The organism is Neomelitea salexigens DSM 19753 (assembly GCF_000422345.1).
Classification (GTDB): domain Bacteria; phylum Pseudomonadota; class Gammaproteobacteria; order Pseudomonadales; family Spongiibacteraceae; genus Spongiibacter; species Spongiibacter marinus_A.
This window is the reverse complement of record NZ_KE383819.1, coordinates 69,586-126,963: the sequence shown is the minus strand read 5'-3', so window position 1 is coordinate 126,963 and position 57,378 is coordinate 69,586. Positions and strand designations below refer to the sequence as shown.

Annotated in this window: 53 protein-coding genes (2 of these 53 cut by a window edge); 38 read left to right on the top strand and 15 right to left on the bottom strand. The window is 54.2% G+C overall.

The window, feature by feature from the left end; translation table 11 throughout:
- From H573_RS0116280 to H573_RS18665, 15 genes are all read left to right on the top strand, one after another.
- Positions 1-577, top strand: partial view of an HAD family hydrolase gene (locus H573_RS0116280; protein ID WP_027875193.1) — the 3' portion only. Its footprint begins 83 nt before the window's first position; only the last 577 of its 660 coding nucleotides appear in the window; its start codon lies beyond the left edge, outside the window; it ends in the stop codon at positions 575-577.
- 92 nt (positions 578-669) lie between these two features.
- Positions 670-1,833, top strand: coding sequence for a glycosyltransferase family protein (locus H573_RS0116275; protein ID WP_154653937.1), 1,164 nt, complete (start codon positions 670-672; stop codon positions 1,831-1,833).
- Complete coding sequence (locus H573_RS19205) at positions 1,826-2,503, top strand: acyltransferase (RefSeq protein WP_051171390.1); 678 nt, start codon at positions 1,826-1,828, stop codon at positions 2,501-2,503. Before H573_RS0116275 ends, H573_RS19205 begins: the two co-directional genes overlap by 8 nt.
- 397 nt (positions 2,504-2,900) lie before the next feature.
- Positions 2,901-4,148 (top strand): O-antigen ligase family protein, encoded by a 1,248-nt coding sequence (locus H573_RS0116265; RefSeq protein ID WP_027875191.1) that lies wholly within the window; start codon positions 2,901-2,903, stop codon positions 4,146-4,148.
- 40 nt (positions 4,149-4,188) lie between these two features.
- On the top strand, positions 4,189-4,968 hold the full coding sequence (locus H573_RS19570) for a hypothetical protein (protein ID WP_205618961.1): 780 nt from the start codon (positions 4,189-4,191) through the stop codon (positions 4,966-4,968).
- 7 nt (positions 4,969-4,975) lie between these two features.
- Positions 4,976-6,067, top strand: a complete 1,092-nt coding sequence (locus H573_RS0116255) for a glycosyltransferase family 4 protein (RefSeq protein WP_027875190.1) — start codon at positions 4,976-4,978, stop codon at positions 6,065-6,067.
- 21 nt (positions 6,068-6,088) lie between these two features.
- Complete coding sequence (locus H573_RS0116250) at positions 6,089-7,198, top strand: DUF1972 domain-containing protein (RefSeq protein ID WP_027875189.1); 1,110 nt, start codon at positions 6,089-6,091, stop codon at positions 7,196-7,198.
- The gene (gene rfbB, locus H573_RS0116245) at positions 7,195-8,274 is read left to right on the top strand and encodes a dTDP-glucose 4,6-dehydratase (RefSeq protein ID WP_027875188.1); all 1,080 of its coding nucleotides are present in this window, start codon (positions 7,195-7,197) and stop codon (positions 8,272-8,274) included. Before H573_RS0116250 ends, rfbB begins: the two co-directional genes overlap by 4 nt.
- A gap of 76 nt (positions 8,275-8,350) precedes the next feature.
- Positions 8,351-9,232 carry a glucose-1-phosphate thymidylyltransferase RfbA gene (rfbA, locus tag H573_RS0116240; protein ID WP_027875187.1) on the top strand — a complete coding sequence of 294 codons (882 nt, stop codon included), beginning with the start codon at positions 8,351-8,353 and terminating at the stop codon, positions 9,230-9,232.
- 28 nt (positions 9,233-9,260) lie between these two features.
- Positions 9,261-9,818 (top strand): dTDP-4-dehydrorhamnose 3,5-epimerase, encoded by a 558-nt coding sequence (rfbC, locus tag H573_RS0116235; protein WP_027875186.1) that lies wholly within the window; start codon positions 9,261-9,263, stop codon positions 9,816-9,818.
- Positions 9,815-10,690: a dTDP-4-dehydrorhamnose reductase gene (gene rfbD, locus H573_RS0116230; protein ID WP_027875185.1), complete on the top strand. Its 876-nt coding sequence runs from the start codon at positions 9,815-9,817 to the stop codon at positions 10,688-10,690. Before rfbC ends, rfbD begins: the two co-directional genes overlap by 4 nt.
- A 199-nt stretch (positions 10,691-10,889) precedes the next feature.
- Positions 10,890-12,236 carry a UDP-glucose dehydrogenase family protein gene (locus tag H573_RS0116225; RefSeq protein ID WP_027875184.1) on the top strand — a complete coding sequence of 449 codons (1,347 nt, stop codon included), beginning with the start codon at positions 10,890-10,892 and terminating at the stop codon, positions 12,234-12,236.
- 312 nt (positions 12,237-12,548) lie between these two features.
- Entirely contained in the window at positions 12,549-13,961 is a 1,413-nt protein-coding gene (locus H573_RS0116220) for a mannose-1-phosphate guanylyltransferase/mannose-6-phosphate isomerase (RefSeq protein ID WP_036257049.1), read from the top strand.
- A gap of 606 nt (positions 13,962-14,567) precedes the next feature.
- On the top strand, positions 14,568-15,581 hold the full coding sequence (gene galE / locus H573_RS0116215; RefSeq protein WP_027875182.1) for a UDP-glucose 4-epimerase GalE: 1,014 nt from the start codon (positions 14,568-14,570) through the stop codon (positions 15,579-15,581).
- 528 nt (positions 15,582-16,109) lie between these two features.
- Positions 16,110-17,054, top strand: a complete 945-nt coding sequence (locus H573_RS18665; RefSeq protein WP_051171389.1) for a LysR family transcriptional regulator — start codon at positions 16,110-16,112, stop codon at positions 17,052-17,054.
- A gap of 7 nt (positions 17,055-17,061) precedes the next feature.
- Here H573_RS18665 and H573_RS0116205 read toward each other — a convergent pair whose 3' ends face one another.
- Positions 17,062-18,081, bottom strand: a complete 1,020-nt coding sequence (locus H573_RS0116205; RefSeq protein ID WP_027875181.1) for a lipid A deacylase LpxR family protein — start codon at positions 18,079-18,081, stop codon at positions 17,062-17,064.
- A 479-nt stretch (positions 18,082-18,560) separates the two neighbouring features.
- Positions 18,561-19,418 (bottom strand): AraC family transcriptional regulator, encoded by an 858-nt coding sequence (locus H573_RS0116200; RefSeq protein ID WP_027875180.1) that lies wholly within the window; start codon positions 19,416-19,418, stop codon positions 18,561-18,563.
- Positions 19,419-19,530: 112 nt separating this feature from the next.
- Between H573_RS0116200 and H573_RS0116195 the strand changes: the two genes are divergently transcribed.
- The 5 genes from H573_RS0116195 to H573_RS18660 all read left to right on the top strand — a co-directional run bounded on the left by H573_RS0116195 (position 19,531) and on the right by H573_RS18660 (position 22,489).
- The gene (locus H573_RS0116195) at positions 19,531-20,001 is read left to right on the top strand and encodes a YHS domain-containing (seleno)protein (protein WP_027875179.1); all 471 of its coding nucleotides are present in this window, start codon (positions 19,531-19,533) and stop codon (positions 19,999-20,001) included.
- 80 nt (positions 20,002-20,081) lie between these two features.
- Positions 20,082-20,360 (top strand): BufA1 family periplasmic bufferin-type metallophore, encoded by a 279-nt coding sequence (locus H573_RS0116190; protein WP_027875178.1) that lies wholly within the window; start codon positions 20,082-20,084, stop codon positions 20,358-20,360.
- Between the two features lie 4 nt (positions 20,361-20,364).
- Positions 20,365-21,246: an MbnB/TglH/ChrH family RiPP precursor modification enzyme gene (locus tag H573_RS0116185; protein ID WP_027875177.1), complete on the top strand. Its 882-nt coding sequence runs from the start codon at positions 20,365-20,367 to the stop codon at positions 21,244-21,246.
- Complete coding sequence (locus H573_RS0116180; protein ID WP_027875176.1) at positions 21,236-22,027, top strand: HvfC/BufC family peptide modification chaperone; 792 nt, start codon at positions 21,236-21,238, stop codon at positions 22,025-22,027. The genes H573_RS0116185 and H573_RS0116180 overlap by 11 nt, the downstream gene beginning before the upstream one ends.
- Positions 22,028-22,039: 12 nt before the next feature.
- A complete protein-coding gene (locus H573_RS18660; RefSeq protein ID WP_036257048.1) occupies positions 22,040-22,489 on the top strand; it encodes a DoxX family protein in 450 nt (149 codons plus the stop codon).
- 106 nt (positions 22,490-22,595) lie between these two features.
- Here the strand turns inward: H573_RS18660 and H573_RS18655 are convergent, their stop codons facing one another.
- Positions 22,596-23,288 (bottom strand): RIO1 family regulatory kinase/ATPase domain-containing protein, encoded by a 693-nt coding sequence (locus H573_RS18655; protein WP_051171388.1) that lies wholly within the window; start codon positions 23,286-23,288, stop codon positions 22,596-22,598.
- Between the two features lie 854 nt (positions 23,289-24,142).
- Here H573_RS18655 and H573_RS0116165 point away from each other — a divergent pair.
- A complete protein-coding gene (locus H573_RS0116165) occupies positions 24,143-24,400 on the top strand; it encodes a type II toxin-antitoxin system Phd/YefM family antitoxin (RefSeq protein ID WP_027875175.1) in 258 nt (85 codons plus the stop codon).
- The gene (locus H573_RS0116160) at positions 24,390-24,665 is read left to right on the top strand and encodes a type II toxin-antitoxin system RelE/ParE family toxin (RefSeq protein ID WP_027875174.1); all 276 of its coding nucleotides are present in this window, start codon (positions 24,390-24,392) and stop codon (positions 24,663-24,665) included. Before H573_RS0116165 ends, H573_RS0116160 begins: the two co-directional genes overlap by 11 nt.
- Before the next feature lie 398 nt (positions 24,666-25,063).
- Here the strand turns inward: H573_RS0116160 and H573_RS0116155 are convergent, their stop codons facing one another.
- The 4 genes from H573_RS0116155 to ftsY form a co-directional block, all read right to left on the bottom strand.
- The gene (locus H573_RS0116155) at positions 25,064-26,686 is read right to left on the bottom strand and encodes an amidase (protein ID WP_051171387.1); all 1,623 of its coding nucleotides are present in this window, start codon (positions 26,684-26,686) and stop codon (positions 25,064-25,066) included.
- Between the two features lie 521 nt (positions 26,687-27,207).
- On the bottom strand, positions 27,208-28,260 hold the full coding sequence (gene ftsX, locus H573_RS0116150) for a permease-like cell division protein FtsX (RefSeq protein ID WP_027875172.1): 1,053 nt from the start codon (positions 28,258-28,260) through the stop codon (positions 27,208-27,210).
- A complete protein-coding gene (gene ftsE, locus H573_RS0116145; RefSeq protein ID WP_027875171.1) occupies positions 28,253-28,924 on the bottom strand; it encodes a cell division ATP-binding protein FtsE in 672 nt (223 codons plus the stop codon). The genes ftsX and ftsE overlap by 8 nt, the downstream gene beginning before the upstream one ends.
- Positions 28,921-30,039: a signal recognition particle-docking protein FtsY gene (gene ftsY, locus H573_RS0116140; protein WP_027875170.1), complete on the bottom strand. Its 1,119-nt coding sequence runs from the start codon at positions 30,037-30,039 to the stop codon at positions 28,921-28,923. Before ftsY ends, ftsE begins: the two co-directional genes overlap by 4 nt.
- A gap of 112 nt (positions 30,040-30,151) precedes the next feature.
- Between ftsY and rsmD the strand changes: the two genes are divergently transcribed.
- Positions 30,152-30,751: a 16S rRNA (guanine(966)-N(2))-methyltransferase RsmD gene (gene rsmD / locus H573_RS0116135; RefSeq protein WP_084498128.1), complete on the top strand. Its 600-nt coding sequence runs from the start codon at positions 30,152-30,154 to the stop codon at positions 30,749-30,751.
- 542 nt (positions 30,752-31,293) lie between these two features.
- On the opposite strand, the gene hslU is transcribed toward rsmD, so the two are convergent.
- From hslU to H573_RS0116110, 5 genes are all read right to left on the bottom strand, one after another.
- Positions 31,294-32,613, bottom strand: a complete 1,320-nt coding sequence (gene hslU / locus H573_RS0116130; RefSeq protein ID WP_027875168.1) for an ATP-dependent protease ATPase subunit HslU — start codon at positions 32,611-32,613, stop codon at positions 31,294-31,296.
- A 45-nt stretch (positions 32,614-32,658) separates the two neighbouring features.
- On the bottom strand, positions 32,659-33,198 hold the full coding sequence (hslV, locus tag H573_RS0116125) for an ATP-dependent protease subunit HslV (protein ID WP_027875167.1): 540 nt from the start codon (positions 33,196-33,198) through the stop codon (positions 32,659-32,661).
- A 110-nt stretch (positions 33,199-33,308) separates the two neighbouring features.
- Positions 33,309-33,917, bottom strand: a complete 609-nt coding sequence (locus tag H573_RS18650; protein WP_036257047.1) for an SPOR domain-containing protein — start codon at positions 33,915-33,917, stop codon at positions 33,309-33,311.
- 2 nt (positions 33,918-33,919) lie between these two features.
- The gene (gene argS / locus H573_RS0116115) at positions 33,920-35,677 is read right to left on the bottom strand and encodes an arginine--tRNA ligase (RefSeq protein WP_027875166.1); all 1,758 of its coding nucleotides are present in this window, start codon (positions 35,675-35,677) and stop codon (positions 33,920-33,922) included.
- 77 nt (positions 35,678-35,754) lie between these two features.
- Positions 35,755-37,929 carry a primosomal protein N' gene (locus tag H573_RS0116110; RefSeq protein WP_027875165.1) on the bottom strand — a complete coding sequence of 725 codons (2,175 nt, stop codon included), beginning with the start codon at positions 37,927-37,929 and terminating at the stop codon, positions 35,755-35,757.
- 247 nt (positions 37,930-38,176) lie between these two features.
- On the opposite strand from H573_RS0116110, the gene rpmE reads away from it, so the two are divergent.
- The 4 genes from rpmE to H573_RS18645 all read left to right on the top strand — a co-directional run bounded on the left by rpmE (position 38,177) and on the right by H573_RS18645 (position 42,712).
- Entirely contained in the window at positions 38,177-38,395 is a 219-nt protein-coding gene (gene rpmE / locus H573_RS19440; protein WP_084498123.1) for a 50S ribosomal protein L31, read from the top strand.
- A 262-nt stretch (positions 38,396-38,657) separates the two neighbouring features.
- Positions 38,658-39,905, top strand: coding sequence for a malic enzyme-like NAD(P)-binding protein (locus tag H573_RS0116100; RefSeq protein WP_027875163.1), 1,248 nt, complete (start codon positions 38,658-38,660; stop codon positions 39,903-39,905).
- A gap of 247 nt (positions 39,906-40,152) precedes the next feature.
- On the top strand, positions 40,153-42,285 hold the full coding sequence (locus H573_RS0116090; protein WP_027875161.1) for a TonB-dependent receptor: 2,133 nt from the start codon (positions 40,153-40,155) through the stop codon (positions 42,283-42,285).
- 175 nt (positions 42,286-42,460) lie between these two features.
- A complete protein-coding gene (locus H573_RS18645) occupies positions 42,461-42,712 on the top strand; it encodes a hypothetical protein (protein WP_051171386.1) in 252 nt (83 codons plus the stop codon).
- 76 nt (positions 42,713-42,788) lie between these two features.
- On the opposite strand, the gene H573_RS0116080 is transcribed toward H573_RS18645, so the two are convergent.
- Positions 42,789-44,333 (bottom strand): hypothetical protein, encoded by a 1,545-nt coding sequence (locus H573_RS0116080; RefSeq protein ID WP_027875160.1) that lies wholly within the window; start codon positions 44,331-44,333, stop codon positions 42,789-42,791.
- A 290-nt stretch (positions 44,334-44,623) separates the two neighbouring features.
- Between H573_RS0116080 and H573_RS0116075 the strand changes: the two genes are divergently transcribed.
- From H573_RS0116075 to H573_RS0116060, 4 genes are all read left to right on the top strand, one after another.
- A complete protein-coding gene (locus tag H573_RS0116075) occupies positions 44,624-45,061 on the top strand; it encodes an OsmC family protein (RefSeq protein ID WP_027875159.1) in 438 nt (145 codons plus the stop codon).
- A 90-nt stretch (positions 45,062-45,151) separates the two neighbouring features.
- A complete protein-coding gene (locus H573_RS0116070) occupies positions 45,152-45,646 on the top strand; it encodes a DUF2059 domain-containing protein (protein ID WP_161624284.1) in 495 nt (164 codons plus the stop codon).
- A 118-nt stretch (positions 45,647-45,764) separates the two neighbouring features.
- Positions 45,765-46,682, top strand: coding sequence for a sensor domain-containing diguanylate cyclase (locus H573_RS0116065; protein ID WP_027875157.1), 918 nt, complete (start codon positions 45,765-45,767; stop codon positions 46,680-46,682).
- A gap of 103 nt (positions 46,683-46,785) precedes the next feature.
- Positions 46,786-47,301: a porin family protein gene (locus H573_RS0116060; RefSeq protein ID WP_027875156.1), complete on the top strand. Its 516-nt coding sequence runs from the start codon at positions 46,786-46,788 to the stop codon at positions 47,299-47,301.
- Positions 47,302-47,319: 18 nt separating this feature from the next.
- Here the strand turns inward: H573_RS0116060 and H573_RS0116055 are convergent, their stop codons facing one another.
- Positions 47,320-48,210 (bottom strand): LysR family transcriptional regulator, encoded by an 891-nt coding sequence (locus H573_RS0116055; RefSeq protein ID WP_027875155.1) that lies wholly within the window; start codon positions 48,208-48,210, stop codon positions 47,320-47,322.
- 111 nt (positions 48,211-48,321) lie between these two features.
- Between H573_RS0116055 and H573_RS0116050 the strand changes: the two genes are divergently transcribed.
- Positions 48,322-49,548 carry an acyl-CoA dehydrogenase family protein gene (locus H573_RS0116050; RefSeq protein WP_027875154.1) on the top strand — a complete coding sequence of 409 codons (1,227 nt, stop codon included), beginning with the start codon at positions 48,322-48,324 and terminating at the stop codon, positions 49,546-49,548.
- A 20-nt stretch (positions 49,549-49,568) separates the two neighbouring features.
- Positions 49,569-50,390: an SDR family oxidoreductase gene (locus tag H573_RS0116045; protein WP_036257065.1), complete on the top strand. Its 822-nt coding sequence runs from the start codon at positions 49,569-49,571 to the stop codon at positions 50,388-50,390.
- Here H573_RS0116045 and H573_RS0116040 read toward each other — a convergent pair whose 3' ends face one another.
- Positions 50,391-50,813 (bottom strand): MAPEG family protein, encoded by a 423-nt coding sequence (locus H573_RS0116040; protein WP_027875152.1) that lies wholly within the window; start codon positions 50,811-50,813, stop codon positions 50,391-50,393. It abuts the gene before it with no gap.
- Between the two features lie 98 nt (positions 50,814-50,911).
- Here H573_RS0116040 and H573_RS0116035 point away from each other — a divergent pair, with 98 nt between their 5' ends.
- The 5 genes from H573_RS0116035 to H573_RS0116015 all read left to right on the top strand — a co-directional run.
- Positions 50,912-51,661 (top strand): SDR family oxidoreductase, encoded by a 750-nt coding sequence (locus H573_RS0116035; protein ID WP_027875151.1) that lies wholly within the window; start codon positions 50,912-50,914, stop codon positions 51,659-51,661.
- A gap of 175 nt (positions 51,662-51,836) precedes the next feature.
- Positions 51,837-53,498, top strand: coding sequence for an energy-dependent translational throttle protein EttA (gene ettA / locus H573_RS0116030; RefSeq protein ID WP_027875150.1), 1,662 nt, complete (start codon positions 51,837-51,839; stop codon positions 53,496-53,498).
- A gap of 161 nt (positions 53,499-53,659) precedes the next feature.
- The gene (gene tkt / locus H573_RS0116025) at positions 53,660-55,660 is read left to right on the top strand and encodes a transketolase (RefSeq protein ID WP_027875149.1); all 2,001 of its coding nucleotides are present in this window, start codon (positions 53,660-53,662) and stop codon (positions 55,658-55,660) included.
- Positions 55,657-56,658, top strand: coding sequence for a type I glyceraldehyde-3-phosphate dehydrogenase (locus tag H573_RS0116020; RefSeq protein WP_027875148.1), 1,002 nt, complete (start codon positions 55,657-55,659; stop codon positions 56,656-56,658). The genes tkt and H573_RS0116020 overlap by 4 nt, the downstream gene beginning before the upstream one ends.
- Positions 56,659-56,760: 102 nt before the next feature.
- Positions 56,761-57,378: the 5' portion of a phosphoglycerate kinase gene (locus H573_RS0116015; RefSeq protein ID WP_027875147.1), read on the top strand. It continues 543 nt past the right edge of the window; the window shows 618 of its 1,161 coding nt (coding positions 1-618); its start codon is at positions 56,761-56,763; its stop codon lies beyond the right edge, outside the window.

The window sequence follows — 57,378 nt, the reverse complement described above, 5'->3', positions numbered from 1 at the left end:
AGCTTTCTATGAGGCTTCCAAGCATTATGGCCTGGAATGCGCTAACAAATTGATTGAATACCACGTCGCAAATGGCGGGGTTTCAAGATACGCTAAATTTAGATATTTTCTAACAGAGATTGTCGGTAAAAGTGAAGTATGTGATGCTGAGCTCAGAGAGCTATTAGGTAAGTTTTCATCAGCAGTTAAGTCAGGCTTATTGACTTGTGGGGTGGCGGAAAAACTGGCGGAGCTTCGAGATAAAACTCCGGACTCAACGTGGCTTATTGTGTCTGGCGGAGATCAGGCTGAATTACGTGAGGTCTTTAAAAAGCGCAATATCGCACGTTATTTTAACGGTGGTATATATGGGAGCCCAGATACCAAAGAGCAGATCCTAGCGCGTGAAATTCGAGCGAACAATATCAGGCAGCCAGCGCTATTCCTAGGTGATAGTAAATATGATGCGAAGGTTGCAGTTGAAGCGAGCATTGATTTCGTGTTCATGACTCAATGGACTGAGGTTGATGCGTGGAAGTATTGGCTACTGGAGAACGGTTACACTAGCAAGTCAAAGCTGGCAAATTTTGTTGATTAGTATTTGGCAGAATGTCTGCGAAAACCTATTTTAGATACGGTGTTTAATTGGATAACGTGAGATACAAGACTTATTTGAGCCTGGTAAGGGCTTTGTCTGGTTTAGAATACAAAAGAATTCCCTTAGAAAAATTAAGCGCGTATTTCCTAGCCGTAACGGTATACCATTTCGCAGGTAAAGGCGCGATTAAAAAAATTAAAGCCTTAATTAAAATATTTTTCTTTGTTCCTCGGTTGAAGCATTTCGGCTCTAAAAGTGATGCGTTATACATATACAGTATTATCAGACACGATTATGAAAGATTGGCGGATGCATATATTGAAAAAATGGGTATAGACTTTGAGCGTTTGGCGGTAAGTGGTCAGATAAGAGGCTGGAGATTTAATTTTGACGTGTACGCTTTTATAGCCGCGCATAAATTTTCTGTCGCCGCTAACTCCGGTCAGTACTTTCATTTGTTTATGTCGGTTTATCCCGCACTGGCTTCGTTAAACTATTTTGAGAAAAAAATAGACGCATCTAAATTCCGTACCTGCCTTAGCTTTAATAGTTCTTATGAGTATGAGAGCGTAATTACACTGTTAATGCGATATTCGGGGGTTAAAACATATACGCTTCAGCATGGTATGTATTATGAATATAAAAATGAAGTTCCGTTCGAGATGATAGGTATGTATTTTTCAACGGCAGAAATATTCTATGCATGGGGAGCGTTTACTCGGGATCAGCTCAAAGATTACTTGGAGCCATTTACTAAAATCGATGTTGTTGGTAATCCATTATATAAAAATCGCAGTTTCTCCTCATCTTTTAAGCCTGGCTCAAGGCGAGTGTTGGTTTGTTTGCCTCGGATAACCTATGATCAGGAAATAGTTAAATTGTTAAAAATATTGTCAGATGACATATTTTTTAATTATCAATTTGTTGTGCGTCCTCATCCTTCTTTAAACAGGAATAAAATTTCTGATTTATGTCGAGTTAATGGAATTAGTGTTTCAGAAAAAAAATTACTTGAAGATGAGTATGCTGGGGGATTTCGCGCAGTTTTAGGATTCAACTCAACAACTCTTTTCGAGTCACAGTTCTATGAGCTTCCTGTGCTTCAATATCTTAGTGGTAATGATGAGTTCTATGGCGTAGGTTTCAAAGAGTTTTCAGACGCTAATGAGCTTTATGAATTGTTAGTCGATGACGAGATTTTAAGTGGGTTAAATAATCCGGCATATTATTTCGGCGAGTGTCAACCGAATGAATAAAAATATTTTTGAAGTATTTCGTATTTTATATTTTACGCCAATTGCATTGCTGCGCTTAATGATAATGAAGGCGACTTTGAATTTCAATTTTAATTTGTACAAGTCAAAGTCCTTTGGTCAGTATTATGGCGCGTTGGTTTTCCGTGGTCGCCCAGAAAGACTGGTAGTGGGAAACTATCTTCGCTGCCTCGGCAATATAAGTTTTATTTTCGGTAATAAGTTCTCAGGTCAGCTTGAAATTGGAAACAGAGTAATACTAGAGGACGGTGTGTCTATCGCTCCTCGTAATGGTTCAATTAGGTTAGGCGATGATGTTTTTGTTGGGCCTAATGTGTTGCTTCAATCATATTTTGGCGGGCCTATCACCATAGGGGAAAATGTCATAATAGCGAAGGATACTTCGGTAGTCGCATCAAATCATATTATTAGCAGCCCTCAAATCGGATTTAACATGGGTGAAGAAGGGGCAGAAATTGTTCTAGAAAAGAACGTCTGGATTGGTGCGGGTGTAAAGATATTAGCGGGCTCAAAAATTGGTGAAGGTACGATAGTTGCTGCGGGTGCGGTGGTTTCCGGTATATTGGAGCCATTTTCCATATATGGTGGAGTTCCTGCGAAAAAATTAAAAAAATATGATCTTACTGATGGAAATTGGCTTTCAGAGAGGTGATATTTTTTGTGAGTTACATGTGTGCTTTGATTTGTGCTTGTTGCCAAGCACCATTAAGACTGCTGGCGGCTTATATTGATTGATAGAAATCAGGGTGGTGCTGTAAATCTTTGGTTCATTTTTTTACTTGAAAAAATTTTGGGCCCTAAGAGTGGTGCATATTGCTTGTTAACAGTTCCCGGTTTGTGGTGTGTATTGTTGTTTGGAGCGCGAGTGGACTCAGTGTCGTTCTGATGGGTCTGGTTCGCTCTAACATTTTAAGAAGTTCGTAAGTCGAGGTCGGTGGTAATTGTTTTATGGGTGGGTCCATATTGATCGTCAAAGAATCTTCGGTCTGAGTATAGAGGGCGAATAAATTCGGAGTGATATTTATTCGATTAACGTGCAGAGATAGATTATGAGTATAGGAATAACGGGGTGGGTGGGGAGGTTGGCGATAATGCTAGCTTTTTTCATGTCAACCGGATTTATTGAAATGCTAAAGGCCGGTGGAGCTCGTGACGAAAATTTCGTTAATGCGATTCAGGAAAGTAGCCCTGTATATGTTGCTATACAATTTCTTGGCTTGGCTGTTATTGCTTTTTCAGTAGGCTTGTTTTTTTTGAAAAGCAAGCGCGTATATACTGGGGCTGGTAAAGTATTTATTCTCTTGGTTATAATTACTGCTCCCTCTTTGTGGAATGCCCACTATTTTTATCCGCTATTCAAAGATCTAGTTTTTTATACTTTTTCCCTCCTTGGGCTTTATGGGTTCGTTTCTTATGTGGGTTATATTCAAGCATATAGGTTTTTAGAATTCGTTCTGAGGGCGCTTTTATCCATTTCATTGTTTGTGATTGTATTTTTCCCGGATTATGGGGTTTCTGTTGGTATGCATGAAGGTAGTTGGCAAGGTATTTTTGGCCATAAGAATGCGCTGGGGAACTTTCTGTCATTTGCTTTTATAGTTTTCTTTTTCGAGCTATATAAACGGCGAACATTAGGAAATTTTTTCTTCGTCTCTTTGGCGTTGTTAATGTTGATAATGGCTGGATCTAATACAGCATTGTTAATTTCAGTGTTGGCTTCTTTTCTACTTCTCGTTTATTTAGTCGTTGGTAATATTAAGGGGCTCTACCTTAGGGTGGTTTTTGCATTTATATTGGTATTTCCAGTTTTGATGTACGCTCTATCTCAGCAGCTTTTTCTGGATGCGGTCGGTTTGGGCGATGTGGTTAACTCTATTGATTTTTCCAATAGGGATAAAATATGGAGCTTTTTTGCTGGCATGTCTATGGAGTACCCTTTTATTGGTCACGGGCATAACCAGCTTGCTTCAAGAATAATTAATTCTTCTGGCTTCATAGATGGTTTGAGTGGCCAGTTGGCTGCGTCTGCAGTAGTTGGCTCAACCCACAGCGGGTTTATTGATACATTTTATTCGTACGGAGTTCTAGGGCTAGTTGCTGTTTATTGGGCGTTTTTTTTATTTGTGCGTATTGGGTTTTCTTGGGGGCGTATTTGTGGGATTTTTTCTTTGCTCATACTCGCTTCTTTTGTAATTACTAATACATTTGAAGATAGAATGATAGGGTTTAATTTTCATTTTCTTAGTGTTATGTATATGTATTTTATTTTAAGGAGTGGTGATCCTGTTAACGCTTAATGTTTTGATCGTTCTGTATAGAAAGTCAATTGACGAATCATTGGCTTTTAATTCAATCTTTGGGTGCAAGAGCCGTTGGGCGAATTGTGATGTTAGATTGCATGTGTGGAATAATAGTCCTGAAATGCCTGTTTTTTTTAATGACCCCTGTGTCATAAAATATAGTGGCAATAACTCTACTTTGCCGGAGATATATAATTCTGTGTCGGCGGCGGTCTTTGGTGATGAGTCAAGTGATGAAGTTTTCTTGATGATTTCAGATGATGATACTGATTACGGGAATGGTCGCCTTAGTAGAGTTATATCGGAGCTTCAAGTCTGCGGGCGGCATGTGCACGATTCTAGTGTTGGTGTATTTGTGCCCCGCCTATATTCGTCTGGTAAATTAGTCAGTCCTGGTAAGCGATTTTTATTTAAAGGGAGGTTAGTTGAAAAAATTGAAAAAGGAGTCCATAGCTCAAAAAATTTCGTATCCATTAATAGTGGTGTAATAATTTCAAGGGAATGTTATAAAAAAATGTCGCCTTTATTTAACATTAATTTGAGGTTTTATGGTACGGATACTGATTTTTTTGTGCGCTATGAGTCTTTTTTTGAAAATGTTTTTGTCCTCGATGTGAATGTTGATCATTCTCTTTCCGAGCATACCGCAGAGTCAAGCGAGCGTTCGTTATTCCGGTGGGGTGACCATATTTATGCGACAAGAGAAACATTTTCTTCGTCTTCTGCTGGAGTAAGTGCTTTGCTGTGGGTTTATCTCGTATTTTTGAAAATTAAGCTCTCGTTGAGATACAGGTCCTTTAGGTACTTATGGATTTAAACTGAATATGAGAATTATCTTTTTTCACCTTTACAATGACCGCAGTGGTAGCCCAAAAGTTCTTAGTGGAGTTGTTGATGCTTGTGAATTGGCTGGCATTGAATTTCAGGTCGTCACATCTCGACATAAAGATGGGTTTTTGAATAAATTCTCATCGAATTCTAAGTATGTATTTTATAAGCGAAGTGAGAATAAGTTCGTAACCCTAGTTTATTATTTTTTGTCGCAGATTCATCTCTTTTTTATCTGCCTTTTACGCTGTCGCGATGCAGATGTCTACTATGTTAATACGATGATGCCTTTCGCCGCGGGTTTAGCAGGTGTGCTGTTGCGGAAGAAAATTATATTTCATGTGCATGAAACTTCATTGCGACCATTGTTGTTCAAGCGGTTTTTGCGTGGCGTGATAGAAGTATGTGCTGATAGAGTGTTGTATGTTTCTGATTATTTGCGTAAGGCCGAGCCTTTCAGTAGGCCTGCCTCAAGTATAGTTTATAATGCGGTAAGCTCCCCAGATATAGATTATCTGGCAGATTGCTCTTCAGCTCTGGAACGCCCTTTTCGGGTGTTGATGGTTTGCTCCTTCAAAGATTATAAGGGTGTCGCTGAATATATTTCCCTTGCTAGATCATGTTCTGATCGATCAATATTTTTATTTGAGTTGGTGTTAAATGCATCGGAGTTGGAAGTGAGCCGAGAGGTTGGTGGTGTGTTGCCATCTAATTTGCAGATTTATTCGCGACAAAGCGATTTGTCGTCATTTTATCGAAGAGCCAGTGTTGTAATGAACTTATCTCGCCCTGATGAGTGGATTGAGACGTTCGGTCTCACTTTGTTGGAGGCCATGAGTTATGGAGTGCCTGTAATTGCTCCGCCAGTGGGTGGGCCTGCTGAAATTGTGGTGGACGGAGAGAGTGGGTATTTGGTGTCATGTTATGATACTGATACCCTGAAGGATCGCTTGATCTATTTGGCAGATGATCAAAATTTTTATACTGCAATGTCGAGAAAAGCATACGAGCGGTCGAAAGATTTTGATATTAATATTTTTCGTGAAAATATCCTGAAGAATATAAATGAGTGTGTGGGTGTATTATAACGTAGTTAACGGGTACGGATTTTGAAGAATCTTGCGATATTAGGTGTGCGTGGTGTGCCCGCACATCATGGTGGTTTTGAGACGTTTGCCGAGTATTTGTCCAAGTACTTAGTAGAAAAAGATTGGCGGGTAACAGTATATTGCCAGGAGGAGGGGCATGGCCCAGTCTATGAGTCTAATTGGTTGGGTGTGAAGCGGGTTCATATACCGGTTGCCCAGGCTGGGCCGTTGGGTACGATTGTTTTTGATTTTAAGTCGATAATTCATTCCCTAAAAAAAAGCGGAGTCTTTTTGACCCTTGGGTATAATACGGCGATCTTTAATATCCTTTATCGCATTTTTGGTAAAAATAACGTGATTAATATGGATGGAGTAGAATGGAAGCGCCGGAAATGGGGGCATTTAGCGAAGGTGTGGTTCTGGATAAATGAGCGCTTTGGTTGTTGGTTTGGCAATCATTTGATCGCAGATCATCCTCGTATTGAGGACCATTTAGCGACTCGTGTGTCTCGGCGAAAAATCACAATGATTCCATATGGTGGCCTGCATGTGGAGGCTGCCGATCAGTCTAAGCTTGCTGCACTAGGCCTTGAGGCTGATGACTATTCGATAGTGATTGCTCGGGCCGAACCGGAAAATTCCCTACTCGAAATTGTACAAGGTTTTTCCCGTCAACCTCGTGGGCATAAATTGGTCGTCTTGGGCAACTATAGTGATGGCAATGCCTATCACAGAGCGGTGAAGGCGGCTGCCTCTGGCGAAGTGATTTTCCCTGGGGCCATTTATGATATTGACGTTGTTAGTGCGCTACGTTTCTACGCCCGTTTTTATATTCATGGTCATCAGGTGGGGGGGACTAACCCCTCGTTGGTAGAGGCTTTGGGTGCAGGAAATGCAGTTTTGGCCCACGATAATCCTTTCAACCGCTGGGTGGCGGATGATGGGGCGGAGTACTTTTCTGGTGCTGATGGTTTTTCACGTTTGCTTGAGCATCTCTTGGATGATGAGCAACAAGTCGATCAGATGAAGCGAAATAGTGCATCCCAATTTAATGCGCGTTTTCAGTGGGACTCCATACTTGAACAATATGAAGCACTTCTCTTAAAACACTATCCCGAAGGTAATGCATGAAATTCTTGGTCACTGGCGGAGCCGGTTTTATAGGTAGTACTGTAGTACGCCAATTACTTGCTAATTCTAAACATTCTGTTGTGAATGTAGATGCACTTACTTATGCGGGGAATTTAGAAAGTATCCCTGCTGAACTTATTAATAATAAATACTGCTTTGAACAAGTGGATATTTGTGACCGTTTAGCAGTTGACAGAGTTTTCTCTAAGCATCAACCAGATGTCGTTATGCACTTGGCGGCAGAGAGTCATGTCGATCGGTCTATTGATGGGCCTGGTGAATTTATTCAAACAAACATAGTCGGCACCTATAACCTACTAGAGTGTGCACGGGCTTATTGGTCGAGTTTGTCAGGCGAAACGAAGAGTCGCTTTCGTTTCCATCATATCTCTACCGATGAAGTGTACGGTGACTTGGAAGGTACTGACGACCTGTTCCTGGAAACAACGCCGTATGCCCCAAGTTCACCATACTCTGCGTCAAAAGCAAGTTCTGATCATTTGGTTCGTGCATGGTATCGCACCTATGGCTTGCCGGTGCTCATTACGAATTGCTCAAATAACTATGGGCCATATCACTTTCCCGAAAAGCTCATTCCGCACATGATTTTAAACGCGCTTTCTGGCAAGCCACTGCCTGTATATGGCGATGGGAAGCAGATTCGCGATTGGCTGTATGTGGAAGATCACGCGCGGGCGCTGGTGCAAGTGGTTACTGAAGGCGAGGTGGGTGAAACCTACAATATTGGGGGGCACAATGAAAAGCAGAATATCGATGTTGTAAATACGATATGTGAACTGTTGGAGGAATTGGCTCCTGAAAATTCTAACTCCTTAGCTAGTGGTTGCGAAGGTGGTTTTAAGCGGTTAATTACCTTCGTTAAAGACCGGCCCGGCCATGACGCTCGCTATGCGATTGATGCTGGTAAAATTCAGCGTGAATTAGGCTGGGTGCCGGAGGAGACGTTTGAAACCGGAATGAGAAAAACGGTTGCTTGGTACTTAGAAAATCGTGAGTGGTGGGAGAGGGTGCTCTCAGGAGATTATCAACTGGCTCGGTTAGGTGAGAGTGCGTAGGTGTATATAGCGCAGAACTCAGGTTATTCGCGGCTCAAGCCGCTCCTACAACAGTGAATGTTAATCAAGGATAGTTATGAAGCCCTATAAAGGTATTATTTTGGCGGGTGGGTCTGGTACTCGTCTGCACCCCATTACTATGGGCATATCTAAGCAGCTACTGCCCATTTATGACAAGCCGATGATCTATTATCCGCTCTCGGTGTTGATGCTCTCTGGTATTCGCGAAGTATTAGTTATATCTACCCCTACAGATTTGCCAGGTTTTCAGCGTTTATTGGGTGATGGTAGTCGTTTTGGTATTTCAATTAGCTATGCTGAACAGCCCAGCCCAGATGGCTTGGCGCAGGCATTTACCATTGGCTCTGATTTTATCGGTAACGATAATGTGAGTTTGGTATTAGGCGATAATATTTTCTATGGGCAGCACTTTAGCGAAAAGCTAAAGCAGGCTGCTGCGTTAGCGTCGGGGGCGACGGTGTTTGGGTATCACGTTACTGATCCCGAACGCTTTGGTGTGGTTGAGTTCGATGCAAGTGGTAAAGCAATAAGCATTGAAGAAAAGCCTTCCCAGCCAAAGTCTTCTTATGCGGTGACAGGCCTCTACTTCTACGACAACGACGTAGTGGATATTGCGCGAAACATCCAGCCCTCAGCTCGCGGCGAGCTGGAAATTACTGACGTAAATATGGCCTATCTGGAGGCAGGTAAGCTCAATGTTCAAGTGCTCGGTCGAGGCTTTGCTTGGCTGGATACAGGTACTCACGATTCTTTAATTGAGGCTGGGCATTTTGTTCAGACTGTAGAGCATCGTCAGGGTTTAAAAGTAGCCTGTTTAGAAGAAATCGCCTATCGGCAGGGGTGGATAAGTCAAGAGCAGCTTGCTGAGCAAGCAGTAGCCTTAAAAAAGACAGGCTATGGCCAGTACTTGCTAAAAGTGGCCGACGGCTACCAATAAATTCCACGCATGTTGATGGGACAGTTTTATGAACGTTATTCCAACAAAACTTAAGGATTGCGTGATTATAGAGCCGAAGGTTTTTGGCGACGAACGCGGCTTTTTCCTCGAAACATTTCAGGCAGAGCGGTACCGCGATCAGGCCGGTATAGATCTGACGTTTGTGCAGGATAATCACTCTCGCTCCCAGAAGGGGGTGTTGAGAGGTCTACATTTTCAGAAAACTAAACCGCAGGGTAAGTTGGTGCGTGTTGTTCGCGGTGAGGTGTTTGACGTCGCTGTAGACATTCGTAAGGGATCACCAAGCTTTGGGCAGTGGGAGGGGGTTATCCTCTCTGAAGAAAATAAACGCCAGTTTTGGGTGCCGCCAGGTTTTGCTCATGGGTTTTTGGTGCTGAGTGATACTGCAGATTTTGAGTATAAATGTACGGATTACTACGACCCCAGCGACGAAGGCTCGTTATCTTGGGATGACGGGGAGTTAGCTATTCAGTGGCCGAGCATTAGTGGTGCGGAAATCCAGCTTTCTGAGAAAGACAGCGCTGCGCCTAGTTTTTCAGAGTTAAAAGCGGAGCTGGGTGCATGAAGGTTTTGCTAACGGGTGCAAATGGACAAGTCGGACGTTGCACACGAGATGTCTATGCTGGCTCAGGCCACGAGCTGAAGGCCCTGGGACGTGATGCCCTGGATATTAGCGATGCGGCTGCGGTAGCCCAAACCGTTAAAGCATTTTGCCCAGACGTTATTATCAATGCCGCCGCATATACCGCTGTTGATAAGGCAGAGTCAGAGCCCGAACTTGCCTATGCCATAAATGTAGCTGGGCCCGCAAACCTTGCGGATGCGGCCGCTGAGGTGAATGCGCTGCTGATTCATATTTCTACCGACTATGTTTTTGACGGTGCTGCGCATAGCCCATATTCCGAAGGTGATGAAACGAACCCCCAGGGGGTATATGGGCAAACAAAGCTAGACGGCGAAAGAGAGGTTCAGCGCCGCTGTGATAGGCATATTATCCTTCGCACAGCTTGGGTATTCAGTGAGTACGGCAATAATTTTGTGAAAACAATGTTACGGCTTGGGAAAGAGCGAGGTGAGCTCGGGGTCGTTGCAGATCAAATTGGTTGCCCAACTTACGCCGGTGATATTGCCAAAGCCTGCAATGTGCTCGCTGAGCAAGTAAAAGAGGGGAGCTTCTGCGGCGGCATATATCACTTCGCGGGTGACGAGGCTGTAAGTTGGCATGCTTTCGCAAACGAGATATTCCACGAAGCCAGCAATAGCGGATTGCTCTCAACAACACCGATAGTAAATGCGATAACGACAGCTGATTATCCCACTCCGGCAGCTCGTCCTGCTTATTCTGTTATGACAGGCGAGAAGCTCATGAAGGATTTCGCTATTCCTGCCTGTGATTGGAAAAGTGCTTTGCTGACGGTTTTGCCTAAGATTTCCTAAATCGTGCTAAAAGGTAATCTTGATAGAGCACGCTTTGTAACTACCAGATGTAATGCCTAAAAATTTAATGTTTATCTCGACTAAATAGCGATTAAGGTACGTGATTACTACGGCTTATGCTGCTGGGTTCCCCGATGTGAGAGCAGGCGCTGCTGGCTATGTTAAAATCTAAGATTGTAAGATTGGTCAGGTCTGATTTATGAAAGTAACAGTTTTCGGCATTGGTTATGTAGGTTTGGTGCAAGCCGCAGTCTTGGCTGGCGTTGGCCACGACGTTGTATGTGTGGATGTTAATGCTGAGCGGGTGGAAAACCTCAAAAAAGGCATAATTCCTATATACGAACCGGGCTTAACGCCATTGGTGCAGGCTAATGTTGAGGCGGGGCGCTTGCAGTTTACGACTGACGCTGAGCTGGGCGTTAAGCATGGCCGTATTCAGTTTATTGCGGTGGGTACGCCGCCTGATGAAGATGGCTCGGCAGATCTCCAGTATGTATTGGCCGTTGCTAAGACTATTGCTACCTACATGGAAGAGCACCGCATTATTGTCGACAAGTCTACAGTACCTGTCGGTACGGCAGACAAGGTTAGTGAGTGTGTTGCCTCGGTGCTGGCGGAGCGTGGCGTTGCTATTCCTTTTGATGTTGTGTCTAACCCCGAGTTTTTGAAAGAAGGTGCAGCAGTAGCCGATTGCCAAAAGCCGGATCGTATTATCGTTGGCACTGACAGCCCTGCTGTCGAAGAGAAGATGCGTGAGTTGTATGCGCCGTTTAATCGCAATCACGAAAAATTGATTGTGATGGATGTGCGTTCGGCGGAGCTGACTAAGTACGCGGCTAACTGTATGTTGGCAACCAAAATCAGTTTTATGAACGAGATTGCGAACCTTGCTGAGCGTTTGGGTGCCGATGTGGAAAAGGTTCGCCAGGGCATTGGTTCTGACCCGCGTATTGGTTATTCCTTCATTTATCCAGGCTGCGGCTATGGGGGCTCGTGCTTCCCTAAGGATGTTCAGGCGTTGGTGCGCACCGCAGAAAAGGTGGGTTACACGCCAGAGCTACTGCGCTCGGTTGAGGCGGTGAATAAGCGGCAGAAATGTAAATTGTTTGAGAACTTGTCTCAGCACTTCAATGGCGATTTACAAGGTAAGAAAGTTGCCCTGTGGGGGCTTTCTTTCAAGCCGAATACAGACGATATGCGCGACGCGCCGAGCCGTGTGTTAATGGAAGCGGTATGGGCAGCGGGCGGGAGTGTTCAGGCCTATGACCCGGAAGCGATGAATGAAACCCAGCGTATTTACGGGCACCGTTCAGACTTAGCATTGATGGGTACCAAGGAGGCGGCTCTAAATGGCGCAGATGCCTTGGTTGTGTGTACGGAGTGGAACGTGTTTAAGGCGCCGGACTTTGAGCTAGTGAAGGCGTCGTTGACCCACCCCGTTATTGTGGATGGCCGCAACCAATATGAGCCAGAGCTGGTTGAGGGCTATGGCTTGGCGTATTACGGCATTGGTCGTGGGCGCAGTGTTAGGGTTGTTGAAGGGTAGGTAGGCTTTATTGGGCTCCTATCGCGGTTGAAACCGCTCCTACTGGTGGGGCACGCTGTCCTACAGTGAGCCTAGGTTGCAGGGTAGGTTTTTGTAGGAGCGACTTTAGTCGCGAATGGTTCGGAGCGCTGAGCTTTGGCCGATGGTACTTATAGCATTGGACTCGGTTGAGACCTTTAATCGCGGTTAACAGTGTGCCCCGCGACCGAAGGGAGTGCTGTGGGTAAACCGCTCCTACGGGTCGAGGCAGACGTTGTTAGCTAGCGTTAGAATTTTGAAATTACATTCTTATACAGGACGAGAGGAAGCTCGATGTACGCAGTAATTATGGCTGGTGGTAGCGGTAGCCGCTTATGGCCGGCCAGTCGCGGACGCTTCCCTAAACAGTTTCTGACTATTGCTGGCGAGCAAACCATGTTGCAGGAAACGCTGGCTCGGTTAGACGGTGTAGAGGTTTCTGGTAGCACGGTTATCTGTAATGAAGAGCACCGTTTTATTGTTGCTCAGCAGGCCCAGGATGCAGGGCGTGCATTGTCATCGATTATATTGGAGCCGGTAGGGCGTAACACTGCCCCGGCCATCGCCTTGGCGGCGTTTGATCTGCTTGCGCGCAACGAGGGGCAGTCACCATTAATGTTGGTGATGGCGGCAGACCACTTGATTCAGGATGTGCCTGCGTTTCATCAGGCGGTCGCTGAGGCGGCAAAGCAGGCTGAGAGTGGTGCTTTAGTTACGTTTGGTATTGTGCCTGAGAGTGCGCATACCGGTTACGGTTATATTCGCCGTGGTGATGAGCAGGGTGGTGCGTATTCGGTAGCACAGTTTGTAGAAAAGCCTGATGCAGAGACTGCGCAATCCTATCTGGATGATGGCGCATACTACTGGAATAGCGGTATGTTTATGTTTGCCGCGGATACCTATTTAGCAGAGCTAAAGGCCCATCGGCCCGATATTTATGCCGCCTGTGAGGCCGCATTTGCCGAGCGTAGCCAAGATGCTGATTTTCTGCGTGTGGGTAAGGATGCCTTTACTGCCTGCCCCGATGATTCTGTTGACTACGCGGTAATGGAAAAAACGACCAAGGCCGTTGTCGTGCCGCTGTCGGCGGGTTGGAGCGATGTGGGTGCGTGGTCGTCGCTGTGGGAAGTGAGCGAGGGTGACGGCGACGATAACGTCGTGCATGGCGATGTGCTGACCCACAATACCAACGGTAGCTATATTCGTGCTGAGAGTCGCCTGGTGGCCACTGTCGGCTTGAAAGATGTGGTTGTGGTGGAAAGCAATGACGCCGTCCTGGTGGCAGATAAACATCAAGTACAGGATGTGAAAAAAATTGTTGAGCAATTAAAGGCGGAGGGGCGCAACGAGATTTTGCATCACCGCCATGTTCATCGGCCCTGGGGCGTTTACGATTCCATTGATAATGGCGAGCGCTATCAAGTTAAGCGTATTACCGTGAATCCTGGCGCGAAGTTATCGGTGCAAATGCATCATCACCGCGCTGAGCATTGGATAGTGGTGTCGGGTACTGCAAAAGTGACCAATGGCGATAAAGAAATTATGTTGACGGAAAATCAGTCGACCTATATTCCTGTTGGTGTTGTTCATGCATTGGAGAACCCCGGTGTGATCCCGCTGGAGCTGATTGAAGTGCAGTCGGGCTCTTATCTGGGGGAAGATGATATTGTGCGTTTTGAAGACCGCTATGGTCGTGCGCCAAAATAGTCGCATTTAAGGCCCGTGAAGAAGCCCGAGCTGCGTGTGTAGTTTGGGCTTTTTTGTGTTTGAGGGGAGATGATTTTGTAGGAGCGACTTACCCAAAGTAGGAGCCCGCCTGAGGGCGACCCGAGCGAGCGGTAGGGGTTGAGGATTGGTCGCGGTCAGGCCCGCTACCCAAAACATTCCCTGCGGTCATGGGGCACGCTGTCCTACAAGAGGTGGGGCACGTTGCCCCACAGGTGCTACGAGGTGTTTTCGTAGGAGCGACTTACCCAAAGCACTCCCTGCGGTCGCGGGGCACGCTGTTAGTCGCGAAGGTTCGAAGCGCTTAGCTATGGTCCGCAGCGCTGATGGTGATGAGCTTTGTTGGAGCCCTCATCGCGGTTAAAACCGCTCCTACAAGAGATGGGGCGGTGCTACGGGGTGTTTTTGTAGGAGCGACTTAAGTCGCGAAGGTTCGGAGCGCGGGGTTTTGGGCGATGGTGCTTATAGTCTCGGACTCTGTAGAGGCCTCTGATCGCGGTTAAAACCGCTCCTACAAGTGCTGCGAAGTGTTTTGTAGGACGAGTGCGCTTTGGCGGTGGTAATTATAGAAATACGGAGTTGTAAGGTATGGCGACGATTTTGGTAACAGGCGGTGCGGGCTATATCGGCAGCCATACTGTTGTTGAGTTGTTGGAGCAAGGCCACGGCGTGGTTGTGCTGGATAACTTGGTAAACAGCAATGCCGAGGTGTTGAATCGCATAGAGAAGATTACCGGAAAATCACCGGTATTTGTTCAGGGCGACGTGCGTGACGCGGGCGCGCTGTCGGCGTTGTTTGCAGAGCATGCGATTGACGCGGTGATTCATTTCGCGGGGTTAAAAGCGGTGGGCGAGAGTGTTGATCAGCCGCTGAAGTACTACGACAACAACGTGAATGGCACCTTGGTATTGTGTCAGGCCATGGCAAATGCCGGGGTGTTCAAGTTAGTGTTCAGTTCATCCGCTACGGTGTATGGCCCCGACGCGCCGGTGCCGTACGTGGAAACCATGCCGCTGGGGCAGCCCTCCAGCCCATACGGTGCGTCGAAATCGATGGTGGAGCGAGTGTTAGCTGACCTGTGCATTGCTGATGGGCGTTGGTCAGTGGCAGCGCTGCGTTACTTCAATCCCATTGGTGCCCATAAGTCGGGGTTTATTGGTGAGGACCCTCTGGGCATTCCCAATAATTTGATGCCATTTATCGCCCGTGTTGCCGTAGGTAAATTGCCCGAGCTGGCAATTTTTGGTGATGATTACGACACCCCGGATGGGACCTGTATTCGCGACTATTTACATGTAGTGGATTTGGCCGACGGTCATTGCCGCGCCCTGCAGGCATTGGAAGAAACGGGTTTGCATGCGATCAACCTGGGTACGGGCAACGGCGTGTCGGTACTGGAGATGGTGAATGCATTTACTTCAGTGACGGGTCAGAGTGTGCCGTACAAATTTGCGCCGCGCCGCAGTGGCGACCTGCCTGCGTTTTGGGCAAATGCCGATAAAGCCAAAAGCCTATTGGGGTGGTCAGCTGGGAGTAGCCTGGAGAAGATGATGGAAGATACCTGGCGTTGGCAGAGCAATAATCCAGACGGGTATCGGTAGGTAGAGAGGGGGTAGGGGGATGGTCGCGGTCAGGCCCGCTACCCAAAACATTCCCTGCGGTCATGGGGCACGCTGTCCTACAAGAGGCGGCGCGCGTTGCAATACAGATGGCACGAGGTGTTTCTGTAGGACATTGTGGCCCCTTGTAGGAGCCCGCCTGAGGGCGACCTGAGCGAACGGTAGGGATTGTGGGCCGGTCGCGGTCAGGCCCGCTACCCAAAGCGTTCCCTACGGTCACGGGGCACGCTGTCCTACGGGCCACGGTCTCTTGTTTTTTTGTAGGAGCGACTTACCCAAGGCACTCCCTACGGTCGCGGGGCACGCTGTTAGTCGCGAAGGTTCGGAGTGCTGAGCTAGCGCCCAAAGTACTGATGGCGATGAGCTTTGTTGGAATCCTTATCGCGGTTGAAACCGTTCCTACTCCATGGTCGCTAGGTCTGTCGCGGTCAGGCCCGCTCTTGGGTTTTCAGCACGTTTTTTAAAAATGGTTTACTGTTGGCGGGTGTTGCCGCTAATGGGAACGGGGTGATGAAGAACCAGGAACTCAATTTATTGCATATTTTCAATGCGATTATGGTTGAGCGGTCGATCACGCGTGCTGCTGAGCGCTTGGGTATGACGCAGCCCGCGGTGTCAAATGCGGTGTCGCGGATGCGGTCGGTGTGGAACGACCCGCTGTTTGTGAAGAAAGGGCGGGCGATCGCGCCAACGGCCTTTGCACTAAGTTTGTGGAGTCAGGTACGCGGGCCAATTGATGAGTTGGCAGCGGCAGTGGATGTGCAAGCGTTTGAGGCGGCAAGTTCTACTCGCACCTTTCGGGTTGCGGTTACCGATTTAATTCTGGAAATGGTGTGGCAGCCACTGGTTTGTGCATTGCAGCGCAACGCGCCGGGCATTAATTTACATGCAGTGTCATTTTCGCCGAGCACCGCGGTGGAGCAACTGCGCGAAGCCAGCGTAGATTTATTGGTTGGAATTATCGACGAGCAAGACCACAGCCTGCGTAGCCACTCGTTATTTTCCACCGGCTATGTGTTGGCGATGCGCAGTGGTCACCCCCTGGCGGAGACAAAATTTACGCTTGAGCAATTTCTACGCGCTCGCCATTTACTGGCAACGATGTCAGGTGATGCGCAAGGTGTAGTAGATGATGCGCTGAGCGTGTTGGGGGAAGAGCGCCGCATTGCCGTTACCGTTAATCATTTTTCGGCGGTGCCTGAATTACTGCGGCATTCTGATTTGATAGCGGCAATTCCCGAGGTAATCACCAGCGACTGTGCCTTCCGCGAGGGGATTGCCATCGCTGAACTACCGCTGAGTGTTCCTGAGACTGCTATCCACCTTGCCTGGCACCGCCGCCATGACCGCGACGAGGGCATTGCGTGGATGCGCCAGCAAATTGAAAGCATCGCCACAGCGTGTTGGCAGCAGGCAATGGCGGCGCGAGGGCGCGACTGTTCCCAGCACGGCTAGCGCTTCTTCACAGCGTTCGGCTCAACACCAGGCCGCCCCAACTTAGTAAGCGGTCTCCCTTTCCGCCTTGTATTTCCGAACTTTGCACCCGCGCCACATAACTGAGAGTGTAGCGGTTGCTTAATGCAAAGGTGTAGCCCAGCCAGGCCTCGGCCAATAGATAGCGCACATCTTCGTGGCTGATGGTATGGCGACTTTGACGGAACTGGCCTTGCAGAAACGCGTTGTAGGCGCGCGCCTTTAGGGAGACTCCCGCCCAGAAATAGTGTTCGCGGCTATGCCCGCCACCTGTATCGGTGGCGTGTTCACCGTAGTGGGTTAGCTCCGGGTTAAAGCGATTGCTGGGCGAAGAGATCAGTCCGTCGCGAAAGGACAGCGCGACACCCGCCTCGGTAAGATAGCCGAGCGACGAAAAATAACTGAGCTTTAGTTTTGTGCGCTGGCTGTTGAGGCTGGTGTAGTCGTGATAGGCCAGCGAGTAACGCGCTGTTAATTCGCCGCCGTCAGAGATTTGGTGCCGCCAACCTTCGGCCCGTTTGCTGCCAACCAGCCGGTGCACGGTGTTTTGTGAGGCTTTGAAAACATCGAGGCCCAGTGCTCCTACAGTGAGAGAACTCGTCCAGCCATTGAGGCTGTTCGCCGCTTGATAGGCGCGGCTGGCCGATAGGTAAATCAGGCTGGAATAGGGGCGGTCGTTGGGAATGATGTGCGCGTTGTCGATCTCTTCCGGGGTAAAGCCGTAGAAACCAAATTCCAGCGCCGTGTGGTTTTGTTTGGCGGTAAGAATTGCGCTGCCGCCGGCAAGTTTGTCAGCAGCGGCTAAAGCGCGGTCTAGGGCGGGCAGTTGAGCGACATTGCTGTCATCGAATATTTTTACGGCAATCCCCGCCGTGTAATCCCGGTCGGTTTGTCTGGGGGCGAATAAGTCATTGTCGAGTGACACAGCGAGGCTTTTTTCGGCAAAGCTTATTGGTGTGTAGATGAGTAGGATCAGCGCACTGGCTAAAATAATAAGTGGTGTTTTCATGGCTCCGCTCGGCATCGGTAATGGGTCGATGAGCGGAGTTTCGTGCAGCGATTTGCCAATTAATAATAATTAGCGGGCATGGTTTTTATCACAATTTGTGATGTATAGACTTACGGATAAGTATTGAATAAAGCGCGTAGTAAAAGCGACGAATGGCCGATTATTCGTAACAATTTTTCAATACCATTCGCTACATTGGCGGTAAAACCGCTTACCTTATTCTAGGGCACCTCTGACTAATTCGATGATAACTCAGGCTTTGCCTTATTTCGTTTGGCAAGGCGCGCTCAGGCAGTAAGGCTTGTTGCCTTTCAAGTGGGCGCAACGCCGTCAGGCGAAATAAGGCAAAGCCCCGAAGGGCGGGTCTCTGGCGCACTCTGGTCGTCGTTGCAACACTCGTCAAGGAGAACCACCCTTGACCTTCGCGCTGCGCCTCGCCAGTGCACGCCAGAGACTCCGCTGAGCCATTACCGAATTAGTCAGAGGTGCCCTAGGTTTTCTGAGTGATTGCCAGACGCAATAAGGTGTAGTTTTTTCCATTCTCGTGGCGTGATGCCGGTATTTTTTTTGAACGCGCGTGAAAAGCCAGAGGCATCGTCATAGCCAACGTTATGACAAATGACGGACATGGGCTTGTCTTTCAGGATGAGCTTTTTGGCGGCGGAAATGCGTGCATGCTGCACAAACTCACCGGGCGATGCGGAGAGTAGAGACTTAAAATGTTGAATGAACGAGGAGCGAGACATGCCGGCGATGTTGGCTAAGTGCTCCACGGATAAATCACCATTTAGCTGCTCGCCGATATAACTGAGCACGCGGTTTAAATGTGGGTCGGCCAGTGCTGCAAGCATTCCCTTGGATGACTCCCCCTCAGAAATAATATGGCGCAGCACGGCGACAAAAATCACTTCCATCAGCCGGTTCATTACCGCCAGGCTGCCTTCCTGCTGGGTATCGGCTTCGGCGAATAACACCTCTATAAACGTATCGAGCCCGCGCACAGATGCCAGCGGAAGGGTGACCAGTGCTGGCAACGCATCGACAACCGGGCTGCTATTTACGGTTTGAAAGCGCACCGAGGCGCAGACCAGTTCGGCGCCATTGTTCTCCTGCCCCACGAGTTGGTGGCGATGACTGCGGGTGGAAAAAATCATCGAGGGTTCGTCAATGCTGAGCCTTTGTTTGTCGCTGCCGACTACCTCCATCGTTCCTGAACGCAATACGTGAATATGGCCAGCGTCTTTTTCTTCAAAGTTGGTCAGGCCGCATAGCTGGCCAGTGAAGAACACGCCTGCACTCACGTTTAGGTGGTCTAGCAAATACGACAGCCTGTCCATGCTTGTACTCCGTATGAATTGCACAAAAGTTTGAACGATCTACCCATTACCACCATCGGGCCGAGCGTAATGTATTCATCGTAGTCATCCATTAACGAACAGGAACAATCTTATGTCTACCATGAAGAAATTAAACACCTTATTGGCCGTGGCAACTTTCGGTGCGTCCTTATCAAGCTTTGCTGCAGATATTGATATGAACGCCGATGCGAACGATGTTGCCATTAAGGGCTATGACCCTGTGGCCTACTTTACCGTAGCGCAACCCAAAAAGGGATCGCCGCGCTATTCCGCAACCTACAAGAATGCCATCTATCACTTTGTGAGTGAGGGCAACCGCAATATGTTCCGCGACAATCCTGCTGCGTATGCGCCGCAGTACGGCGGCTTCTGTGCCTTTGGCGTGTCGGTGGAAAAGAAGCTCGATACCGACCCAACGGCGTGGAAAATTGTTGATAACAAGCTCTATCTCAACCTGAACAAAGACGTACAAAAGCGCTGGTTGACCGATGCGCCGGGTTATATCGAAACGGCCAACGATGTATGGCGCGACATTAAAAGTGTGGCGGCTTCTGAATTGTAATTTCGCGGCGGTGTTACTGCGCCGCTCATGAACGGCTGTACTGCCCCGCAGCGGGGCATTAACCAAAAGAGGTAAATGCAATGAACCAGAAATTGATGATAGGCGCTGCTTTGGCTGTCGCACTGTCTGGGGCGGTGGTGAGCCCGGCCGCCTATGCCGGTGGCAAGGAAAAGTGTTACGGCATATCGCCAGTGGGCGGCAATGACTGCGGCAATATCGCGGGTACCCATTCCTGCGCGGGGCAGTCCAAGGTGGCTAACGACCCCGGCGAATGGAAGCTGGTTGCCAAAGGCACCTGCGAAAGTTTGGGTGGCTTTGACAAAGCCACTGCCAAGAAAATCGTCGCGCAACAGGGCTAGGGCGATGCAGGTTCATCAGGATGCCAAGGCTGTGGGCATCGGGCTGCGTCCCGAGCATTTCCTTCAGGCGGTGAAGACGGGTGTGTCGGTAGATTTTGTCGAGGTGCATTCCGAAAACTTTTTTGCCGCCGGAGGAATGCTAAAGGAGTTGTTGGTCGAGCTTTCGCAACATGTCGCGGTGAGTTTGCACGGCACGTCAGCTGGTGTGGGCTCAGCAGTGGCGATCCCTGATGATTACCTGGCAAAGCTGAAGGCATTGGTGGACGCTACCAACCCGGTGTTGGTGTCGGACCACCTCTGCTTTGCCTGGGGCGAAGTGAATGGCCGGTTGGTGCACGGCGGAGACCTTCTTCCCATTCCCTATACCCGCGAGAGTTTGCGACATGCTATCGCCAATGTAGACCGGCTGCAGCAAGCCTTGGGGCGGCAGGTGGCGATCGAGAATGTCTGCGCCTATCTCGATGTGGGCGCAGGTGAATTTAGCGAAGCGGAGTTTTTGAATGAACTGGTTGCAGGCACTGGCTGTGGGCTGATCCTCGACGTGAATAATGTGATGGTCAACGCAAGAAATGCCGCTGAAGACGATGTCGGCGCCGCTGTGCGGCGCTACCTCGCCGACTTGGATCATGAGGCGGTGGTAGAGATTCACCTGGCCGGCGCGACGGAGGTGGGCCCTACAGAAACGCTTATTGATGACCATGCCTGCCCGGTTTCCGAGCTTGGTTGGCAGTGTTATCGGCAAACGCTGCAGGGCATTGGCGCGCGCCCCACCTTGGTGGAATGGGATAACAATCTGCCGAGCCTGGAGCGATTATTGGCCGAAGCGGATCAAGCGCGGGCGCTGATGCAGGGCATTCATGCTGAGGGGCGGGTCGATGTTGGCTGAGTCGCAAAGCCGTGTTCTGGCAGCAATCTATGGCGAGGCCGTGTCTGATAGCGGCGATTTACCAAGTGCGCCGTTGGCCTTCACCTCGCCAAATAACGATGCTGGCTTGGCATTTTATCGCCAAGGCGTGGAAGCCAGGGCGGAGCGAGCATTGGCAAGCCGCTACCCCTCGGTGAAGCGATTGCTGGGCGAGCAGACTTTTGCGGCGCTGGCGGTGCAGTATTTGCGTGCGGCGGGGAATCGCGGTGGTGACTGGTCTGCGTTTGGTGAGTGCCTGGCAGATTGGTTGGTGGGCCACAGTCTGCAGCGACAGGTTCACTACTTGGTCGATGTGGCGCAGCTAGATACCGCTGTGATGAAGGTGGCGGAGTCGGCGCTTGCGCTGGCTAATGTCGACAGCTTTGCGCGGCTGGCACAGGAAGCTGAGACAAGCCGTTTGGTATTGAATACTGCGCTGGCTATCTTTGTCTCGCGCTATCCCGTCGCGCATATCTGGCACGCCCACAAGCACCCGAACCCACAAGAGACCGTCGCCTTCGGCCGCGCCAAGGTCATGCTGTCGCATGGGCAGGGGCAGGCCGTCTTAGTCACGCGCTCGGGCTGGCAGGTTCGAGCGGAAGAGATATCTCAACAGCAGCTGCTTTTGCTTCAAGCCATCCAGCGAGGCGATAGCGTGGCGAGCTTGTTTGCTCAAAGCGCCTGGCCGGAGGCGGAACTGCTGACATGGCTACAAACAATGGTCGCTAGCGGCGCCGTCGTCGGTGCTGAGGGCGTCAACTAACAGGAGAAGACAATGAAGACACTAGTCGTAACATCAGCAATGTTAGAACAACGAGTGCGGGGCTGGGTGCAGCACCTGTCGCCGCTACTGTTACTCGCGGCGCGGCTGTATTTGGCGTCGGTATTTATTAAGTCGGGCTTAACCAAAATTGATGACTGGGAAACCACGCTGTTTCTGTTTGAAGAGGAATACAGCGTGCCCTTGCTCAGTGCCGGCGTGGCGGCATTTCTTGCGACCGCTGGCGAGCTGGTGCTGCCGGTGATGTTAGTGCTTGGGCTGTATTCGCTAACGGCGGCGGCCGGGATTTTTATTATCAATTTTGTCGCGGTTATCAGCCTGGAGGCTATCGCGCCAGCGGCCGAGTTGTACCACCTTGTGTGGGGTTTGCTTGCCGCCTACATCGTAGTGCATGGCGCGGGGGCAATCTCCGTTGATCGTTTAATTGCTAAGTGGTCGAAATAGTCGCTTAAGCCTTTCCCCTCTACCTCCCTGCTTGGCGTATGTGGTTTCCCCCTTTTTCCATACGCCTTTTTTCTTTTTTGTTGATTACAAATTTGCCGTCGTTGTATCAACGACCTGCAACGCCGAGCTTGCGCAAAATGAGGCGCTTCAGGGCCTTCTTTAAACGTTTGGGCGTGTAAATGTTTTTACGGTAGTGACGCAGAAAGTACTCCTGATGCGCGCTTGGCATGGTGTCGCGGCTGAATTTGTACCACAGCTTAAGAATGCCGAGGGTGTCTTTTCTCATCATCCAGCAGCGGATCACGGCGGGTAAGCGTGAGGTATTGAGGGCCGATCCAAAGTCGATAATTAAAGGCTGTTGCGACGGCGAAACCAAAATGTTTCCGGCATTGCCCAAGTCCAGGTGAACCAGTTGGTGCTGATGCATCTGACGACTTGCAGCGATTAACGCCCGGAAAAATTCCGCGGATAGAGGAGTATGGCGCGGCCAGATTTTTAGCGGCGTGCCGCGTAGGTAGGAGTAACTCAAGGTTAAGCTTGCCGAGTTAAGGCGCGGCGAGCTTGGGGTAAAAGAAAAGTGGTCCATTTGTTTCAGCATGGAAAACTCGTGGGTGGCCAACAAGCGGAAATAGGCATTCGCGGCAGAGCCTGGCATTGGGTAGCGCTTATACACTCGTGGTGCGCCATCGTCTGTTGTGGCCACGCGAATGCGCGGCTTGTACCAACTGGGTGGTCTCGCGTTGTTGGGGGCTGGCGTGGCGGGGGTGTGGGTCAGCGACGAGCAATCTTGTTGGGTCATGGCAAATCCTCCTGTCGAGCAGAAGGGTAAACAGCCCTGAACTACGCGCTGTGCAGAACGTTTTTATTACTGGTCTGATAGTTGTGGAGGGTATTTGTGGTCAGGCCCACCAGCCAAAACGCCCCTATTCTCGCGTAGGTTCTAGTGCCCAAAACGCTGATGGCGATGAGCGCTGTTGGAGCCCTTATCGCGGTTAAAACCGCTCCTACGGTATGCTTGCAGATCTAGTGAGATTCGTCGAGGTAAGGCACGCTCCTACCAGAGGTGGGGCGCGTTGCCCTGCGATGGCACGAGGTGTTTTTATAGGGCAGTGTGGCCCCTTGTAGGACAGCGTGGCCCGCGAGTGGAGCGAGTGCTGTGGCCAGTCCGCCTTAGGGCGACCTGATCGAACGGTAGGGGTTGTGGGCCGGTCGCGGTCAGGCCCGCTCCTGCATATCGTGGGGCAGGCTGTCCTACGGGGGCGATGGTTTTGTAGGAGCGACTTCAGTCGCGAATGATGCGAAGCGCTTAGCTATGGCCCACAGCGCTGATGGCGATGAGCGCTGTTGGAGCCCTTATCGCGGTTAAAACCGCTACCCAAAGCACTCCCTGTGGCCCCTTGTAGGACAGCGTGGCCCGCGAGTGGAGCGAGTGCTGTGGCCAGCCCGCCTTAGGGCGCCCCGAGCGAACGGTAGTAGTTGTGAATCGGTCGCGGTCAGGCCCGCTCCTACATATCGTGGGGCAGGCTGTCAGTCGCGAGGGAGTTGTAGCCTACCGAAAGGTAATATGGACGATGCTGGTTGATTTTTGTTCAGTGTGGTACTCTTTATGGGTCTATTAAGAGTGCTATTAATAGTACTTTTCACGGAGTGACTATGAATACGTTGACGGCCAACGAGCTAAAAACCAAGGGTGTATCTGCTGTCGAATCTCGATTGAGAGATAGTGAAGAATTAGTGATTTCGGTGCGTGGACGTAACCGTTATGTGGTTATGGATATAGAGAAGTACGCCAAACTGCGTGAATACGAGCTGGCGGCCGCTTTAGAGGAAGCAAGGTCGGATATTCGCGAGGGGCGCTATCAGGCTGAAAGTGTCGATGATCATGTTAAGCGTTTGACCAGTGAGCTATAGGTTACTTTACCCCGATAGCTACCTTAGGCGTGCAAAGAAATTCTTTAAACGGCACCCTGAGGTGATGGGGCAGTACCAAAAAACGCTGCAGTTGCTGGAGGTTAATCCGTATCATCCCTCGCTTCGCTTGCATGGTTTAAAGGGGCGTTTACAGGGTTTGTCCTCGGTATCGATCAATATGCAATATCGAATAATTTTGGAATTTGAGATTCGCGGTGAGGATATTGTGCTGGTTGATATTGGCGACCACGACGGAGTTTATTAGACCTCGGGTTTTGTAGGGGCGGAGTGGTCATAGCACTAGGTTGTGATGAACCTCCTTATCGCGGTTAAAACCGCTCCCACAGCGTGGTCGCTGAGATCCTGCGAGATTCGTCGCGGTCAGGCCCGCTACCCAAAACATTCCCTGCGGTCATGGGGCACGTTGTCCTACAGATCGTGCGACACGGGGTGTTGTTATAGGGCAGTGTGGCTCCTTGTAGGACAGCGTGGCCCGCGAGTGGAGCGAGTGCTGTGGCCAGTCCGCCTGAGGACGACCCGAGCGAACGGTAGTAGTGATCGGTCGCGGTCAACCTCGCCACCTAAAACGTTCGCTGCGGTATTACAGGGGGGCGAGCCCGATGGCTTTGAGTCAAAATTTTTAGGCGCAAAGCCATCATTGGTTCACGACTCAGGGAGTGGGTCACCGGGTAATGAGGGGCGGCGTCTGTGCTTTGTGGCTTGCTCGTAGGCGTAGCTGATACTAAACAATGTGGCCTCATCCCAGCGCCGGCCAAAAAATTCTATTCCAATCGGCAGTGCTGGTTGATCAGTTGAGAAACCGGCGGGTACAACGATAGAAGGCATGGCAGTGGTGCTGCTAAAGCTGCAGTTATTCGTTTGCGATGTGCCGGTAATTCTTGCAGGTTGTTGGACCGGGGGGTAAACCAAGGCATCCAGGTCGAGTGCATCCATCTCGCTTTCAACGTAGTAGCGCAGTTCCTCACGTTTTTCTAGCTTTGCAATATAACTGGGCGAACTGGTATCTCTCGCTGCAAGGCTTGCACCAATGAGTGCCTCGATAAACGGGTGCACTAGGCCACTGGTGAATATGTCGACGGTGTCAGAGCGAGGGGCCGCGAAGCTCGCTAGGTATTCATCCATGTGATCGGCGAATTCCTGAACAATAAGCGTATTGGAAATATCTTCAAACTCGGGAAGGGTTATTGGATCGATAATTTCAGCACCTGCAGCGGCTAAGTCGATCAGTGCCTGGTCTAGCACAGCATTCACGTCGGCATTGTCGCCAAAGGCGTTGGTACCGCCATAGCTGCGCAACACGCCAATGCGCTTTCCTTTCAGGCCATCTGTGTCCAGGGAGTCAAGGTAGGTCGATGGCTGTCGGCGCTCTGCGGCATGGGTTCTTGGGTCGGCCGGATCTACCGCTGCCATGCTATCCAGCATCAACGCGGCGTCACGAACGGTTCGGGTGATGGGGCCCCCTACATCCATGGTGTGCGAGAGTGGCACTAGGCCATCTTGCGATACTAATCCAACGGTGGAGCGCACGCCGACAAGGGAGTTGTTGGAGGGCGGTAGGCGTATAGAGGCGCAGGTATCGGAGCCGGTACCCAGCAGGCCGAAGTTGGCGGCAATGGCGGCCGCGCTGCCGCCACTGGAGCCGCCCGCATCTTTGGAGGTGTCATAGGGCGTGCCAATTCGCAAAGAGACGCTGTTAAAACTTTGTATCCAGAATGCGTATTCGCTCATGCCGGCTTTGCCCAAAATAAGTGCGCCGGCCTCTCGCAGTCGAGCAACCGTAAAGGCATCGTCAGGTGGCTGGGAGCCTGCGAGTGCGCGTGACGATGCGGTGGTTGGGAAGTCGTAGGTATCGAAGAGATCCTTCAATAAAACGGGCGCGCAGTGCAGCGGGCCGGTGAGGCCATCTTTTTCGAAGGCCTCATCAAGTGCTGTGGCCTGTTCGCGCCACTGGGGGTTAATGCTAACGATGCTATTGATGGGTAAGCCGGTTGCAGTGCTGTTGTCCAGCTGTTCTATGCGCTCAATGTACTGTTCGGCTAAACCTACGCAGCTAAGCGCTTGGCCGGATTCATCAACTTGTTCACCGCGAAAGCCTGCATGGATATCCGCCACTGTGGCCTCAAGCAGCTCAAAGGTTGTAGGCGCGGGAGTATCTGGCAGCGAACCGGTAGTTGAGGAACTGGAGCCTCCACCGCAAGCACTAATAACTGCTACTGAAATGGCGAGATAGGTGGATGAAAAGGCGCGCTTGATACTCGGTCGCATTTAAAATTTCCTCGGTTAACGTCAGGATTTATGTGAAGCAATAATAGTGCCATCGAGTTGAGCGGTTCGCGGCTTGGTTGTAGTGGTAGGCCGGGTGTAGGGGGCTGAAATGAAGGGGGGATTTCATTAAATAAGTAGATTATTCGCGGTCAGGCCCGCTCCTACGAGAGATGGGGCATGTTGCCCTACAGATGGCACGAGGTGTTTTTGTAGGAGCGACTTCAGTCGCGAATGGTGCGAAGCGCTTAGCTAGGCCCAAAGCGCTGATGGCGACGAGCTTTGTTGGGACCTCATCGCGGTTAAAACCGCTCCTACATGTGGGGCACGAGGTGTTTTTGTAGCACAGTGTGGCCCCTTGTAGGAGCCCGCCTGAGGGCGACCCCGAGCGGAACCGTAGGGGTTTGTGGATGGGTCGCGGTCAGGCCCGCTCCTACATATCGTGGGGCGTGCTGTCCTACGTGCGTTTTATGCAGTCACAATGAAAGCTTCCTTCCACAAGCCCAGCGGCGCTTTGTAGTCGTTTACTTGGGTTCGATGGCGCGGAGTTCTCGGCCAACGACGAGGAGTGCGCCGAGTAGGCCGAGGCCGGCAGCGCTGGCCCACATTATCAGGCTATCGAGTACACCGAGGCCGAGCAGGCTGAAGCTGCTGTTGTAGAGCCCGGCGAGTTCTTTGACCGGACCGCTTAGCCAGAGCAGGCTGGAGGCGAGTAGTAACCAGGCGAGTAGTCCGCCGAACAGGCCGTACCAGAAGCCCATGTACAGGAAGGGGCGGCGGACGAAGGCGTTGGTGCCGCCGACCAGTTTCACAACCAGAATTTCGTCGCGGCGGTTTTCGATGGCCAGTTTGATGGTGTTGCCTACGATAAGCAGCACGCCTGCCGCGAGCATGGCGGCGAGGGCCAGGGTGAGGCGGCGGCTGATATCGGTAATGCGGTTCAGGCGTTGCAGCCACTCCATGTCCAGCTTGACCAGGTCGGCCTGCGGCAGTGCGTTTAGCTGGTCGCGCAGGGCTTCTATTTTTTCAGGGCTGCTGTTGTCTGCGGTGGGGCTCAGTACCAGAACGCCAGGCAGAGGGTTGCTGTCCAGCTGGTCGAGCACGTCGCCAAAGCCGCTGCGGCGACGGAACTCCTCCAATGCCTCACTGGGTGAGATGTATTCGGCGCTGGCAATGTCTTTGCGGTCGGCGAGTTGCTGACGCAGTTTTTGCGCGTCTTGATCGCTGACGCTGAATTTTAAAAACACCGACAATCGCGCGGCGCCATCCCAGCCTTGGCTGACGGCTTCAACGTTGTTCAGGCCGACATATAAACCGGCGGGCAGCACCATGGCGATGGAGATCACCAGTGTGGTCATTAATGTGGCGAGGGGGCGTTTTAACAGGCGCCGCAGGCTTTCGCTGGCCACCTGACGGTGGTGGCTGCGGTAACTTTGCCACTGGTCACTGAAGCGGGTGCGGTGAGTTTTGGCACCGCTCAATTCGCGCCGTGAGGGCTTGGCCGGGGTTTGCAGTTGGCCGAGGCGGCGCTTGGGCAGTTTACTGGCGCCGCTGCCCTTTTGTTTTGATTTACTCATGGCTGCCCCCGGCGCTAACCAGTTGGCCTTGGCGCAGGCTGAGCAATTTGTAGGGCATGCGCGCAATGAGAGAGAGGTCGTGGGTGGCGATCAGCACGGTCACGCCCACCTGATTGAATTGTTCAAACAGGTGCATGATTTCTGCCGACAGCTGCGGGTCCAGGTTGCCGGTGGGTTCGTCGGCCAGCAGCAGTTTGGGTTTGTTCACCACGGCGCGGGCGATGCCTACGCGCTGCTGTTCGCCGCCAGACAGGGTGATGGGATTCTGCCGTTCTTTGTCGAGCAGGCCAACTTTGTCGAGGGCTGCGCGCACCCGTCGGCCGATATCGCGATGGCCGTAGCCTGCAATGACCAGTGGCAGGGCGACGTTGTCAAAGACGCTGCGATCAAACAGCAGCTGGTGGTTTTGAAACACCACGCCCACCTTGCGCCGCAATTCGGGGATGTGGCGGGCGGGTAGCTTGGAAACATTGCGCCCGTCGACCAGCACCTGGCCACTGTTGGCGCGCTCCATCACCATAATGAGTTTGAGCAGGGTACTTTTGCCGGCGCCACTGTGGCCGGTTAAAAAGCGCATATCGCCATGGGGCATATGGAAGCTGAGGTTGTTCAGCGCCTGATGCCCGCCGGGGTAGCGTTTGCAGACCTGCTCGAATTGGATCATTGCTTGCGTTGCCAGCCAAACAGAGCGCCGACAAATTCATCGGCGCGGAATGGGCGCAGGTCGAGAATGCCTTCGCCAACACCGATAAAGCGAATAGGCAGGCCGAGCTGCTTGGATATGGCGAATACAATACCGCCTTTTGCGGTGCCATCAAGTTTGGTGAGTGTTAAGCCGGTCACACCTACCGCTTCTTGGAAGTGTTTGGCTTGCGACAAGGCGTTTTGGCCGGTGCCTGCATCGAGTACCAGCATCACTTCGTGGGGGGCGTCGGGGTCGAGTTTCTTGAGTACCCGCACTACCTTTTTCAGCTCTTCCATCAGGTTGTCTTTGTTGTGCAGGCGGCCTGCAGTGTCGGCGATCAGCACATCGACATCGCGGGACTGGGCGGCTTGCAGGGCATCGTAAAGTACCGAGGCACTGTCGGCGCCGGTGTGCTGGGCGATAACTGGTACGTTATTGCGCTCGCCCCACACTTGCAGTTGCTCAACGGCGGCGGCGCGGAAGGTATCGCCAGCGGCGAGCATGACCGAGCGACCACCGGCCTGGAATTGCTTGGCCAACTTGCCAATGGTGGTGGTCTTGCCCACGCCGTTTACGCCTACCATCAAAATGACGTAGGGGCCGGTTTTGTCGGGAATAACCAGCTCTTGTTCGGCAGGCTCCAGTAGCACCCGCAGCTCTTCTTGCAGGGCAACGTACAAGGCCTCGGGGTTATCCAGTTCCTTGCGCGACATACGGCGGGTGAGGTTGTCGATAATCTCGGTGGTGGCATCCACGCCAACGTCGGCCATCAGTAGATGGGTTTCAATTTCATCGAGAAGCTCGTCGTCGATCTCTTTGCGGCCAAGGAAGAGATTGGCCATGCCCTCGCCGAGTTGGGCGCCGGTTTTGCTCAGGCCTTCTTTGAACTTAACCAGCAGCGATGCCTGCTCTTCGGGCGACAGTTCAATGTGTTGCCAGGGCGCGATTTCTTCGTCGGCGATAAAACCTTCCGCCGCCGCCAAGTCTTCCTCGGAGCCGACAAAGGACTCTTTAAAGCGGGTGAAAAAGCTTTTCTTCTTGGGCTCTTGGGCGTTTTCCGCTTCAGTAACGGCTGACTTCTCGGTATCGGTCATGGGGCTCTGGTTGCAGGGTCTGGTTTACAGGGAAAAGAAAAGCCGTATCCTACCACTTCTCGGCCGTCACTGAGTAATGTCGTGGCGCGGTTTTACACTTCAGGATCCCTTTATGGCCCCTCGTTCCAAACGTGATCGCTCGGCGCAGGTGACGCCACGCCAAGGTGCTGCGGGTGTGGTGCGCATTATTGGCGGCCAGTGGCGCAGTCGGAAACTGCATTTTACCAGCGCCGAGGGCCTGCGCCCGAGTAGTGACCGGATTCGCGAAACGGTATTTAACTGGCTGGCTCCGCATATTGTCGGGGCGCGCTGCCTGGACCTGTTTGCCGGCTCGGGTGCACTCGGTTTGGAGGCCCTGTCGCGGGGGGCTGCGCACTGTCATTTTGTCGAGAAAGACCGTGCCACCGCCCAGCAAATACGCCAACATTTACAAACGCTGGGTTGCCGCGATGCCGACGTGGCCACTACCAGCGCCGCACAGTTTTTGGCGGGCGCGGAGCGGGGCTGGCATATCGTGTTTCTCGACCCCCCATTTAATAAAGACTTGTTGATGCCAGCTATCGATGCGCTCGAAGACCGCTTGGACGAGGGGGCTTTGGTCTATGTGGAAACCGCCAAAGGCGAGCCCGTGACGGTGCCGCCAAGCTGGCGAATGTTAAAGCATAAAACCGCGGGCCAGGTTGAATATCGCCTGTTTGAGGTGGCGGCGTAGCGGGGTTTTTCGTGCGTGTGAGAGACATCGCGCGTGGTTTGTCGCGGTCAGGCCCGCTCCTACACGAACGGCCGAGGTGAGTGCGCTGCCCGTGGGCGGAGCGAGTGCCGTAGGACAGTGTGGCCCGCGAGTGGAGCGAGTGCTTTGGCCAGCCCGCCTGAGGGCGATGGTATTGAGCTGAGATTTGTCGCGGTGAGGCCCGCTACCCAAAACGTTCCCTGCGGTCGCGGGGCACGCTGTAAGTCGCGAATGATGGAGTGATTAGCTAGGGCCCAAAGCGCTGATGGCGATGAGCTTTGTTGGAACCCTCATCGCGGTTAAAACCGCTCCTACGAGAGATGCACGTTTTGTTTTTTGTAGGAGCCCGCCTGAGGGCGACCTGAGCGAACGGTAGGGGCTGTGTATCGATCGCGGTCAGGCCCGCTCCTACCGTTGTTCCCTGCGGTTACGAGGCAGATGTCCTGCAGGCGTTACCAAAGCTTAAAGAGCATGCAGGTCCGCAGATTCGAGGGGAGCACGCCATATGGCGTGCTCCGTTTGGCTTATAGAATAAACTGGCTTAGGTCTTCGTCTTTGGCCAGTTCGCCAAGTTGTTGATTGACGTAGTCAGCGTCGATGTTCAGCGGTTCTGCCCGGTCGCCGGCGCTAAACGAAACGTCTTCCAGCAAGCGTTCCATCACGGTGTGCAGACGACGCGCGCCGATGTTCTCGGTGCGCTCGTTCACTTCCCATGCGGTTTCAGCGATGCGGCGAATGCCGTCTTCGCTAAAGCTCACGTGCAGGCCCTCGGTGGCGAGCAGGGCTTGGTATTGCTCGGTCAGGGAGGCGCGGGGTTCGGTGAGGATGCGCTCAAAGTCGTCGGGGGTGAGGGCTTCGAGTTCCACGCGAATAGGCAGGCGGCCCTGCAGTTCGGGAATGAGGTCTGAGGGTTTGCTCAGGTGGAAGGCACCAGAGGCGACGAACAGGATGTGGTCGCTGCGGATCATGCCGTGTTTGGTGCTGACGGTGCAGCCCTCAATCAATGGCAACAGGTCGCGCTGCACACCTTCACGGCTCACGTCGGCGCCGCCGGACTCCTGGCGTTTGGCAACTTTGTCGATTTCGTCGATAAAGACAATGCCGTTTTGCTCCGCCGCTTCGATCGCGCGGGTCTTCAGCTCTTCTTCGTTAATGAGCTTGGCGGCTTCTTCGTCTTGAATCTGCTTGTAGGCGGCCTTCACGGTGAGGCGGCGGGTCTTTTTGCGGTCGCCGCCCATTTTGGAAAACATGCCCTGTAGTTGGCTGGTCATTTCTTCCATGCCGGGGGGCGCCATAATCTCCACACCGACCGGTGCACTGCTGACTTCAATGTCGATTTCTTTATCGTCGAGTTCGCCTTCGCGCAGTTTTTTACGGAAGATTTGCCGGGTGCTGCTGTTGCGCTCTTCCTCGCTTTGTTCGCCGCGCGCGGGTGGCAGCAGGGCGTCCAGGATGCGCTCTTCAGTGGCGTCCTGAGCGCGGTGGGCGACTTGCTCCATGGCCTGTTCGCGGTGCAACTTCAGAGATACGTCGACGAGGTCGCGAATAATGGACTCAACATCGCGGCCGACATAACCCACTTCGGTAAACTTGGTGGCTTCCACTTTAATAAAGGGCGCATTGGCCAGTTTGGCCAGGCGGCGGGCAATTTCGGTTTTACCGACACCGGTTGGGCCGATCATTAGAATATTCTTGGGCGTGATTTCAGCGCGGAGGTCTTCCGCCAATTGCATGCGGCGCCAGCGGTTGCGCAGCGCGATGGCAACGGCGCGCTTGGCGTCTTGTTGGCCGACAATGTGTTTGTCCAATTCGTGGACGATTTCACGGGGTGTCATTTGTGACATGGTGGCTCCAGTCGCCCGCATCGGCGAGCGTGTCATGTGTTCGGATCAGTAATCGAGGACTTCAATGCGGCGGTTGTGGTTGGTGTAGATGCAGATATCGCCGGCGATGTTCAGGCCTTTTTCTACAATGTCTTGAGCGCCGAGTTCGGTGTTGTCCATCAGCGCACGGGCGGCGGCGGTGGCGAAGGAGCCGCCACTGCCAATGGCGATCATATTGTCTTCGGGCTCAATCACATCGCCATTACCACTAATCACCAGCGTGGTTTCTTTGTCGGCGACAATCAGCAGGGCTTCGAGTTGGCGCAATGAGCGCTCGCTGCGCCAGGCTTTGGCCAGCTCCACAGCGGCCTTAACGAGTTTGCCCTGGTGCTTTTCGAGCTGGGCTTCGAATAATTCGAACAGGGTGAAGGCATCGGCGGTGCCGCCAGCGAATCCCGCCAGCACTTGGTCTTTGTACAGGCGTCGTACCTTGCGGGCATTGCCCTTCATCACGGTGTTGCCCATGGTGACTTGGCCGTCGCCGCCAACAACCACTTGATTGCCTCGACGAACAGAAAGAATAGTGGTGCCGCGAAACTGTTCCACGCGGGACTCCTTTTAGATATGTGAACAGGCGCGCCGCCCCTTGTGGAGCGGCTCGAGAAAATAGTTATGGGGGCGGCGCTGCAATTTTCAAGGCAGCGCGGGGGATCGTTTTACGGGGTGGTCTTCTGGCGAATGACCAAGGTATCGATGGCTTCGCCGATCAGTTTGGCGCGGGCACTGGCGAGGGTGTTGTGGGTTTGGAACGGGCCGACGTAAACCCGGTGCCAGAGGTCGCCATTGGCCTGCACGGACTCCACCTTGGCGTCGAGCCCCAGCAGCAAAATTTGCGCGCGACGACGGTCGGCGTCGTCATTGCTGCGAAAAGAGCCCGCCTGAAGAATGTAGCGCTCGCCAGTCTGAAAGGTTTTTTCGCTGGGGCGCGGCGGCTTCTCGTTGGCGGTAGTGACTTTGCTTGCGCGCTTTGGTGCTGGGGTTTCGTCGGGAACGATCACCTCGCGCTCGGGTAGCACAGTGAAGAAGTCAAACTTGGTGGTGCTTTCCGGCTTGCTGGCGTCTGCTTGCTTACTCGCTTTTGGTTTGGCCGTCTGAGCGGTGGCCGCTGTGCCGGCGGTATCGCGCTCGCCAATGGCGTTGAACACCAGCACCGTGCTGAGAATGCCAGCGATAAAGCCGGTACCCAGCAAAATGGAGGCGGGCATTCCCTTGTTAGCCGCCTTACTGCGGGTGGCCCCGCGTGTTGGGCGCTTCTTCGCAGCCATGCTTACATTTCCTCGGGGGCGGAAACGCCCAGCAGGCTCAGGCCGTTGCGTAGTACTTGCTGCACCGCGACTGACAGTGCCAGTCGTGCATCGCGCAGGGCGGTGTCTTCGCCGAGCATTTTGTGGGCGTTGTAATAGCTGTGGAAGTCACCGGCCAATTCGCGCAAGTAGTGGGCGAGGCTGTGCGGCTCGAATTGTTCCGCGGCGCTGGCAAGCACCTCGGGGTAGCGTGCCAGCTTCACCAGCAGGGCTTTTTCCACGTCTTTGTCGAGCAGGGTGAGTTGGGCAAGGCCCGCCTCCTGCGTCCACTGTTGGCCGTCTTGCTCCAGCTTGCGCAGGATACTGGCCACGCGAGCGTGGGCGTATTGAATGTAGTAAACCGGGTTGTCCTTGCTTTCTGACTTGGCCAGCTCCAGGTCAAAGTCGGTGGCCTGGTCGGCTTTGCGCATAATGTAAAAGAAGCGCGCGGCGTCATTGCCGACATCTTCACGCAACTCGCGCAGGGTCACGAAAGAACCGGAGCGGGTAGACATTTGCACCTGCTGGTCGCCGCGAAACAGCGAGACAAACTGCACTAGTCGTACCACCAGTCGCTCGGGGTCGATGTCCAGCGCTTGCAGTGCGGCCTTCACGCGGGCGATGTAGCCGTGGTGGTCGGCGCCCCAAATGTTGATCACGCGATCAAAGCCGCGCTCAAACTTGTTCAGGTGGTAGGCGATGTCGGAGGCGAAGTAGGTGGTCTGGCCATTGTCGCGTTTTACCACGCGGTCTTTGTCGTCACCAAAACGGGTGGACAAAAACCACAGTGCGCCGTCGCGCTCTTCGATGTAGCCGTTTTCTTGCAGGCGGGCGATAGCGCGGCTGACTTGGTCGGGGTCGGCAGTCAGGCTGCGCTCGGAAAACCACTCTTGATAGTGCACGCCGAACTCGCCGAGGTCTTCGCGAATATCGCCCAATATGGCGTTCAGGCCTTTGTCGAAGACAATGCGGTAGTCGTCGCCGAGTAGGGTTTTGGCGCGATTGATCAGATCGTCAATGTGCTTCTCTTTGTCGCCGCCTGCAGGTTCATCAGCGCATACGCCGTCGAAAACGTCCGACGCGCTGCGCATTAACTGGTCGCCGTGGCTGGCGTGCAGCTCGCGGCCGTAGTCGGCAATGTAGTCACCTTGGTAGCCATTGCTGGGGAAGGTGAGGGTTTCACCGCAGGCTTGCAGGTAGCGCAGCCATACGCTGGTACCGAGTATGTCCATCTGGCGGCCGGCATCGTTCACGTAGTATTCGCGCTGCACGTCGTAGCCTGCGGCAGCGAGCATATCGGCAACACTGGCGCCATAGGCGGCGCCGCGACCGTGGCCAACGTGCAGTGGTCCGGTGGGGTTGGCGGACACAAACTCTACCTGGATGCGCTGGTTTTTCGCGTCGCCGCGACCGAATTGCTCGCCCTTGGCAAAGATGTCTTTGATCACGCGGAAGTTAGCGGCTTCATTCATGAAGAAGTTGATAAAGCCGGGGCCGGCGATTTCCGCTTTTACCACGTCGTCGCTGGCGGGCAGGGCGTCGACAATTTGCTGGGCAATGGCGCGGGGATTACTGCGCAGTGGTTTGGCCAGCATCATTGCCACGTTGCAGGCGAGGTCGCCGTGGGCCTTGTCTTTGCAGCGCTCAAGTTGAATCGACGGCTGAAGATCTTCGGGCCATTCGGCAGTGCTGCGCAGGGTTGTTAGCGCCTGATCAATCAACGTGGCGACGATATCTTTCATGTCGAATTCGAACTCTCTTGAATATGGGGAATTTTGGGGCCGCGTATTATCGCTGTTTCAGGCGCCGGCCGCCACTATCAGAACATTTCGATGGGGTCGACGTCGACCGACCAGCGCAATTGACCGCGCCTACTGAGGGATTCTGCCACATTACAGGCCGCTGCCAACTGCTGATGCAAGGTGCGACGCTCGCTGGCTTGCAGGATAAGAGAGGCACGAAAGCGGCCCGCGCGGCGGGCCATAGGCGCGGGCAGAGGCCCGAGAAGTTGCCAGCCGGGTGCGGGCGGCTGCAGGGAGTTGCGCAGCTGCTGCAAAAACTGCTCGGCATCGTGCAGCTGCGGTGCATCGCAGCGAATCACCGCGCTGAAGGTGTAAGGCGGCAGGTCGAGCAGGCGGCGCTCGGCCAGCTGTGCGGCAGCAAAGTCGCGATAGCCGTGTTGACTCAGGCTCTGTAAGGCGGGATGGGCAGGGCAGTGAGTTTGCAGTAAAACTTCGCCGGGCCGGTCTGCGCGTCCGGCGCGCCCGGCGACCTGCAGCAGAAGTTGGGCGCTGTTTTCGGTGGCGCGGTAGTCGGCGCTGAACAGACCGGCGTCCATATCGACGATACCGACCAGTGTCACGGCGGGGAAGTGGTGGCCCTTGGCGAGCATTTGGGTGCCGACCAAAATGCAGGGTTCACCTTTATTCACCTCTTTAACGAGCTCAGCCATGCTGTCGCGCCCGGCGGTGGTGTCGCGGTCGATTCTCAGCACCGGGGCGTCAAAGTGTTGGTTTAAAAACATTTCCAGGCGCTCGGTGCCGGGGCCATCGTAGATCCACTGGCTGTTGCCACAGTCCGGGCAACTGGCTGGCATGGCGCGAATAGCATCGCAGTGATGGCAGCGCAATTGGCGGCGTTTGTAGTGAACGGTCATGCGCGCGTCGCAGGCGTGGCAGTCGGCAATCCAGCCGCAGCAATGGCATTGCAAGGTGGGGGCAAAACCGCGGCGGTTGAGAAACAGCAGGCTTTGATTGCCGGCACGGAGATTACTGCTGATGGCGTTGAGCAGGGTGTCACTCAAGCCGTGCTGCAAGGCGTGCTGGCGAATATCGAGCAGCCGTATTGGCGCCTCGCAGGCGTTGCCGGCGCGCTGGCGCAAGCGCAACACCTGATAGCGACCCAGGTCTGCGTTATGCAGGCTGTCGAAGCTGGGGGTGGCGCTGCCGAGAATAACCGGGCACTGGCTATCGGCTGCGCGTTTTACGGCAATGTCGCGGGCAGAATAGCGCCAGCCATCTTGCTGTTTATAGGAGCTGTCGTGCTCTTCGTCGACGATAACCAGGCCCAGGCGTGGCAGGTCGGCAAATACGGCTGAACGCGTACCCAGAATAATGTCGGCGCGGCCGTCGCGGGCGGCTTGCCAGTTGTGCCAGCGTTGCCGCTCGCTTAAGCCGGAGTGCAGGCTGCGTACGCGACCGGGAAAGCGCTGTTCGAAGCGGCGCAGCGTCTGCGGGGTGAGGCCAATTTCGGGCACCAGTACCAAGGCTTGTTTGCCGTTGGCCAGTGCGTGGGCGATGGCTTGCAGATACACCTCGGTTTTGCCGCTGCCGGTAATGCCGTCGAGTAAAAAGCGGGCGAATTGGCCGTCGCTATCGATAATTTGTTGCAGGGCGTCGGCTTGCTCGCTGTTGAGCGTAGGCCCCTGCTCGGCGGGGGCGGGTTTGCTGGACGGTTCGCCTTCTTCAATAAGTGCATGCTGCTGCAAGGCGCGCACAATGCTGGCGCTAAAACCGAGGGCAGTGATGTCTGCGCGCGATAACGGGCCGTTTTCCAATAGGGCGTTGAACAGCGCGCGCTGCTGGTGGGCACGCGGAGAGAGTGTGGCGATATCAGCATTTGGACGGAGCTGCCACGCTGCGGTGTTTTCTGCCGTCGGTGGTGTGTTGCGTCGCAGCGCCAAGGGCAGCATTTGGTGCAGGCAGTCGCCAATGGGGTGGTGGTAGTAGTGTGCGGCCCATTTTCCCAGCCCTAACAGGGCCGTGGATAAACTCGGGTCGTCGTCAAGCACCGCGATCACGGCTTTCAATTTGCTGGCATCGACGTCGGTGTTGTCGGCGGGGCCGAGCACAACGGCAATGACTTCTCGCCGCCCGAAAGGCACTTTTACCCGCGTGCCAGGCTGTATTTCTCGCTGCAACGACGCCGGCCACAGGTAGTCGAAACTGCGTCTAAGGGGGCAGGGGATGGCGATGGAAGCGAGGGTGTCGGCCATGGTGAGGGCTTGCGCAAAACCGCCAGTGTATAAGAATCTGTAGCTGGTTGAGAGCATAATTCGCGTTGGCGCTTGTCAGTGCTTGCTTATATGTCCAGTTCTGCTAAGATGCGCGGCCTAATTTTCGGTGGTTTTTTGTTCAGTTGGTTGGTGCAAATCCCTGCTCTTCCCAGCTTCCACTGAGCGCATCAGCCCAGCGCGGTGCCCGGCAAGAGATCGGGTGGCGGCGTCCAAAGAGGATCTAATGATGAAAGCGGATATCCATCCAAAGTACGAAGATGTTAGCGTTACTTGCAGCTGCGGTAACCAGTTCCAAACCCGCTCAACCCTGGCGGAAGACCTGCACGTAGACGTATGTTCTGCCTGCCACCCTTTCTACACTGGTAAGCAGAAAATGCTGGATACCGGCGGCCGTGTTGATCGCTTCCGCAAGCGTTTCGGCAGCCGCGGTGGTGTTAAAAGCTAAGTTGCTTGCATTTGCGCCACGGAGTTTGGCGTTGATGATCGCGAGAATGCCCGGGCGCCAGCGCTTGGGCATTTTTTTTAGTGAGTCGCGGGGCGCTACTATGCCTGCAGGCTTGCTTTGAAACCCGCTGATAGCGGGGCGCTGAGCCACGGTGTGGCTTGTGAGTGAAGGCAGTTTTCTATATGCTTTCACGCCTTTATGAACGCACCTGACCACCTTTACGCGTTCGCCCTTCTGGAATGCACAAACCGAGAGCATGACAATGTCCAAAGATGTTAAGCAGGCGGCTCTGGATTACCACTCGATCCCCTCGCCAGGCAAAATTGGTATCAGCCTGACCAAGCCCGCCGAAACACAATACGATCTTTCGCTGGCCTACAGCCCGGGCGTGGCTGAGCCGGTGCGCGAGATCGCCAAGGACCCGCTCAACGCATACAAGTACACCAGCAAGGGTAATCTGGTCGCGGTTATCTCCAATGGCAGCGCAATTCTTGGTTTGGGTGATTTGGGCCCTGCCGCCAGCAAGCCGGTAATGGAAGGCAAGGCGCTATTGTTCAAGCGTTTTGCCGATATCGACTCCATTGATATCGAGGTGGACGCGGAAGACTCTCAGGCCTTCATTGATACGGTGCGCCGTATTGCCGATACGTTTGGCGGCATCAATCTGGAAGATATTAAAGCGCCTGAGTGCTTTGAGATTGAACGGATTCTGATTGAGCAGTGCAATATTCCAGTCTTTCACGACGATCAGCACGGCACTGCCATCGTGACGGCTGCGGGCATGCTGAACGCGCTGGAGATTCAGGGCAAATCCATCGAGAGTGCGCGCATCGTTTGCCTGGGCGCAGGCTCGGCGGCCATTGCCTGTATGCGCTTGCTGATCAGCCTGGGTGCGAAATACGAAAACCTGTTTATGATCGACCGCCGCGGCGTGATCACGCCGGGTCGTGAAGGCTTAAACGAATATAAAGAAGAGTTTGCCAACGGCGCCGGTCCCAAAACCTTGGTTGAGGCGATTGACGGTGCCGATGTGTTTGTCGGTCTGTCTGGTGCCAACCTGTTGAGCGAAGACATGCTGCGCAGTATGGCTGCCAAGCCGATCGTATTCGCTTGCTCAAACCCTGACCCAGAGATTTCACCAGAGCTGGCGATGAGCGTGCGCGACGACTTGATTATGGCTACCGGGCGTTCTGATTATCCCAATCAGGTTAATAACGTTTTGGGTTTCCCATTTATCTTCCGCGGTGCCTTGGATGTGCGTGCCACGGAGATTAATGAAGCGATGAAGGTGGCCGCGGTTCACGCCATTCGTGAGTTGGCTAAGGAAGAAGTGCCACAAGTGGTGGTTGATGCTTGCCAATGTGGTGAGCTGAGCTTTGGCTCGAATTATATTATTCCCAAGCCGGTGGATCGGCGCTTGCTGGGTTCGGTCGCAGCGGCGGTGGCTCGCGCGGCCGTCGACAGTGGTGTTGCTCTGCTGCCCTACCCAGATCACTACCCGCTGAGCTAATCAGCTTATGTTAGAGCCGCGCATTGCGCGGCTTTTTTATGCCCATAAAGCGCTACTATCAACTCGGGGTGGCAGGCGTCGGAGCCGTCATGGCTGTCTGTAAGTTGTTCTTACTGAATGCTCCAGTGGGCTGGGCGCCCGACAGGTTTGCATTTCTTTATGTAGATGCTGTGCGCACCAAGGCCTTGTTCCTGCACAGTGTATATATGATAATGCTTATCATTAGCCTTCTGCTGTGGAATCCCTAATGTCACGTTTCTTCTCTGCCCGCGCCGCTGTGCTGCAGGGCGTCGCGCTTGTTATCGCCAGCCCTGTCGTTATGGCGCAGGACTCAGAACCGACGTCTAGCCAACCGAAGCTCGAGGAGATTCTGGTCACGGGTGACCCAATGCAGCGCAGCAGCCTGGATACTGTTGGCAGTGTCAGTATTGTTTCTGCCGACACTATCGATGCCATGAATGTGCGCGATCTCTACGATTTGCTATTGCGAAGCCCAAATTTGAATGCCGCAAGGGAGGATAAATTCTCTGTCCGCGGTATCTCCAATGAGGGTATTGGCCCGGGTGGTACAGGGCGGCCGACGGTCAGTGTCTTTATTGATGGCGCTCGCCAGCCTGGCCGGGGTGTGGGAAATACCTGGGACGTAAAACAGGTGGAATTTTATCGCGGCCCCCAATCCACGGCTTTTGGCCCCGGTTCGCTGGCGGGGGCGGTCGTGATCCAGAGTGAGTCGCCATCCAGTGAGACCTATTCGGGCAAGCTTAAGGTAGGGGCATCGAATTACCGTGGTCGTGAAGCCGGTGTCGCGGTGGGCGGCCCAATAGTGGGTGACCTGGCATTTCGCTACGCTGCTGAAACCAATCAAACCGACGGTGAGGTGACCAATATCACCTTGGATGATGATAAGTGGCAGGCGCGCAAACGCTATATGCAGCGCTTCAAACTGGGCTGGGCTGGCAGCGATTGGTATTCCTTCGAGTTCACTCTGCAGGACAGTAAGTTACGCGAGGGCAACGAATACCAGTCGCCGGACTTGGCGCGCAAAGGACAGGCCAGCGATGACGTTGATGGCTTTTATGATGACAATAGCACGCTGGCCGTGCTCACCCAGCATGTGGATATTAATGCCGCGCTTCGCCTCAGCCTGATTGTGAGCGGCAGCAACAACGATAATATTCGCAAGGGCGACTACGATATTTCGGCTGAGGATGGTGGCTTTTTCATCAATTCCGTCGAAGCTGAAAACCGAGCGGTTGAGCTGCGTTTGCGATACGCCGGTGACACCCTGAAGGGCGTTGTTGGCGCCTATCTCGCCAAAGATGAATTACAGGGAAACTCGACAAGTGTCGACCTGCCCTATGAGCTCGGTGCGGGAACCCGGGCGCGAGCTGATGCGGACCTGATCGCTGAGCGGGAAGCTGACACTCAAGCCATTTATGCCGAGGCTGACTGGGACTTTGCGTACGACTGGACGCTGACGCTGGGCGTGCGCTACGAAGAAAATGACGCGGACAGTCGTAGTGCGTTTATTGTTAAGGGGGCTCGCCCCGTCGACCCGATTACCGGCACCACGCTGCCCGGTGACCTCAGCCCGCTTTTAAAGCCGTTGTTGGACAGTGATGCACAGGCGCCAAGCAGCGACTCCGTGTTTTTGCCAAAGGTGGCGCTGAGCTACGATCTCAATGACGCCGTGACCGCCTTTGTTGCTGCCAGCCAGGGGTATCGCGCTGGTTCGGTAGACTTTGTCAGCGATGGCGAGTCGCCCAGTTATGGCCCCGAGTACACCAATAATTATGACCTTGGGGTGAAGTGGCGAGGTGCGCGGTGGCAGGCGCAGCTGACGGCCTTTCGTATCGACTATCGCGATATGCAGATTGGTGTGCGTGTAGATGCGGCGAATTTCCGCACTGACAATGCCGGTGAGGCGCAGTCTGAAGGCGTTGAGCTGGAATTCAGTGGTGAGCTGGGGCGTGGTTTCAGTCTGTTCGGCGGCGCGGGTTATGTGAGCACGGCGTTCACCGAATACGAAGATGATGGTGTCGATTTTGCGGGTAATCGTTTTCCCAATGCACCATTGCGAAATGCCAATATCGGCATCGCTTGGCAGCAGGGTGGCTATTTTGCCAATATTAATTGGGCGTACGCCGCTGACAGCTACACCGACCGTGAAAACACCGCCGGCTTGAAGGCCGATTCGCGGCGGCTCTTGGGCGCGCGGCTAGGCTATCGCGGAGAGCGCTATGGTATAGAGCTCTTCGGTGAGAATTTAACCGATGAATTTTATATTACCGACCGCTTTAATAGTCCGTCGTTAGGTATTGATGCCCTGTATGTCGGCGATCCGCGTGAATATGGAGTGAGACTGAGTTACCAGTTCTAATGGGGAAGCAGTCGCGGCGCATGGAGGCTGACCAAAAGCGAAATCCTTCTAGGTACAACTCGCGAGCCGATCAGCGCATGACTTTCGGGTATCATATTCGTGAAAACTTCCGTTTCGAGCTTTCTATGCTCGGAGCATGCTGCCTGTAAACTCGGTTTAAAAAGAGGGTGTTTAAATGAACATTGAGCGTCGCCAAACACAGTCTCCGATCCCTCATAATCTTGAAGAGTTACTTTCCGAGCTACAATTGCTGGCTATTCGTCGCGTTGAAGAATTTGGCGGCGGTCTGTGGTTTGTGCGCAGGCCCTTGTTTCAAGATGTTGTGCCAGTAGTAAACTGCTCGTTAAACCACGGTGCTGAGACGGCTGTCGTGGAATTGGATGGGTCCTTGAATACCAGTCACGGTCTGTTCATTCGTCCGGATTGATCACTGTTTTATAAAATAAAAAAGCGCGGCTTAAGCCGCGCAAATCTCGTACGTCTGGAGGACGAACAAGTACAACTTACATTGCCAGTTCCGCAGTAATGAACGGGATGGGTGGCAACAATGTGATTTGTGGATTCAGCAAGGTTCCGCCTTCAGTAAAGTAGGCGGGTGCAGAGGCTGGGTCGTCGGCCATTACACCTACCACCGGAATCAGCGTGAATACCAAATCTGGCCCCAGGGTGTCCTGAAAGCCCGCTAATGACTGCGGATCAGCCGCGATTGCGGTACCAAAGTCCTGCAGGGCAACGACAATGCTCTCGATCTTTGCGGGGCTAAGGTAATCAACAAAGCCTTGGAGCTGGGGTGGGATGCCACCGCTACCGCTACCGCCACCGTCCATGCCGGGGATAGGCAGAGCGTCCAGGCCAGGAATACTTGGCGCGCCGCCGCCACCAAGACCAGCTAAGGCATCAAACAACGGGGCTAAGGCATCCAGTCCGGGTGCGCCACCGCTACCGCCACCGTCCATGCCGGGAATCGGCAGCGCGTCCAGGCCAGGAATGCTTGGCGCGCCGCCACCACCGAGGCCCGCGAGGGCATCAAACAACGGGGCTAAGGCATCCAGTCCGGGTGCGCCACCGCTACCGCCACCGTCCATGCCGGGGATAGGCAGAGCGTCCAGGCCAGGAATGCTTGGCGCGCCGCCACCACCAAGGCCAGCGAGGGCATCAAACAACGGTGCTAAAGCGTCCAGTCCGGGTGCGCCGCCACTACCGCCGTCCATGCCGGGGATAGGCAGAGCATCTAAGCCAGGAATGCTTGGCGCGCCGCCGCCACCAAGACCAGCGAGGGCATCAAACAACGGTGCTAAGGCGTCCAGTCCGGGTGCGCCACCGCTACCACCACCCATGCCGGGAACAGGCAGAGCATCCAGGCCGGGCAGGCTTGGTGCGCCGCCGCCACCGAGGCCTGCTAGGGCGTCAAACAACGGTGCTAAGGCGTCCAGTCCGGGTGCGCCGCCACTACCGCCGTCCATGCCGGGAATCGGCAGAGCATCAAGGCCGGGCAGGCTTGGCGCGCCGCCGCCACCGAGACCTGCTAGGGCATCAAACAACGGTGCTAAGGCGTCCAGCCCGGGTGCGCCGCCATTACCGCCGTCCATGCCGGGAATCGGCAGAGCATCAAGGCCGGGCAGGCTTGGCGCGCCGCCGCCACCGAGACCTGCTAGGGCATCAAACAACGGTGCTAAGGCGTCCAGCCCGGGTGCGCCGCCATTACCGCCGTCCATGCCGGGAATCGGCAGAGCATCAAGGCCGGGCAGGCTTGGCGCGCCGCCACCGCCAAGACCGGCGAGGGCATCAAATAAGGGTGACAGGGCGTCTAAACCCGGGGCGCTGCCGAGAGCGTCGAGCCCGGGGAGACCGCCGTCAGGTAAGCCGTCGAGCCCTGGCAGTCCGCCGCTACCCAGTGAATCTAAGGGGAGGGCGCTAAGGCCGGGAATGCTGCCCAGCAGGCCAGTCAATGCGTCCAGTGGCAGAGGAGCAGTTTGCGCGTGTCCCGCGCTAGAAGCCGCGAGCGCAACGCTCAGGGCCAGAGTGTTTTTCATCTTTTTAATTGGCATGAGAAGTCTCCCTTCATCCTTAATTATTACTTTGAGCGGAGCGAGATCACGACACCGCCTGTCAGCGAGATACCGCTAGGTGTCGCCCCAGAAATATCACGGACAGCGTTTGTTGCGTCTTAGTTGTGATTTGAACAGGGGGTACTACGAATGTACCTAAGTATTTACCCCTATTTTGATCTGGGTGTTGAGTGAGTCACATCTTCAATAAGCGATGGTGTTCTTGATCAAGCGCATGTTTTGCTGGCGGGGAGCTGTGTTTGAATGGTTGCCTGGAAAGGAGAACGCCGATGCAAGCACTTCCCCATTTGTACACAGTTAGTGGTCGCGCCGAGTCGGCTTCCGACGTTAGCTTGAGTGCGGCAGGGCTGGAAAATCTGCTATCGGCACCGCCCGCTGAATTTGGCGGCCCGGGTGACAAGTGGTCGCCGGAAACGCTGATACTGGCATCGATGGCCGACTGTTTTATTTTAACTTTCAAGGCGGTGGCCCGGGCCTCTCACCTTGAGTGGTTGAGTCTGTCCTGTGAGGTCGATGGCACCTTGGAGAAGAGCGACGGAGCTGTCCGTTTTACGCGTTTTGTTACCCGCGCTCGCCTGCAAATACCCGAGGGTGTCAGCGTGGAGGTGGCTGAGCGCCTGCTGCATAAATCTGAGAAAGCCTGCTTAATTGCTAACTCTGTCAGCGGCGAGAAAGTGTTGGAGGCAGCCGTCAGCGTGGCGACATAGTTTCTGCCATCGCGGTGTTGTGCACCTCAGCAGGACGTCGGCAGGCTGAGCGGTTATGCTTGGGCAGTAATAATGTTGATGAGACTGCCAATGAAAATACCAGCTGTAATGTTGTGCGCATGCCTGTTCGCTATGCCGGGTTATGCGCAATCTGCTGATGAGAAACACGCACTTGTTGATAGCTTGCTTGAGCTGACTGGCCAGTCGGTGCCGACCATTGCCAGCCAATTTTCCCGCCTGTTTAACGACAGTCTGACCCGTCAGTTACGGGCCAGTTACCCGAATTTACCCGCAGCGGCGAACAGTGTGGTTAAAGAAGAGGTTGATGCGGTGATTTACAGCCGGCTCATTGCCAGCGATGCCTATGCCAATGCAATGCGCGAGATTTACACTGAGGCATTGACCGGGCCCCAGCTCCGTGAGCTATTGACGTTTTACCGTAGCGACCTGGGAAAAACGCTGCTGCGGGTCACGCCGGCAATCAATGCGCGCAGCAGTCAACTGGGGCGAGAGTACGGTGAGCGCTTGTCTGCGGAGATTCGTCGTCGCGTTAGTCAGCGGCTAGAGAAAGAAGAGCTCCTCTAACCATTCGCGCTAGGGGTTAATGCGAATACAACGGCCGCTAATTTGCCCGCAACCTAAAAGATCCGTTGTAAGTAGTGAAGGTGGCATGCGACGGGCGTCCTTTAATGGTGATGTTGGCATGGAACGGTCGCATGAATTCCTGAAAATGACCCTCGATACGATGACCGAGCATATCGCCGTCATCGACGAGAGTGGTTTGATCCTTTATGTGAACAGCCGCTGGCGGCAGTTTGCAGAGAAAAACGCCTGCGGCGCACCCCGTGAATGGATGGGGCAGAACTACTTGTCGGTGTGCGACCGCTCGGCGGCATCGGGAGACGAGCTGGCTGGGCGCGCGGCGGCAGGCATTCGCGATTTAATCGGCAGTCAGCGCAACCATTTTTATCTGGAGTACCCCTGCGACAATCCCGATCAGTCGCGCTGGTTCATGATGCGCGTCACGCGTTTTTCTCTCTGTGATGTCAGCTATTTTGTCATTTCCCATCAAGATATTACCGAGAGGAAGCAAGCCGAAGAGCTGGCAAGCAAGCTCGCCCGCTCAGATGGGTTAACGGGCGTGGCGAATCGACGGTGTTTTGACGAGTTTTTTCGCAATGAGTGGCGGCGCTGCGCCCGCCTTGGGCTGCCTGTTAGCTTGGCAATTATTGATATCGACTATTTCAAACTGGTCAACGACACCTATGGTCACCAGTCCGGGGATGATTGTCTCAGGCAGGTAGGGCAGTTGTTGGGTCAGTTTGCAAAGCGCTCCACAGACATCTGCGCCCGCTACGGTGGCGAGGAGTTTGCGCTAGTGATGGGCAATACCTCCATTGAGCAAGCGCGGGAGCTTCTTGAGCCGTTGAATGCCGCGATCAAACAGCTTGCCCTGCCAAACCGAGCGTCGCCAATAGCGCCGGTGCTTACCGCCAGTGTGGGCTTGGCCTGCTTGGCTCCCACGCCTGACAGTAGCGAGGACGCTCTACTGGCACTGGCTGATGCGCAACTCTACGCCGCGAAGTCCGCTGGACGCAACCAGCTTGCGGCTGCGAGTTGAGGTTTACCTAGTGATGCCTTACATATCTAAGTATTACCCCAGATGGCTGTCCCTGCTATAACAGCTACTCTATGGCGCAAATTTTTCTATAAGGATTGTTGTTATGAAGGGATTCGCTCCTTTTATCTGTTTGGGTGTTTTGTCGTCTCCAGCGTTGGCGAATGAGCAAGGCCCTGTCGTCTATGTGGGCGCAATCTATTCTCACATACTCTACGAAGCTGGTGATTTTGACGGTGATCTAGCCGCCTATGGGGCATTGTTGGGGTTCCCTGTTAACGAGCACTTCGCGATTGAGCTACGGTATTTGGTCGGTGAAGAGGGAGAGACCACGAATGTAGGAAGCGGCATTGACGTTAATCATATGCTGGGTGCTTACCTTCGTGCCGGCATGCCACTTTCAGATCGTCTCTACCCTTATGCGTTGCTCGGTAGAAGTAAGTTTGAGCTGAATGGCGGTGCTCCAGGAGATGGTGGCAACAGTGGCTTGAGTTATGGCCTAGGCCTGCAAGTTTCTTTTACTGAGTCGCCTGCGCTCCTCAATATCGAGTATGCGAGCTTGTTAGATAGGGATGAATATGCGTTGGAAGGCCTCACAGTAAGCCTGCAGATGCAATACTAGCTATTTGGCCGGCGGCGCTCATAACGTTGCCGCCAATGCAGTGAGTTGTTCGCGTAGCCATCGGTGCCCCGCGTCGGCATTGGCGCTGCGGTGCCAGTAGAGTGTCATGTCGAGTGTGGGGGTAAGCGCAGGCAAGGGGTGCAGCGCTAAACCGAGTAAGTCGGCGTAGCGCTCACCCAGCTGCTGGGGAAGGGTGAGGAGCAGCGACGATGCAGCCACAACATGGCAGGCTGCATGGTAGCTCTGACCGCGTACCTGCACCTGACGTTTGAAGCCCTGCTGCTGTAACTGTATATCCTCAAAAAGCGCTCCTTCCCGCCGCCCGGAAACACCGATATGCCGCGCCTGCAGGTAACCTTCCATGGTGAGAGCTTGCGCGGCTAGTGGATGGTCGGCACGCATCAGTACGCAGAGCGGCTCGCTGCGCAAGGGGCGCTGCTCAATACTGCTGTCGACAGGCTGGGGAACATCCACCGCCAATGACAGCTCCCCAAGGGCGAGGTGGCGGCTGAGTTGATCCCGGCGCAGCCGCCGACTGTGTATAGAAAGCCCGGGCGCACTTGCTGACAGCTGCTTGATCAGTGGCGGCAGCAGCAGGAATTCCATGGTGTCGCCCAGACCCAATACAAAGCGTCGCTGTGAGGCGCTTGGCTCAAAATGCTGCCCGCGGTGCACACTGTCTTGCAACAAACTCAGCGCAGATTGGATGTCGTCGGCGATGGTGTCAGCGACCGGGGTTGGCGCGATGCTGCGGCCACGCCTGATGAACAGGGGGTCGTCGAAATGCTCGCGCAGGCGCGACAGGGCGTTGCTCACCGCCGGTTGGCTTAGGTGTAGGTCGCGGGCGGCTTCCGTTAACGAGCCAGCGCGGTAGATCGCGTCAAAAACGCGAAACAGATTCAGGTCCATGGCGGTCACTCAATTCATTCATAATCAGAATAATAACTGATTTATAAAATAAATTAGACTGATGTTTTGAGTAGCCGTAATCTGGTTGGCTAAACCTGTAAGGAGCCGATCATGGATTTCAGTCTCAGCCCTCGTGCCCAGGACTTGCGCGACCAAGTTCGTCATTTCATTGACAACCATATTATGCCCGTTGAAGAGGCCGTACTGCCTGAGTTGCTGCTTAGCAAACACGGTGGTGACTGGGGGCAGTGGTCGGTGTTGCCGCAGGTGGAAGCGCTTAAGGAAAAAGCTCGCGAACTTGGCTTGTGGAATCTGTTTTTGCCCGATGCCGAGTTCGGTGCCGGCTTGTCGGTAAGCGAGTATGCGGTGCTCGCCGAGCAAATGGGGCGTTCGCATTTTGCGCCTGAAGTCTTTAACTGCAATGCGCCCGACACCGGCAATATGGAGGTGTTGTGGAAGTATGGCAGCGAGGCACAAAAAGCCCGCTGGCTTACCCCGTTGCTGAACGCTGAAATTCGGTCGGTGTTTTTTATGACCGAACCGGATGTTGCCTCTTCCGATGCCACCAATATGGAAGCCACCATAGCGGTAGACGGCGACGAGCTGGTGCTCAATGGTAAAAAATGGTGGTCGACAGGCGTGGGCGATCCGCGCTGTGAAGTCGGCGTATTCATGGGGCTGAGCAACCCGGATGCCGCGCGCCACAGTCGCCATTCCATGGTGTTGGTGCCGATGAATACCCCAGGGGTGACCATCAAACGTATGCTGCCGGTGTTTGGCGGCTTCGATGAGCCTATCGGTCACGGCGAGGTGTGGTTTGACAATGTGCGCGTGCCTAAAGACAACTTGATTTTGGGTTTGGGGCGCGGCTTTGAAATTGCTCAGGGCCGACTGGGGCCAGGGCGTATTCACCACTGTATGCGCGCCATTGGCGCCGCTGAGCGCGCCTTGGAGTTGATGATTAAGCGCGGTCAGTCGCGGCAGGCCTTTGGCAAGCCGCTGATTAAGTTGGGCGCCAACCCCGAACGCGTTGCCGACCTGAGAATTGCCATCGACCAAGCCCGACTACTCACACAATACGCCGCGTGGAAGATCGACCAAGTTGGCGCCATGGCGGCGCTCAGCGAAATTTCTGCGATCAAGGTGGTCGCGCCCAATGTGCTGCAAAATGTTGTGGATGAAGCCATTCAATTATATGGCGGAGCGGGCCTAAGCAATGACACGCCGCTGGCATCCATGTTTGCAATGGCAAGGGTGTTGCGCATTGCCGACGGGCCAGATGCGGTGCACCGCAATTTAATTGCCCGACTAGAATTTGCCAAATACAACACACCCTAATGCGAGGCGCAGAAATCACTATGACAAGCACGACAACGCAGGCTTTACGGGTTTTTATTACCGGTGGAGCATCGGGATTGGGGCGCGCCCTGGCAGAGCGCTACGCGAAGGCCGGCTATTGGGTGTGCATTGGCGACATCAACAGCGAGCGCGGTGAAGAGACCCTGCAAACGCTTCAGGCGGTCACCACTGCGCAGTATTTGCACTGTGATGTGCAGCGCGAGGAAGACTTGCAAGCGGCTGCAGATTGGCTCAGCCAGCATTGGTCCGGTGTGGATGTGGTCATCAACAATGCTGGGGTTGCCACGGCCGGTGCGATCGACCAGCAGAGCATGGAAGACTGGCAGTGGGTAATGGACATCAATGTGTTGGGTGTGGTGCGCGGTTGCAAGGTGTTCACGCCGCTGTTGCGTCAGCAGGGCGGTGGCCACCTGGTGAATGTGGCGTCGCTGGCAGGGGTGATTCATCCACCGAAAATGGCGTCCTACTGTGCAACCAAGGCGGCGGTGGTGGCGTTATCGGAAACGCTGACGCTGGAGCTGGATAGCGACAATATTGCCGTTTCAGTGGTGTGTCCGGCCTTCTTTCGAACCAACTTGGCAGAATCGCTGCGCGCCTCAGACCCGACCTCTACCGTATTAACCCAGAAGTTGGTTAACAAGGCGAAAGTAAGCGCCGACGAGATTGCCGAGAAGGTATTTCGAGGGGTGGAGGAAAAGCAGTTTAAGATTCTTACCCACGACGACAGCAAGCGTTTGGTGATGCTAAAACGCCTGCTGCCCTATCGCTGGTTTCGTAAAATTATGCTGAAAAATACTGCGGGCATGATGCGTAAGCGCTGATTACACCAGCGCGAGCAGTGCATTCACTGCCATGCCGAGCACGGCCAGGCTGCTTAGCGCAAAAATACTGAATCGCAGCATCACCACGTTGCTGGTGCTTTGCACGATACTGTGGACAATACGGCAAGCCACATAAAACCAGGCGAATGCCAGGTTAATGCCATCGCCCTGGCCCAGAACGGCCAGCACGATTGCCGTGGCATAAAAAATAGTTGGCTGCTCCATCAAGTGGTTGTAGTTGTCAGCCTTCCACTGAATGCGCTTGTCCATCATGGTTGCCAGCTCGGCGGTGCGTTCGCCAGTGCTGGGCGGCATGCGCGCTTTTCGCATTGCTGGAAGGCGTGACATGGCCATCCAGCTGAGCATAACCATGCTCCACAGCACCAGGATGATCACAGGCAGTAAAATGGGAGAGGCGTCCATAGTCTTTTCCTTTGTTGTGATTTTTATCGATGTAGCCGCTTTGGCCTGAAGCGAATATAACAATATCCATGTGAATAGAAATGAGATCAGGGGACGTTATGTTTAGAAAGAATGTATTGATTACCGGTGCCAGTTCAGGGCTGGGTGAAGGAATGGCGCGGGCCTTTGCCGCGAAAGGTTGTAATTTGGCGTTGTGCGCGCGACGGGTTGAAAACCTGGAGGCAATAAAAGCGGATATTGAGGCAAAGCACCCCGAGGTTAAGGTGCTAATTAAAGCCCTGGATGTCTGTGATTACGAGCAGGTGTTTACCGTGTTTAATGCCTTTCGCGATGAATTGGGCAGCCTCGATAGAGTGATTGTGAATGCGGGAATGGGCAAGGGCGCGTCGATGGGCACCGGGTACTTCCACGCCAACCTTCGCACCGCACAGACTAATTTTACGGGTGCTTTGGCGCAGTGCGAGGCGGCGATGACCATATTTCGCGAGCAAAATGCCGGACACTTGGTCACCATCTCTTCAATGAGTGCGCTGCGGGGCATGCCACGTGCCATCAATATTTACGCTGCTACCAAAGCGGGTTTGCGCACCATGACAGAGGGGCTGCGCGCCGATGTTATTGGTACGCCCATCAAGGTGAGCTGTATCCTTCCGGGCTTTATTCTCACGCCCATCAACGAAGACTTGAAAAAGGCGCCAATGCGGGTCGACCTGGAAACGGGTTGCAAGGCCTTGGTCAAGGCTATTGAGAAAGAGCCGGGCGAAGCGAAAGTGCCGGGGTGGCCCTGGGTGCCGATGGGTTGGTTAATGAAGGTGCTGCCGCTGAGTGTGGTTGCCAAAATGACCTGACGGCGCTTGCCTTGCTGGCGCCGTGCGGTTGAATGCGGTTGCCCTTTTCTTGTCGCTGGCGGCTAATTTAAGCCTTGCCAGCGGCGTCGGATTGCCAATGCTCGCCCCTTTCGGTAACGTTCGCTCACATTTTGTTTGCCGCCTAGGGCGGTTTGTCGTGTATTCAGGAGTGACCATGGCGCAATTCGTCTACACCATGAATCGCGTGAGCAAAGTCGTGCCACCCAAGCGCGAGATTCTCAGCGATATTTCCCTTTCTTTCTTCCCGGGTGCCAAAATCGGTGTGCTGGGCTTGAACGGTGCCGGTAAGTCTACGCTGCTGCGCATTATGGCGGGGGTTGATACCGAGTTTAACGGCGAGGCGCGCCCGCAGCCGGGCATCAAGATTGGCTACCTGCCCCAGGAACCCGAGTTGGATCCGAGCAAAGACGTGCGCGGCAATGTCGAAGACGGCGTGGCAGAGGCAAAAGATGCGCTGGCCGAGCTGGACAAAGTCTACGCCGCCTACGCCGAGGCCGACGCCGACTTTGATGCGCTGGCCAAGCGCCAAGCCGAGCTCGAAGATATTATTCAGGCGACCGATGCCCACAACCTCGATCACAAGCTGGAAGTGGCGGCCGATGCCCTGCGCCTGCCACCCTGGGATGCCGACGTAACAAAAATCTCCGGTGGTGAGCGCCGCCGTGTCGCGCTGTGTCGCTTGCTGTTGTCGAACCCGGATATGCTGCTGTTGGACGAGCCGACCAACCACTTGGATGCTGAATCGGTGGGCTGGTTGGAGCGCTTTTTATGTGACTTCCCTGGCACCGTGGTGGCGATTACGCACGACCGCTATTTCCTCGATAACGCCGCCAACTGGATTCTGGAGCTCGACCGCGGCCGTGGTATTCCCTACGAGGGTAACTATTCCGACTGGCTGGAAGCCAAGGAGCAGCGCCTGGAGCAAGAGGCCAAGTCGGAGGCGTCGCGCAAAAAGGCAATTGCCACCGAGCTGGAGTGGGTGCGCAGTAACGCCAAGGGACGTCAAAGCAAGAGCAAGGCGCGTCTGGCGCGCTTTGAGGAAATGCAGTCGCAGGAATTCCAGTCGCGCAGCGAGACCAATGAGATCTACATCCCGCCCGGTCCCCGCTTGGGCGACAAGGTGATTGAGGTGAATCACGTTAGCAAGGGTTACGGTGATCGCGCGCTGATTAACGACCTCAGCTTCAGTATTCCCAAGGGAGCGATTGTGGGTATTGTCGGCGGTAACGGCGCCGGTAAGTCCACCCTGTTTCGTATGATCAGCGGCAAGGAACAGCCTGATTCCGGCAGCATTGAGTTGGGCGAGACGGTGAAGCTGGTATCGGTAGAGCAAATGCGCGATGCCCTCGATGACAGCAAAACAGTGTGGGAAGCGGTCTCTGATGGCTTGGATGTATTGCGTATCGGCAGCTATGAAATTCCCTCGCGGGCCTATATTGGCCGCTTTAACTTTAAAGGCAGCGACCAGCAGAAGCGCGTCGGTGAGCTGTCCGGGGGTGAGCGCGGTCGGCTGCAATTGGCCTGTACCCTAAAGGAAGGCGGCAATGTGTTGCTGTTGGATGAGCCGTCCAACGACCTCGACGTGGAAACCCTGCGTGCACTGGAAGACGCCATGCTGGACTTCCCCGGTTGCGCGTTGGTGATCTCCCACGATCGCTGGTTCCTCGACCGAATCGCCACCCACATTTTGGCCTATGAGGGCGACAGTGAAGTGGTGTTCTTTGAGGGCAATTACAGTGAATACCACGAGGACTTTGTGGCGCGCAAAGGCAACAATGCTGCCCCCAAGCGCATGAAGTACAAAAAACTAAAATAGTGCTGTTGCCACGCGCGGCGGCAGCAATTGCCCCCGCGCGCCGTAAAAAGCCGCTTTTATTGGTCTAGCGGCCATTTTTACGCTCCTGATATTTGCTGTATCGCGCGGGGTAGGGGAAAATAGCGCCCTCTTTGCCGCCATCACAATTTCAGGAGCTCCCGATGCCTTCACGTAGCGACCTCGCTAACGCCATTCGCGCTTTGAGTATGGACGCCGTCCAGAAAGCCAAGTCCGGCCATCCGGGTGCGCCCATGGGCATGGCCGATATTGCCGAGGTGTTGTGGCGCGACTACTTGCAGCACAACCCGGCCAACCCCGAGTGGGCCAACCGCGACCGCTTTGTGCTCTCCAATGGTCACGGCTCCATGCTGATTTACTCGCTGCTCCACCTGAGCGGTTACGACCTGTCTATTGAAGACCTGAAAAACTTCCGCCAGCTGCACAGCAAAACCCCCGGCCATCCTGAATACGGTTATACCCCCGGTGTTGAAACCACCACTGGGCCGCTGGGCCAGGGCATTGCCAATGCGGTGGGCATGGCCACGGCTGAGAAAATTCTCGCGGCGCAGTTCAACCGCGACGGCCACGACATCGTCGACCACTATACCTATACCCTTATGGGCGACGGCTGCCTGATGGAAGGTATCTCCCACGAGGTATGTTCACTGGCCGGCACCCTGGGCCTGGGCAAATTAATCGCCTTCTACGACGACAATGGCATTTCCATCGACGGTGAAGTGGAAGGCTGGTTCAGCGACGATACCCCCAAGCGCTTTGAAGCCTACGGCTGGCAGGTGATCCCCGCGGTCGACGGCCACGACAGTGATGCCATTGCTGCCGCCATTGAAGCCGGTCGCGCCGAGCCGAACAAACCCACACTGATCTGCTGCAAAACGGTCATTGGTAAAGGCTCGCCGAATAAACAGGGCAAAGAAGAGTGCCACGGCGCGCCACTGGGCGATGACGAAATTGCCCTGACTCGTGAAGCGCTTAGCTGGCCCCACGGCAGCTTTGAGGTGCCTGAGGATGTCTACAGTGCCTGGAATGCTCGCGAGCGCGGCGCCGCTGCCGAGCAAGCGTGGAATGAAAAGTTTGCCGCCTACCAGGCTGCCCACCCAGAGTTGGCCGCCGAATTTGAGCGCCGCGTGAGCGGTGACTTGCCCGCCGACTTTGCCCAGAAGGCCGATGCTTTTATTGCCCAGTGCCAAGACGAAGGTAAAGAAGTCGCCACCCGTAAAGCGTCGCAGCTGTGTCTGGATGCCTACGGCGAGATGCTGCCAGAACTGCTTGGCGGTTCGGCCGATTTGGCGGGCTCTAACCTCACGTGGTGGAAGGGTTCCAAGGCGGTTGAAGCCGACGATGCCAGTGGCAACTACCTGCACTACGGGGTGCGCGAATTCGGTATGTCGGCGATGATGAACGGCATTGCCCTGCACGGTGGTTTTATTAACTACGGCGCGACCTTCCTGGTGTTCATGGAATACGCGCGCAACGCGGTACGTATGGCGGCGCTGATGAAGCAGCGCAGTATCTTTGTTTACACCCACGACTCCATCGGCCTGGGTGAAGACGGCCCCACTCACCAACCGATCGAGCAAATTGCGTCACTGCGTGGCACCCCGAATATGGCGCTGTGGCGCCCCTGCGATATGGTTGAGTCGGCCGTGGCCTGGCGCAGCGCACTGGAGCGCACTGATGGCCCGACGGCGCTGATCTTTACCCGCCAGGGTTTGCCCCACCAACACCGCAGCAGTGCTCAGGTTGCCGCCATTGCTCGCGGCGCCTATGTATTGAGTGACTGTGAGGGCGAGCCCGAGGCCATCATTATTGCCACCGGTTCGGAAGTGAAACTGGCGATGGCAGCCCAGCAACAGCTGGCTGAAAATGGCCGCAAAGTACGCGTAGTGTCTATGCCCTGCGCCGAAGCCTTTGAAACGCAAGATGGCTACTATCGCGAGTCGGTATTGCCTAGCAATGTATTGGCGCGCGTCGCCGTTGAAGCGGCGCACAAAGACTATTGGTACAAGTACGTTGGCCTGGACGGCCGTATTGTCGGGATGGACAGCTTTGGCGAGTCGGCGCCGGCGGGTGAACTCTTCAAGCACTTTGGCATTACCACCGAGGCGGTGGTTGCTGCTGTTGAGGACTGCATAGGCGAATGATTCGACTGGCGATCAATGGCTATGGGCGCATTGGGCGCTGCGTATTGCGGGCGCTCTACGAGTCGCCAATGCGCGACGCCATGCGTATTGTGGCCATTAACGAGCCTGCCGATCTGGACACCATCGCGCATTTAACGCGCTACGACAGCACCCACGGCCGTTTTGTGGGTACGGTGGAAAAAGGTGTCGAGTGTTTGCGCATTAACGGTGACGAGATTGCCGTGAGCCACTGCACCGCGCTGCGCGATGTTGACTGGAGTCGGCACAACATCGATGTGGTACTGGAATGCAGCGGTACCCTCGGCAGTGAGGCCGCACTCCATGAACACCTGGAGCGCGGGGCGCGGCATGTGTTGTTGTCGCAGCCGGGTGAGGCGAGTATTCCGACCTATGTGTTTGGCTTAAATCACCACGGCCTGACCAGCGAGCAGCGGGTGATCTCCAATGCCTCGTGTACCACCAATGGCATTACCCCGGTCATTGATGTGCTACACCAGGCCTTTGGTGTGCGCTCGGGGTGTATTACAACCATCCACTCGGCAATGAACGACCAGCCGGTGTTGGACGCCTATCACCACACCGATCTGCGCAAAACGCGCGCGGCGGGTATGTCTATGATTCCGGTCGATACGGGATTGGCGGCGGGTATTGGTCGCATCTTGCCGGACCTGGATGGCCGCTTCGCGGCGCGGGCGGTGCGTATTCCCACGCACAATGTCTCGGCAATGGAGCTGAGCGTGACCCTGCAATCTCGGGTGTCGCCCAGCGATGTGAACGCGGCCCTGCAAATGGCCGCGCGCGGTCGCTTAAGCGCTGTGCTGGGGGTGAGCGAGGAGCCGCTGGCGTCCTGTGATTTTAACCACGACCCGCGCTCCGGTATTGTCGATGCTGGGCAAACGCGGGTGGCGGACGAGCTGGTGAGTGTCTTCACCTGGTTCGACAATGAATGGGGCTATGCCAACCGTATGTTGGACATGGTCGCACACTGGCTGCAGTAGGCGGCACTGTTAGCGTGCCCCGGGCAATGTTGCTGTGGGTACACAGATCTGCACAAGCAGGCGAGTTTAGTTCGGTAAACGGATAGTGAAACGGGAAGTGTTATGAACGTATTGAAAATGCGTGATTTGGATCTGGCGGGCAAGCGCCTGCTGATACGTGAAGATCTGAACGTGCCCATCAAGGATGGAAAAGTGAGCTCCGACGCTCGTCTGCGTGCGGCCCTGCCAACCTTGAAACTGGCGTTGGAAAAAGGGGCCAAGGTGATTGTGATGTCTCACCTCGGGCGCCCGACTGAGGGTGAGTTTGAAGAAAAATACTCAATGCGCCCTGTGGCCGACTACCTCAGTGATGCCCTCGGTCAGCCGGTACCGCTGGTAGCCGATTGGCGCGACGGCGTAGAGCTGGAGGCCGGGCAGCTGGTGCTATTGGAAAACGTTCGCTTTAATGCCGGGGAAAAGAAAGATGATGAGTCCCTGGCCAAGGCCTATGCCGCGCTCTGCGACATCTTCGTCATGGACGCTTTCGGCACGGCCCACCGGGCGCAGGCGTCGACTCACGGCGTTGCCAAGTTTGCGCCAACGGCCTGTGCCGGCCCGCTGTTGGCCAATGAGCTGGAGAATTTGGAAAAGGCCTTGGCTAACCCTGCGCGCCCGATGGTTGCCATCGTCGGTGGTTCAAAGGTTTCCACCAAGCTGACCGTATTGGAAACACTTTCTGAC

Bases quoted from the DNA above. Each gene is read 5' to 3' on its own strand.
- H573_RS19205 (WP_051171390.1), top strand. From the start codon at position 1,826: ATGAATAAAAATATTTTTGAAGTATTTCGTATTTTATATTTTACGCCA.
- H573_RS0116265 (WP_027875191.1), top strand. From the start codon at position 2,901: ATGAGTATAGGAATAACGGGGTGGGTGGGGAGGTTGGCGATAATGCTA.
- H573_RS0116255 (WP_027875190.1), top strand. From the start codon at position 4,976: ATGAGAATTATCTTTTTTCACCTTTACAATGACCGCAGTGGTAGCCCA.
- rfbB (WP_027875188.1), top strand. From the start codon at position 7,195: ATGAAATTCTTGGTCACTGGCGGAGCCGGTTTTATAGGTAGTACTGTA.
- rfbA (WP_027875187.1), top strand. From the start codon at position 8,351: ATGAAGCCCTATAAAGGTATTATTTTGGCGGGTGGGTCTGGTACTCGT.
- rfbC (WP_027875186.1), top strand. From the start codon at position 9,261: ATGAACGTTATTCCAACAAAACTTAAGGATTGCGTGATTATAGAGCCG.
- rfbD (WP_027875185.1), top strand. From the start codon at position 9,815: ATGAAGGTTTTGCTAACGGGTGCAAATGGACAAGTCGGACGTTGCACA.
- H573_RS0116225 (WP_027875184.1), top strand. From the start codon at position 10,890: ATGAAAGTAACAGTTTTCGGCATTGGTTATGTAGGTTTGGTGCAAGCC.
- H573_RS0116220 (WP_036257049.1), top strand. From the start codon at position 12,549: ATGTACGCAGTAATTATGGCTGGTGGTAGCGGTAGCCGCTTATGGCCG.
- galE (WP_027875182.1), top strand. From the start codon at position 14,568: ATGGCGACGATTTTGGTAACAGGCGGTGCGGGCTATATCGGCAGCCAT.
- H573_RS18665 (WP_051171389.1), top strand. From the start codon at position 16,110: ATGAAGAACCAGGAACTCAATTTATTGCATATTTTCAATGCGATTATG.
- H573_RS0116205 (WP_027875181.1), bottom strand. From the start codon at position 18,081: ATGAAAACACCACTTATTATTTTAGCCAGTGCGCTGATCCTACTCATC.
- H573_RS0116200 (WP_027875180.1), bottom strand. From the start codon at position 19,418: ATGGACAGGCTGTCGTATTTGCTAGACCACCTAAACGTGAGTGCAGGC.
- H573_RS0116195 (WP_027875179.1), top strand. From the start codon at position 19,531: ATGTCTACCATGAAGAAATTAAACACCTTATTGGCCGTGGCAACTTTC.
- H573_RS0116190 (WP_027875178.1), top strand. From the start codon at position 20,082: ATGAACCAGAAATTGATGATAGGCGCTGCTTTGGCTGTCGCACTGTCT.
- H573_RS0116185 (WP_027875177.1), top strand. From the start codon at position 20,365: ATGCAGGTTCATCAGGATGCCAAGGCTGTGGGCATCGGGCTGCGTCCC.
- H573_RS0116180 (WP_027875176.1), top strand. From the start codon at position 21,236: ATGTTGGCTGAGTCGCAAAGCCGTGTTCTGGCAGCAATCTATGGCGAG.
- H573_RS18660 (WP_036257048.1), top strand. From the start codon at position 22,040: ATGAAGACACTAGTCGTAACATCAGCAATGTTAGAACAACGAGTGCGG.
- H573_RS18655 (WP_051171388.1), bottom strand. From the start codon at position 23,288: ATGACCCAACAAGATTGCTCGTCGCTGACCCACACCCCCGCCACGCCA.
- H573_RS0116165 (WP_027875175.1), top strand. From the start codon at position 24,143: ATGAATACGTTGACGGCCAACGAGCTAAAAACCAAGGGTGTATCTGCT.
- H573_RS0116155 (WP_051171387.1), bottom strand. From the start codon at position 26,686: ATGCGACCGAGTATCAAGCGCGCCTTTTCATCCACCTATCTCGCCATT.
- ftsX (WP_027875172.1), bottom strand. From the start codon at position 28,260: ATGAGTAAATCAAAACAAAAGGGCAGCGGCGCCAGTAAACTGCCCAAG.
- ftsE (WP_027875171.1), bottom strand. From the start codon at position 28,924: ATGATCCAATTCGAGCAGGTCTGCAAACGCTACCCCGGCGGGCATCAG.
- ftsY (WP_027875170.1), bottom strand. From the start codon at position 30,039: ATGACCGATACCGAGAAGTCAGCCGTTACTGAAGCGGAAAACGCCCAA.
- rsmD (WP_084498128.1), top strand. From the start codon at position 30,152: ATGGCCCCTCGTTCCAAACGTGATCGCTCGGCGCAGGTGACGCCACGC.
- hslU (WP_027875168.1), bottom strand. From the start codon at position 32,613: ATGTCACAAATGACACCCCGTGAAATCGTCCACGAATTGGACAAACAC.
- H573_RS18650 (WP_036257047.1), bottom strand. From the start codon at position 33,917: ATGGCTGCGAAGAAGCGCCCAACACGCGGGGCCACCCGCAGTAAGGCG.
- argS (WP_027875166.1), bottom strand. From the start codon at position 35,677: ATGAAAGATATCGTCGCCACGTTGATTGATCAGGCGCTAACAACCCTG.
- H573_RS0116110 (WP_027875165.1), bottom strand. From the start codon at position 37,929: ATGGCCGACACCCTCGCTTCCATCGCCATCCCCTGCCCCCTTAGACGC.
- rpmE (WP_084498123.1), top strand. From the start codon at position 38,177: ATGAAAGCGGATATCCATCCAAAGTACGAAGATGTTAGCGTTACTTGC.
- H573_RS0116100 (WP_027875163.1), top strand. From the start codon at position 38,658: ATGTCCAAAGATGTTAAGCAGGCGGCTCTGGATTACCACTCGATCCCC.
- H573_RS0116090 (WP_027875161.1), top strand. From the start codon at position 40,153: ATGTCACGTTTCTTCTCTGCCCGCGCCGCTGTGCTGCAGGGCGTCGCG.
- H573_RS18645 (WP_051171386.1), top strand. From the start codon at position 42,461: ATGAACATTGAGCGTCGCCAAACACAGTCTCCGATCCCTCATAATCTT.
- H573_RS0116080 (WP_027875160.1), bottom strand. From the start codon at position 44,333: ATGCCAATTAAAAAGATGAAAAACACTCTGGCCCTGAGCGTTGCGCTC.
- H573_RS0116075 (WP_027875159.1), top strand. From the start codon at position 44,624: ATGCAAGCACTTCCCCATTTGTACACAGTTAGTGGTCGCGCCGAGTCG.
- H573_RS0116070 (WP_161624284.1), top strand. From the start codon at position 45,152: ATGAAAATACCAGCTGTAATGTTGTGCGCATGCCTGTTCGCTATGCCG.
- H573_RS0116065 (WP_027875157.1), top strand. From the start codon at position 45,765: ATGGAACGGTCGCATGAATTCCTGAAAATGACCCTCGATACGATGACC.
- H573_RS0116060 (WP_027875156.1), top strand. From the start codon at position 46,786: ATGAAGGGATTCGCTCCTTTTATCTGTTTGGGTGTTTTGTCGTCTCCA.
- H573_RS0116055 (WP_027875155.1), bottom strand. From the start codon at position 48,210: ATGGACCTGAATCTGTTTCGCGTTTTTGACGCGATCTACCGCGCTGGC.
- H573_RS0116050 (WP_027875154.1), top strand. From the start codon at position 48,322: ATGGATTTCAGTCTCAGCCCTCGTGCCCAGGACTTGCGCGACCAAGTT.
- H573_RS0116045 (WP_036257065.1), top strand. From the start codon at position 49,569: ATGACAAGCACGACAACGCAGGCTTTACGGGTTTTTATTACCGGTGGA.
- H573_RS0116040 (WP_027875152.1), bottom strand. From the start codon at position 50,813: ATGGACGCCTCTCCCATTTTACTGCCTGTGATCATCCTGGTGCTGTGG.
- H573_RS0116035 (WP_027875151.1), top strand. From the start codon at position 50,912: ATGTTTAGAAAGAATGTATTGATTACCGGTGCCAGTTCAGGGCTGGGT.
- ettA (WP_027875150.1), top strand. From the start codon at position 51,837: ATGGCGCAATTCGTCTACACCATGAATCGCGTGAGCAAAGTCGTGCCA.
- tkt (WP_027875149.1), top strand. From the start codon at position 53,660: ATGCCTTCACGTAGCGACCTCGCTAACGCCATTCGCGCTTTGAGTATG.
- H573_RS0116020 (WP_027875148.1), top strand. From the start codon at position 55,657: ATGATTCGACTGGCGATCAATGGCTATGGGCGCATTGGGCGCTGCGTA.